This window comes from Deltaproteobacteria bacterium (genome assembly GCA_028818775.1).
Classification (GTDB): domain Bacteria; phylum Desulfobacterota; class Binatia; order UBA9968; family JAJDTQ01; genus JAJDTQ01.
This window is the reverse complement of sequence record JAPPNE010000036.1, coordinates 5,785-53,140: the sequence shown is the minus strand read 5'-3', so window position 1 is coordinate 53,140 and position 47,356 is coordinate 5,785. Positions and strand designations below refer to the sequence as shown.

Annotated in this window: 37 protein-coding genes; 16 read left to right on the top strand and 21 right to left on the bottom strand. The window is 66.3% G+C overall.

The genetic code is table 11. The features are described from left to right. The coding region (locus OXU42_03160; GenBank protein ID MDE0028388.1) for an SDR family NAD(P)-dependent oxidoreductase at positions 1-339 on the bottom strand (339 nt) is incomplete at its 3' end. A gap of 138 nt (positions 340-477) precedes the next feature. Here OXU42_03160 and OXU42_03155 point away from each other — a divergent pair. Next, positions 478-1,509, top strand: coding sequence for an LLM class flavin-dependent oxidoreductase (locus tag OXU42_03155; protein ID MDE0028387.1), 1,032 nt, complete (start codon positions 478-480; stop codon positions 1,507-1,509). Between the two features lie 85 nt (positions 1,510-1,594). Here the strand turns inward: OXU42_03155 and OXU42_03150 are convergent, their stop codons facing one another. The 5 genes from OXU42_03150 to OXU42_03130 all read right to left on the bottom strand — a co-directional run bounded on the left by OXU42_03150 (position 1,595) and on the right by OXU42_03130 (position 9,538). Continuing rightward, a complete protein-coding gene (locus OXU42_03150; GenBank protein ID MDE0028386.1) occupies positions 1,595-2,521 on the bottom strand; it encodes an aminotransferase class IV in 927 nt (308 codons plus the stop codon). Positions 2,522-2,612: 91 nt separating this feature from the next. Then, positions 2,613-3,242: an HAD family hydrolase gene (locus OXU42_03145; GenBank protein ID MDE0028385.1), complete on the bottom strand. Its 630-nt coding sequence runs from the start codon at positions 3,240-3,242 to the stop codon at positions 2,613-2,615. A gap of 145 nt (positions 3,243-3,387) precedes the next feature. Beyond that, on the bottom strand, positions 3,388-4,443 hold the full coding sequence (locus OXU42_03140; GenBank protein ID MDE0028384.1) for a MoxR family ATPase: 1,056 nt from the start codon (positions 4,441-4,443) through the stop codon (positions 3,388-3,390). Positions 4,444-4,529: 86 nt separating this feature from the next. Then, on the bottom strand, positions 4,530-6,116 hold the full coding sequence (locus OXU42_03135) for a tetratricopeptide repeat protein (GenBank protein MDE0028383.1): 1,587 nt from the start codon (positions 6,114-6,116) through the stop codon (positions 4,530-4,532). Positions 6,117-6,196: 80 nt separating this feature from the next. Continuing rightward, positions 6,197-9,538 (bottom strand): DUF4175 family protein, encoded by a 3,342-nt coding sequence (locus OXU42_03130; protein ID MDE0028382.1) that lies wholly within the window; start codon positions 9,536-9,538, stop codon positions 6,197-6,199. A 245-nt stretch (positions 9,539-9,783) separates the two neighbouring features. On the opposite strand from OXU42_03130, the gene OXU42_03125 reads away from it, so the two are divergent. Continuing rightward, entirely contained in the window at positions 9,784-11,367 is a 1,584-nt protein-coding gene (locus OXU42_03125) for an ethanolamine ammonia-lyase reactivating factor EutA (GenBank protein MDE0028381.1), read from the top strand. Between the two features lie 17 nt (positions 11,368-11,384). Here the strand turns inward: OXU42_03125 and OXU42_03120 are convergent, their stop codons facing one another. The 7 genes from OXU42_03120 to OXU42_03090 all read right to left on the bottom strand — a co-directional run bounded on the left by OXU42_03120 (position 11,385) and on the right by OXU42_03090 (position 18,578). Beyond that, positions 11,385-12,380 (bottom strand): TauD/TfdA family dioxygenase, encoded by a 996-nt coding sequence (locus tag OXU42_03120; protein MDE0028380.1) that lies wholly within the window; start codon positions 12,378-12,380, stop codon positions 11,385-11,387. 6 nt (positions 12,381-12,386) lie between these two features. After that, positions 12,387-13,736 carry an HlyD family type I secretion periplasmic adaptor subunit gene (locus OXU42_03115; protein MDE0028379.1) on the bottom strand — a complete coding sequence of 450 codons (1,350 nt, stop codon included), beginning with the start codon at positions 13,734-13,736 and terminating at the stop codon, positions 12,387-12,389. A 562-nt stretch (positions 13,737-14,298) separates the two neighbouring features. Further along, on the bottom strand, positions 14,299-14,952 hold the full coding sequence (locus OXU42_03110; GenBank protein MDE0028378.1) for a GPP34 family phosphoprotein: 654 nt from the start codon (positions 14,950-14,952) through the stop codon (positions 14,299-14,301). A 14-nt stretch (positions 14,953-14,966) separates the two neighbouring features. Continuing rightward, positions 14,967-15,299 (bottom strand): STAS domain-containing protein, encoded by a 333-nt coding sequence (locus OXU42_03105; GenBank protein ID MDE0028377.1) that lies wholly within the window; start codon positions 15,297-15,299, stop codon positions 14,967-14,969. Between the two features lie 175 nt (positions 15,300-15,474). Then, positions 15,475-16,128, bottom strand: coding sequence for a GPP34 family phosphoprotein (locus OXU42_03100; GenBank protein MDE0028376.1), 654 nt, complete (start codon positions 16,126-16,128; stop codon positions 15,475-15,477). Positions 16,129-16,164: 36 nt separating this feature from the next. Next, positions 16,165-17,736 carry a UbiD family decarboxylase gene (locus tag OXU42_03095; GenBank protein ID MDE0028375.1) on the bottom strand — a complete coding sequence of 524 codons (1,572 nt, stop codon included), beginning with the start codon at positions 17,734-17,736 and terminating at the stop codon, positions 16,165-16,167. Positions 17,737-17,813: 77 nt separating this feature from the next. Further along, positions 17,814-18,578: a class II aldolase/adducin family protein gene (locus OXU42_03090; protein MDE0028374.1), complete on the bottom strand. Its 765-nt coding sequence runs from the start codon at positions 18,576-18,578 to the stop codon at positions 17,814-17,816. A 353-nt stretch (positions 18,579-18,931) separates the two neighbouring features. Here OXU42_03090 and OXU42_03085 point away from each other — a divergent pair, with 353 nt between their 5' ends. The 10 genes from OXU42_03085 to OXU42_03040 all read left to right on the top strand — a co-directional run bounded on the left by OXU42_03085 (position 18,932) and on the right by OXU42_03040 (position 28,866). Then, positions 18,932-19,363: a hypothetical protein gene (locus OXU42_03085; protein ID MDE0028373.1), complete on the top strand. Its 432-nt coding sequence runs from the start codon at positions 18,932-18,934 to the stop codon at positions 19,361-19,363. Further along, complete coding sequence (locus tag OXU42_03080) at positions 19,344-20,672, top strand: hypothetical protein (GenBank protein MDE0028372.1); 1,329 nt, start codon at positions 19,344-19,346, stop codon at positions 20,670-20,672. Before OXU42_03085 ends, OXU42_03080 begins: the two co-directional genes overlap by 20 nt. A 112-nt stretch (positions 20,673-20,784) precedes the next feature. Beyond that, the gene (ileS, locus tag OXU42_03075; GenBank protein ID MDE0028371.1) at positions 20,785-23,697 is read left to right on the top strand and encodes an isoleucine--tRNA ligase; all 2,913 of its coding nucleotides are present in this window, start codon (positions 20,785-20,787) and stop codon (positions 23,695-23,697) included. After that, positions 23,694-24,170, top strand: a complete 477-nt coding sequence (lspA, locus tag OXU42_03070; protein MDE0028370.1) for a signal peptidase II — start codon at positions 23,694-23,696, stop codon at positions 24,168-24,170. Before ileS ends, lspA begins: the two co-directional genes overlap by 4 nt. Before the next feature lie 31 nt (positions 24,171-24,201). After that, positions 24,202-24,966: an alpha/beta fold hydrolase gene (locus tag OXU42_03065; GenBank protein ID MDE0028369.1), complete on the top strand. Its 765-nt coding sequence runs from the start codon at positions 24,202-24,204 to the stop codon at positions 24,964-24,966. Beyond that, on the top strand, positions 24,963-25,361 hold the full coding sequence (locus tag OXU42_03060; protein ID MDE0028368.1) for a hypothetical protein: 399 nt from the start codon (positions 24,963-24,965) through the stop codon (positions 25,359-25,361). The genes OXU42_03065 and OXU42_03060 overlap by 4 nt, the downstream gene beginning before the upstream one ends. Before the next feature lie 24 nt (positions 25,362-25,385). Further along, on the top strand, positions 25,386-26,642 hold the full coding sequence (locus tag OXU42_03055) for a CoA transferase (GenBank protein ID MDE0028367.1): 1,257 nt from the start codon (positions 25,386-25,388) through the stop codon (positions 26,640-26,642). A 31-nt stretch (positions 26,643-26,673) separates the two neighbouring features. Further along, positions 26,674-27,888 (top strand): CoA transferase, encoded by a 1,215-nt coding sequence (locus OXU42_03050; GenBank protein ID MDE0028366.1) that lies wholly within the window; start codon positions 26,674-26,676, stop codon positions 27,886-27,888. 101 nt (positions 27,889-27,989) lie between these two features. Then, the gene (locus OXU42_03045) at positions 27,990-28,433 is read left to right on the top strand and encodes a M67 family metallopeptidase (GenBank protein ID MDE0028365.1); all 444 of its coding nucleotides are present in this window, start codon (positions 27,990-27,992) and stop codon (positions 28,431-28,433) included. Between the two features lie 148 nt (positions 28,434-28,581). Continuing rightward, a complete protein-coding gene (locus OXU42_03040) occupies positions 28,582-28,866 on the top strand; it encodes a DUF3553 domain-containing protein (protein ID MDE0028364.1) in 285 nt (94 codons plus the stop codon). A 49-nt stretch (positions 28,867-28,915) separates the two neighbouring features. Here OXU42_03040 and OXU42_03035 read toward each other — a convergent pair whose 3' ends face one another. From OXU42_03035 to OXU42_03015, 5 genes are all read right to left on the bottom strand, one after another. Continuing rightward, positions 28,916-30,115, bottom strand: a complete 1,200-nt coding sequence (locus OXU42_03035) for a hypothetical protein (GenBank protein ID MDE0028363.1) — start codon at positions 30,113-30,115, stop codon at positions 28,916-28,918. A gap of 310 nt (positions 30,116-30,425) precedes the next feature. After that, positions 30,426-33,173: a helix-turn-helix transcriptional regulator gene (locus OXU42_03030; protein ID MDE0028362.1), complete on the bottom strand. Its 2,748-nt coding sequence runs from the start codon at positions 33,171-33,173 to the stop codon at positions 30,426-30,428. A gap of 261 nt (positions 33,174-33,434) precedes the next feature. Further along, the gene (locus OXU42_03025; GenBank protein ID MDE0028361.1) at positions 33,435-34,163 is read right to left on the bottom strand and encodes a dienelactone hydrolase family protein; all 729 of its coding nucleotides are present in this window, start codon (positions 34,161-34,163) and stop codon (positions 33,435-33,437) included. Between the two features lie 72 nt (positions 34,164-34,235). Then, positions 34,236-36,407, bottom strand: coding sequence for a TRAP transporter permease (locus OXU42_03020; GenBank protein MDE0028360.1), 2,172 nt, complete (start codon positions 36,405-36,407; stop codon positions 34,236-34,238). A gap of 116 nt (positions 36,408-36,523) precedes the next feature. Next, positions 36,524-37,489, bottom strand: coding sequence for a TAXI family TRAP transporter solute-binding subunit (locus tag OXU42_03015; protein MDE0028359.1), 966 nt, complete (start codon positions 37,487-37,489; stop codon positions 36,524-36,526). A 268-nt stretch (positions 37,490-37,757) separates the two neighbouring features. On the opposite strand from OXU42_03015, the gene OXU42_03010 reads away from it, so the two are divergent. The 4 genes from OXU42_03010 (at position 37,758) to metH (ending at position 44,540) form a co-directional block, all read left to right on the top strand. Next, positions 37,758-39,161 (top strand): glutamine synthetase family protein, encoded by a 1,404-nt coding sequence (locus OXU42_03010; protein MDE0028358.1) that lies wholly within the window; start codon positions 37,758-37,760, stop codon positions 39,159-39,161. 1 nt (position 39,162) lies between these two features. Continuing rightward, a complete protein-coding gene (locus OXU42_03005) occupies positions 39,163-39,873 on the top strand; it encodes a gamma-glutamyl-gamma-aminobutyrate hydrolase family protein (GenBank protein MDE0028357.1) in 711 nt (236 codons plus the stop codon). Between the two features lie 103 nt (positions 39,874-39,976). Next, a complete protein-coding gene (locus OXU42_03000; GenBank protein ID MDE0028356.1) occupies positions 39,977-40,765 on the top strand; it encodes a glucose 1-dehydrogenase in 789 nt (262 codons plus the stop codon). Positions 40,766-40,859: 94 nt separating this feature from the next. Beyond that, entirely contained in the window at positions 40,860-44,540 is a 3,681-nt protein-coding gene (gene metH / locus OXU42_02995; GenBank protein ID MDE0028355.1) for a methionine synthase, read from the top strand. A gap of 25 nt (positions 44,541-44,565) precedes the next feature. Here metH and OXU42_02990 read toward each other — a convergent pair whose 3' ends face one another. The 3 genes from OXU42_02990 to OXU42_02980 all read right to left on the bottom strand — a co-directional run bounded on the left by OXU42_02990 (position 44,566) and on the right by OXU42_02980 (position 47,294). Next, a complete protein-coding gene (locus OXU42_02990; protein MDE0028354.1) occupies positions 44,566-45,150 on the bottom strand; it encodes a tetratricopeptide repeat protein in 585 nt (194 codons plus the stop codon). Positions 45,151-45,234: 84 nt separating this feature from the next. Beyond that, positions 45,235-46,053: an alpha/beta hydrolase gene (locus OXU42_02985; GenBank protein MDE0028353.1), complete on the bottom strand. Its 819-nt coding sequence runs from the start codon at positions 46,051-46,053 to the stop codon at positions 45,235-45,237. Beyond that, a complete protein-coding gene (locus tag OXU42_02980; protein MDE0028352.1) occupies positions 46,050-47,294 on the bottom strand; it encodes an LLM class flavin-dependent oxidoreductase in 1,245 nt (414 codons plus the stop codon). Before OXU42_02980 ends, OXU42_02985 begins: the two co-directional genes overlap by 4 nt. Positions 47,295-47,356: the final 62 nt, after the last annotated feature.

The following is a 47,356-nucleotide window of genomic DNA, read 5'->3' as shown; positions in this document are numbered from 1 at the left end:
GAGCGCCACCGCCGTCACCCGGTGCGCGTGCAGGTCGGCCGCCATCGCGTAGGCGAGCCGAATGACCGCGTTCTTGGCCAGATCGTAGAAGAGGTTGCCGCGATACCCGAGGGTATCGCCGTCGGTGACCTCGACGACGAGCCCCGCGTTACGCTCGACCATCAGTGGGACGCCGTGCCGGTTCGTGACGATGTGGCTGTGGACGGCGCGCTCCAGCAGTTCGAGCCCCTGAGCGGTGGAGAGTTCCCAGAAGGGCGCTCCCCACTCGGTCAGCGCGTCGCCGCCCCAGATGCTCCTCGTTCCGAGGGAACACTGGCCAAAGGAAGTAATGAACGTCACGTGTGGACCATACACCGCGTGGTATGTCTTGGGAACGCCTCTCCATCGGCCAAAACCGCGATGACGGGCTGCTCGCCGGCCCGCTTTACAAGGACGGATGTGAAGTGGTATCGACGCTCTGCCGTGCCTGGAGGGTAAGTGGTGGCAGACAACCGATTGGAACTTGGCCTTGGCCTGCGCGCGCGCCATCCGTCCGTGCTTGCGGAACATTCGCGGCAGGCGGAGGAGGCGGGCTTCAGCCACGTGTGGCTGTATGATTCGCCACGGTGCGCCGAGCCTTACGTTTCCCTGCCCTATTGCGCCATGGCCACGTCGCGGGCCGTCGTCGGCTTGGCGGTGACCAATACCCAGACCCGCGACCCCACGGTGGTGGCCAACGGCTTCGCGACCCTGGCCATCCTCACCGGCGGCCGGGTCAAGTTCGGCGTCGGGCTCGGCGACAGCGCCGTGAAGTTCATCGGCCGGAAGCCGCACCGTTTCGACGCTTTCCGGGAGAGCATCGACGTGGTGCAGGGGCTCCTTCGGGGCGAAAGCGTGCCGTACAACGGCCGGTGCCTGGCGCTTCCGGCGGTACCCGACGTCAAGCCCCCGCTGCTGCTGGCGGCCGAGAGGCCGCGGACGTTCGAGCTTGCCGGGGCGGCCGCAGACGGCGCCATCATCAGCCCGGGCGGGTCGCCCCGCTTCCTGCGCTACGCCATCGGGAGAATTCGGGAAGGGGCGGCTAGGGCCGGGCGGGAACCGGATGCGCTCCACATCTGCGCCTGGACTCACTGCGTCGTCGGCGATACCACGGAAGAGGCGATGGACGCGTTGGCGCCCGAGGTAGGGCGGACCCTTTTCAAAGCCGCGTTGCGGGTTCCGCCGGAGGTGCTGGGCGCCTCAGGACCGTTGTTGTCGGAGGAGTTGCGCGCCCATGTGCTTGACGGGGTGACGCGGCAGGACCACGAGTATGATCTCGCGCGCACCCTTCGTTCGGCACTGGGCGACGACTTGTTCCGGGAGATGACTCTGGCGGGCACGCCCGACGACTGTGCGGGCAAGATCGCCGAGCTGGCGGAGGTGGACGGCCTCAGCCAGCTCATCGTCAACGTCTACGGCCGAAACCGGGAGTTCGCGCTGAAGACGTTGGGCGGCGAGATGTCCCGCGGTCCTTCGACTCCGCTTCGCTAGCGCTCCGCTACGCCTGTCCTGAGCTTGTCGAAGGGCTTAGGACGAACGGGGTCGAAACGACACGCGCCGGCGGATCCCAATCCCGCTACAGCGGCACGGCCTCGCCCTCCGGCACCTTGTCCTTGTCGAGGTGCTTCAGTGCCTGGACGACGAAATCCTGCCCGAACACCTCGGTCCAGCCCTTTTGCAGCCTGCCCACCATTGGGCCGGGCTTGCCCTCGCCGATGTCGTTGCCGTTGATGCGGGTGAGCGGCAGCACGCAGCGTGAGGTGGTGGTCATGAACGCTTCGTCGGCGTTCATGATGTCGTACAACTGGAAGTCGGTCTCTTCCACCGGGATGTCGAGGTGTTGGGCGATCTCCAGCACCGCGCCCCGTGTGACACCCGATAGAATGGTCTGGACCGGCGCGGTGACCAGCGTCCCGTTGCGCACGATCCAGAAATTGGCCGCGGTGAGCTCGGTGACGTTGCCGTCCAGGGTCAACAGCAGGGCATAGGCCTCGGGGTCCACCAACTGGGCCTGCTGCTCCGCCAGCCACAGGTGCATGCGGCTGGTGCTCTTGATCTTGGGGTCCCACACCTGGGTGGGGATGGCGCGGATGTGCGTGGTGATGACGTGGCCGCCGTAGATATAGTGGTGGGCGAACTTGTTGAAGGCGATGGGTTCGCACAGGATGACCACCGTGGCCCGGCCTGCCTTGTCCGGCCCGCGGGTGACGTAGTGGCCCACGAAGTAGTCCTCGTCCGCTCCCAGCAGCCCCTTGTTCTGCTTCACCAACTCCACGGTGGTCTCGTGCATCTCGTCCGCCGTGAGGCCGGCATCCAGCTTCACCGCCTTGAGCGAACGGTAGAGCCGGGCGATGTGCCGGTCCAGTTGAAATATCTCGCCGCCGAAGGTCCGCGTCCGCTCGAACACGCCCAAGCCGGACAGGAAACCCCGGTCGTAGATGGAAACGCTCGCCCGACTCTCGGGCAAGAACTCGCCGTTGACGTATGCCGTGCGCTCTGCCATGGGAAACCCCCTTCCAGGTTCAAGGTTTGCGTTCAAGGTTCAAGATGTCCCTTATGGTAGGACGTTCGGGGCGCGTCTGTAAACCGCGGGCCTACGGGCCGTCTCGCAACAGTTCAAGCAACGCGTCCGGGGCATCCACGATGAAATCGGGAGACTCCAACGCCAAGGTCTCGCCCGCCTGATAGCCCCAGGTGACGCCTACGGTACGGACCCCGGCGGCGCGCCCGTGGCGGATGTCTCCGCGAGTGTCGCCGATCATGAAGGCTTCACGCGGCGGAACCCCGAAACGTTCGAGAGCATGGCGTATCTTGTCGCTCTTGGTGCCCGGCAGGCCGGCGTCGAGCACGAGGGAGACGCACGCCTCCACCCCGTTGCGGGCGAGGCCGTGCCGGACGAGTTGATCGTAGTTGGAGGTGACGACCACGAGGGTATGCTTCTCGGAAAGCGCCCTCAGTAGACGGGGGATGCCGGGAAACAGGGCGGGCTCGTAACCGCCGGCCGCCAGCACCTCGTGGATGCGACGTGTGTAGTCTGCGATGTGATCGTCGGGGACGCCCAGCAGGGCGGCGACGCCCGCGGCGTTCAGGTCCTCGATGGTCTCGAAGTCGTGCCGGGTCGGCGGGCGGCCCAGACCGGTGTCCGCGGCGGTCTGCCGGAAGGCGCCCAGAAGCGCGTCGAAGGAGTCGACGAGGACGCCGTCGTAGTCGAAATGGAGCAGCATGCGAACCGTGGAGCCTGCGCGCCGACCAACGCCCGGACCCGTCATTCCCGCTTCCGCGGTAATGACGATTCAGGGAGTTGGTGCCTCTCTCGGATGGTGTTTTGACACAGCCTGTTTCGCGGGAATGACGGGTCACACGAACGGCCTACGCCGCGACGCTGCCCTCCGCGGCGGGGCGCACCTCCTCCATCAGACGCGCGATGATATCCAGCGACGAGAGCCCCTCGGCCTGGGCCTTGAAGTTGGGGATGATGCGGTGGCGCATGACCGACGGCGCCATGGCCTGTACGTCTTCCACCGACACCGCGAAACGCCCGTCCAGTATGGTGCGGGCCTTGCTGCCCAGCACCAGGAACTGCGACGCCCGCGGCCCCGCGCCCCATTCGACGTAGTTCTTGACCACGTCGGGGGCCTGGGGATTGCCCGGCCGGGTGGCCTGGGCCAGGGACACGGCGTAGTTCACCACGAAGGGCGACACCGGCACCCGCCGCACGAGTTCCTGGTAACCCAGGATCGCGGGTCCGTCCATGACCTTGGCGGGATCGGGCCGGTTGGTGGACGTGGTCTGCATCACGATCTGCACCTCGTCCTCCAGGGGCGGGTACGAGACCTCGATGTTCAACATGAAGCGGTCGAGTTGCGCTTCCGGGAGGGGGTAGGTGCCTTCCTGCTCGATGGGGTTCTGGGTGGCCAGGACGAAGAACGGCAGGTCCAGCGGATAGGTGGTGCCGCCGGCGGTGACGCGGTACTCCTGCATGGACTGGAGCAAGGCCGCCTGGGTCTTGGGCGGCGTGCGGTTGATCTCGTCCGCGAGCAGCACGTTGGTGAAGATCGGACCTTTCAGGAACTGGAGTTGCCGCCGCCCCGTGGCGGCGTCCTCCTGCAGGATGTCGGTGCCGGTGATGTCCGACGGCATCAGGTCGGGGGTGAACTGGATCCGGTTGAACCGGAGATCCAGCACGTCGGCCAGGGTGCCGATGAGCAGGGTCTTGGCGAGGCCGGGCACCCCCACCAGCAGACAGTGGCCCCTGGAGAAGAGGGCGATGAGCACCTCGTCGATGACCTTGTCCTGGCCGACGATGACCTTGCGAATCTCCGCGAGCATGGTGCGGCGCTTGCGCCCGAATTCCTCGATGGCCTCCAACTCCTGATCCAGCAGTTGCGCTTCGTCCGCGCCCACGTTGTTGTCCGTGTCGTCCATGGTGGTGAGATTCCTTCCGGTTGCCGGGAACCGTTGTCGCTCGGCCGCGTAACGCGGGCGCGACGGTTGCGAATACGCTCTCCGAGTTATCCGCGTAGCCTCCTCATGACCTCGCGGGTCTTGCGCACGCTCGCGTCGTCGCCGATGGCCTCGTAGACCTGGCTGAGCACGCGATAGACCCCGGGATGGAAAGGGTTGATCTGCAGGGCTTCCCGCAGGGCGTCGCGCGCGCGGACGTGTTCTCCCGTGGCGTGGTGGAGCTGGCCCTTGAGATAGTACGTGTGCACCGCGTCGGGATCGAGATAGCCGGCCCTGTCCAGGTGCGGCAAGGCTTCGTCGTAGCGGCGCGATTGAATCAGGGTCTCGCCCAGCCGGTTGAGGATGATCGTGGAGTTGGGCCCGGCTCGGAGCGCCCGGCGGTACTCGGCGCTGGCGGCCCGCAGCCGCCCGCGCTGGCGCAGCCGGTCGCCCAGGTGCGTGCGGTTGCGGGCGATCTCGGACTGGATCTCGTCCAGCTCCACGGGCGGGGGCTCGCCGCCTTCTTCCGCCAGCGTGTACGTACGGATGCGGCTGCCCTGGACCACCGTCAACCCTTGGCCCTCCACGAAGTTCTGCCAATCCGCCTCGAAGCCGTCCAGCGGGACGCCCATCACCGCTTCGATGGCTTCCGCGGTGGAGAGTTGGTTCACCAGGGAAAGCACCTCGCGAATGCCGGCGGGTCCCTTGATCCGTGTGATGTAGTCCACCGCGGAGGCCACCTCCGCGTACGCGAGCTGGACCTGCTGCGGCGTGTCCAGGCGGATCAGGGACGGCTCCATGTCCTTGAAGCTCACGAACTCCCGTTGCTCGACGGCCGTGGCCAGCAGGGTCTCGTTGGCCGGCGTGAGGTAGTCGGGGCGCTCGCCCTGGGTCGGATTGCGCCACACCGTTTCGTAGTAGCGGGCGATGCCTTCGTGCAGCCAGATGGGCGCCTTGTTGCGGGTCAGGTGGACGATGGCCAGGTGGATGTACTCGTGCACCAGCGAATCCAGCCAGCGGTAGCCGCGGGCCATCACCCGCGGTGAGATGACCATCACCTTGTTGAACTTGCACAGGCCGATGGCGCCGGTTTCCTGGATGTCCCGCAGGGTGAACGTGGTGATGGCCATGAAGGAGCGCGAGTCGGGCGCGATCTCGATGCGCGCCTTGGCGCGCGGCCAGTAGCCCAGGGCGCGCCCGACCTCCTGGTGCGCCAGTTCCAGCGCCGCCAGCGCCGGTTCCGCGAGGATGCCGTCGCTCTCCTCGTGGAGGTGCAGCACGAAGTGGTCGCTCTCGTAGCGCTTGAACTGCGAGGTGACGTCGTGGGTCTGTTGCAGCAGCAGGCGGAGGGCCTGGCGCTGCTCGTTGTCGGCGTCGACGGCCAGCGCCTTCTCGACGGTCTTGAGGGCCTTGTCGTAGTCGCCTTCGTAGTAGGTCAGGAGCGCCGCCAGATCCAGCGCGTCCGGCGAGTCGGGTTCCGCCTCGAGGAGGCGGTCGACCACCGCGCGGGCTTCCTCCACCGCCCAAGCACCGATCAACTCCCGCGCCTGTTCGACGTCGGACGCGGGCTCGTCGGCGCCGTACGCCGGGACCGCGGCGCCCAGAGTGAGCAGGCCCGCGAGCCACAGAACCCGGCACATCGTCTTGAATTGCACCCGTTTCATCATGGTTCCCAGCCCCGTCGGGGCCGGCCGCATTGCGCCCGCGTCATCGGTGGTCCCCACGGCACGCTCCGCTATTGTGACAACTCCCTGAAGTAGCGCTCGATCTGTTCTTTGAATTGCTCGGGCACGCCTTCCTTGAGCGACTCCAGGACTTCCTCGCGGAAACGGTCGGGCCGGTAGTCGTCCTTGCCGGGCAGCTTGAACTTCTCCGTATCCAGTCCGGTGAGGTTTTCGTCGATGTCGTGTTCGGGGAACTGGGGCGCGCCCGTGGGAGGCAGGAACTCGCCGGTGGGCAGGAACCGGCCCCGGCGGAACACTTGCATCAGCGGCACGCGCCCGAAGCGGCCGCGCTGCGCCAGCCGCTGCATGGCCTGCTGCATCTGCTGACTCGATTGGGACAGGAGGTTGATGGCCTGCTGCTCGGGCGGCACGGCCTGCCCGGGACGCAGCGAGCCCAGCTCGTGTCGGGCCTCGCCCATGGATTCCCGCGCTTCGGCGATGCTGTTGACGATCTTCGGGTCGAGCGACGGGAAGAGCTGGAACAGATACCGGAGCCGGTCGACGAGGTCTTGGGTACGGCGTTCCAGCACGTCCTCGCGCGTCGCGAGGGAGCGCGTGGCTTCCTTCTGTTCCGGAGTGAGTTCGGGCTCTGGAAGGGCGGCGATGGCCTCGTAGGCGCGAGCCAGCTCCGTCAGCATGGCCAGGGCGGCGTTCTGTGCCGCGTCCAGCTCGCCCATCCCCGCCAGTTCCTCGGTCGCCGGCCCGAGCCGCTTGGACAGGGTGTCGAAGTCCCGGTCCTTGAGCATGTCGCGCAGGCCCGACAGGAGCCCTCGGATGGCCTCGTTGCGCTCCCGCTCGGCCGGGGTGCGTTGCCGGTCGCTTTCGAGGTCGGGGGGAGCCAGCAGTTGCTCCAGCACCGCCAGGTCGGTCTGCGCTCCGGCCGCCAGTTCCTGGGTGGCCCGCTCGCGGATCTCCTCGATCTTTCCGGCGATCTCCTTGTGGGTGCGCTCCGTCCCCAGGAGGATGTCCTGCTGTTCCTGGAGGATCTCCATGAGCTCGTTGCTGGACTGGCCCATGGCCCCCTGCATGCGTGACATCATGTTGCCCTGGGCCTGCTGTTGTCCGCTGCGCAGCATGGCGGCCAGTTGCGCCATCTGGTTGAACATCTCCCGCGCCATCTGCAGCGCGCCCTCGATGTCGCCTTCCCGCAGCTTCTGGCGGATCTGCTCCATCATGGAACGCATGTCCGAGAAGGGCATGTTGCGCATGGACGACGGGTTGACGAACTCGCTGGGCATCTGCCGGGCGAACTGCGCGAGGGAGGCCTGAAGCTCCTGGAGCTGCTGTGCCAGCTTGGACAGCTCCTCGAGCACTTCGTCCAGTTCCTTGTTGCCGCTGCGGAGCTTCTCCAACGAATCGAGAAAGCGTTCCTGGTTCTTGACCATGTCGCGGGCGGAGTCGGCCATGTCCTGCCCGGTCAGCCTGCGGCTCACGTCCTCGCTCAGCATGGAGAGCCGCTCCAGCTCGGTGGCCATGGCGTCGTGGGCCTGTTCGCGCTCCTCCGGCGACGCGGCCTGGCGCATCCGCTCCACCAGGTCCTCCCGTGCATGCCGGAGGTTGCGTTTCAGGGTCTCCAGGTCCGACCACGTGGCGAAGTCGCTGATGCGGTCCTCGCGCGTGCGCTGCATGGTCTCGTCCACGCGCTGCATCATGCGGTCGAGACCCTCGGCCAGCCGTTCTATCGGCCGGTCCGCCGCTTGTTCGTCGCCAGCCGCCTGCTCGTCAACGGCCGGCTGGTCCGGCGGTGCCTCCAGGTGGTCGCCCAGGAGATCCACCATCTTGTCCGAGATGTCGCGGATCATCTCGGCGACCTGGCGATGCTCGGCCTTGAGGTTCTTGAGGCGCAGGCTCAACGGCCGCGACTTGCCCAGCTTGGGGCCCGAGATGGTGTCGTTGTCCAGCACCTCGAGGTGGTAGACCACCACGTCGCCTTCCTCCAGGCGCATGCCGTCGAGGTCCCAGATGAAGGTCTCCTGGAGTTGCCGGGTCAGCTCGGCGCGCCACACCGGGATGCGCTCCTCGCGCTCGCCGATGGTGGCCACCAGCGTGACCTCCTGGAGGCCGTAGTCGTCGTTCGCGCGGTATTCCAGCGCGATCCGCTCGTCGCCGTTCACTTCCAGGTCTTCGGAGGGCTTGAGCATCTCCACCACCGGAAAGCCGTCAGGCACGGCGTGCATCGCGTAGGGAACCGGCAGGTTCTCGAAACCGAAGGCATCTTCGATGCGGATACGGTACCGTTGCGAGCGGAACAGCACGAGGCTCCCCTGGGCCAGATCGCCGGTTACCTTGAGCGGCACTTCCCGGCCGTCGTCCAGGGCCACGACGGCTCCTGCCATGGCCTTGTTGGCGCCGGCGGAGAAGCTCAGCGTAGAGCCCTTGATGCCGCGTACGTTGCCGCCGGTGAAGGTCTCGTTGGGCAGGCCGGTGTAGTGGGGAGGATAGAGGGTGACCTTGAGGCCGGTGACGACCGGCCGGTCCACCGCCGTGATCCGGTACCACGGCGAGGCGAAGGGGCCGGTAACCACTCGATAGTCCAGGTCCTCGGTGACCTCCGGCAGCACCGCCGCGTAGCGGTTGTCGCCGCCGGCATTATCGCCGGTGTTCATGGCGACGGTCTCGACCGTTCCATCTTCGCTGCCGCCGGTGGCGGTCGGCCGCCGGAAAGCGAGTTCCACGGCCTCGGGCTGCGCGCCCGAGGTGACGGCTTCCACCGATACCGCGGTGCCGCGGATCACGCGCACGTCACGGGTGACGACGTGGATGAAGATCTCGGCGGGCGGCAAATGCTCCAGCGGGTGCGCCACCAGCGCCAGGGAGCGCGCGGGGAACCCCGGGTGCCACAGGGCCAGCGCGATGACCGGGGCCGCGGCCAGGGCCAGCACGCGCGCCTTGGTCCGGAGCGGCCCGGTATCCACGAGATCGGCGGGTTGCAGGTCGCCGATCTGTGCGCGGGTCTGGCGGATGAGCGCGAGGATCATCGGCGCCGAGACGCCGGCGCCTTTTCCCGGGTCCGCGAGTTGCGGGTAGAGCTGCAACGAGTTGATCAGGTTGTTGCGCAACTCCGGGCGTTGGCGTTCGATGGCACGCGCCGCCCACGTCAGGCCGCGGCGCCGCAGGAAGGAGTAAACGATGAACCCGGCCAGCGCCAGCAGGATGAGGATGGACCCGACGCTGAAGGCCAGCGGCGCGTAGAGCAGCCGCTCCTTCACCAGGTCGACGCCGACGCCCAGGGCCGCCAGCACCGCCAGGGCGGTGGCGGCCAGGCAAAGCGCCTCCAGGCCCTCGACGGTTCTCAACCGGGCCACGAACCTCCTCAGGAAGTCGTCGATGGGACGGTATTCTTCTTCGTGCAACGGAGGTTCCCCTTCCCGGCGCGGAACGCTGTCGACCATTGCTGGCCTGGATTCAGGGCGCCTTCGGCACCAGCCGAAAGTATGCGGTTCATTCTAGAGCTTTTTCCCGCTTTGACAAGCGCTCCCGACCGCCGATGCCGCCACGCCTCGGCGCGCGGGCCTCGCCGCCCTGCAACTGGCAAGCCGCCGGGGCTTGTGTTACTACGTGATGCTTCGCCCGCATTCCCCGAAAGGAACCCTCTTGAATGGATCGCGATTCCGCCGAGCTTCCTCTCCTGTGCCACGAAGGACATGAAGACCACGACCACGACGATGTGCCGCTTCCCGATGAAGACCACCCCATGTGGCGCTCCGAGCGCATCTCCCTGACTTCGGTCGGCATCGACATCGGCTCGTCCACCTCCCATCTCATCTTCTCCAGGCTGCTGCTGCGCCGCCAGGGCATTTCCCTGTCGAGCCGCTTCGTGGTGGTGAGCCGCGAGATCGTCTACGAGTCGCCGATTCTGCTGACCCCGTACGTCGACAAGCTCACCATCGATACGGCGAAGCTCAACGACTTCATCCACGACGCCTACGCCCGCGCGGGCCTCACCCGGCAGGACATCGACACCGGCGCCCTCATCGTCACCGGCGAGGCGGCCAAGAAGAAGAACGCCGAGGCCATCGCGGCGCTGTTCTCCGAGGAAGCGGGCAAGTTCGTGTGCGCCACCGCCGGGCACAACCTCGAGGCGATCCTGGCGGCCTACGGCTCCGGCGCGGTGGAGCTGTCGAACCAGGATGGGGACGTCGCGTGCATGAACGTGGACGTCGGCGGCGGCACCAGCAAGATCGCCGTCACCCGTGGGGGACAGGTGGTGGACACCGCGGCGCTCGAGGTGGGCGCGCGCCTGGTGGCGCTGGACGGTGAACAGCACATCAACCGGCTGGAGGACGCGGGCGCGCGCGTCGGCACGGCCAGCGGTTTGTCGCTGGCCGTGGGCGAGACGCTGGCGGAGGCCGACAAGGAGCGCATGGCCGACACCCTGAGCGGCTGTCTTCTCGAAGTCCTGGGCCGCGGGCCGCTGTCGCCGCTGACGCGGGAGATGATGCTCACGCCGGCACTGTCCTACGAGGGGCCGATCCACACCCTGCAGTTTTCCGGCGGCGTGTCCGAGTACATCTATGGCTACGAGACCGCGGACAAGGGGGACTTGGGCAACCACGTGGGACGGAAGATCCGCGCGGGCGCGGTGGACCTGTCGACCCGCGAGTCGTGGCGCTTCAAGGAACCCGACGTGCGCATCCGCGCCACGGTCATCGGCGCGTCGCAGTACACGGTGCAGGTGAGCGGCAACACGATCTTCCTTTCCGACGACTCGGTGCTGCCGCTGCGGAACCTGCAGGTGATCACGCCGCACTTCCGCCAGACCGAGCCGCTCACCACCGAGGACGTGCGCAGCTCCATCGAGAGCGCGCTCCAGCGCTTCGACATGACCGACGGCGACCGCGGCGCGGCGCTGGCGCTCCACTGGGACCTGGGGCCTTCCTATCCTCTCATCAAGACCCTGGCCACCGGCGTGGTGGAAGGCATGCGCGAGCACCTGCGCCGGGGACATCATCTCGTGCTGGTGTTCGACGCCGACATCGCGAAGCTCGTGGGCAACATCATCGACAAGGAGATTCTCCCCGGCGCCGGGGTTATCTCCATTGACGGCATCGACCTCAAGGACTTCGATTTCGTCGACATCGGCGAGGAGTTGCCGGACGCCAAGGCGGTGCCGGTGGTGATCAAATCCCTCATCTTCCGCCACGAGGAGTGGGGCCGGGGACGCCTGCTGGCCGACGAATGACCCAAGGCCGGCGACGGTCACGCCGCCGGGGCGCGTTCCTTCCTCTTGCGCCGAAGACGGATCGGGTGCTCCGGGTCGAGGGGCCTGAAGTCGGCCATGGAGAGCCAGACCCGCAGAAGGTGGCGCTCGGAGCCGTCGCCGGTGAAGCGCGTGCGCGAGTGCAGCACCACGTGGTTGTTGAAGTACTCGACGTCCCCGGGCCGAAGCTCCAGCGAGATCGCCACTTGATCCGCTACCTCGTTAAAGACCTCCAGTGCCCGGTTCTGCGCCGCGGTCAGCTCGGGGACACCCGCGATTTTCTGGGCCCGCTTGATGTGCACCGGGTAGGCGCAGGCGTTGAAGACGCCGTCGCGGACGCTCACGAACGGCAGGCGCGTCCAGCGGTGTCCGTAGTCCGGATGGGGCTCCTGCAGCGCCACGTGGAAGGGGCGGGTGAGGACGCGCAACTGATCCGGATGGTCGGCCGCCAGGATGTTGTAAACGGCGGCGGCGCTGGCGAACCTCCGCGTGCCGCCGCAACGGGCGGCGCTCAGGCACAGGAACCCGATCACGTCTTCGAGGTCGGCATGGAAGGGGAGGGTACCGGCGGCGCGGAAGCCCAGGCCGTGGGGATTGTTCTCCGCCTCCTCGCGCACGTGCGCGAGGGTGACTCCCCTGGACTGCTCCATGGGCTCGCCCAGGCACCGGCTCAGCGCCATGAACGTTGCGGCGGCCGCTTGCTCGGTCAGGTACTGGACCGGCAGCCCGCGCAGGATGCGGAAGCCCAGGCCCGATCGCAGTTCCCGCTCGGTCCGCGCCATCTGCCAGGCGAGGAAGGAACCGTCCGGCACCGCCGCGTGCCCGCCTCGGAGGACGGCGCGGGACACCGCCGACAACTCCATCAGTTCGTTCGGGGTCAGGTCATGCAGCCACGCGGGCGACCGTCCGAGGTCGGCGGGCATCCAGGCCGCGGGATCGGACGCCGGCGGGAACTCTTCCGTGCGGGACTCGGTGGACAAGGGTACCGTGTCCATGCGCATTTACCTCTCCCGGAATGCGTCCTGCCGGTATCCCCGAAGGGGCTGCAGGACGTATTCGATGAGGCGCTGCTTGCCCAGGATGACCGCGGCCTCGGATGACATGCCGGGCAACAGGCCGATCTTCCGGCCTTCCACCTCCATGTAGGTCTGGTCGAGGTCGATGAGGGCCTTGAAAGCCGGGCCGCCCTGCGCGGTCCCGGGCTGGGCGGCGGCTGCGCCCGACACCCCCACCGCCACGCCCGCGAACAGCGAACCTCCGCCCTGGGCTCCCGCGTCCACGGCGTCCTTGCCGATGTGGCGCACCGTACCCTCGATGGCGCCGTAGCGGCGAAAGTCGAAGGTGGCTACCTTGAGCGTGACCCGCTGGCCGGGCTTGACGAAGCCGATGTCGGCGTTGGCGATGAAGGCTTCCACCTGGATGCCGGCATTCCGGGGAACGATGACCATGAGCCGCGCGCCCGGCTCCACCATGCCGTCCTCCGTATGCACCGCGAGGTCCTGGACGACGCCGTCCACCGGCGCGCGCAGGGTGTGGCGCGCGCGCAGCTCCCGTGCCTGGCGGATGTCTTCGCGCAGCACGAGCATCCTTTCACGCAGCGTTGCCAGGGCGGCCCGGCGCTCGCGGTAGAACTCCGACACCGTCCGCTCCTTCTGCGCCCGGAGTGCCGCCAACGCGGCCCCGGCTTCGGCCAGCTCCCGCTCGCGCAACGCCACGTTGCCTTCCAGTTCCACCAGACGCTCCTGCTCGTCGATGACGGCGAGCCGCGAGCCGTGGTTGTTGCGGTACAAGGTCTCGCGCATGGCGGTTCGCTCGCGTAGGATGGGCAACAGCCTGCGATGCTTGGCCAGGGCGGCCTCCAGGGTCCGAACCTGCGCCCGCCGCTCCGCCATCCGGTTGTCGAGCTCCTGAAGGTGCGCTCGGTGGGAGGCGACCTGGTCCGCCAGCAGGTCTCTGTTGATGGAGACGATCTCCGGCGGCGCGCCGGCGGGCGGACGGAAGGCCCGGTTGTCGCGCCATGCCACGAGCGCCTCCAGCCGCGCCGCCTCCACCGAGCGGGTCTGAAGCTCGGCCGTGCGCTTGGAAATCTCGGCGTCCACGAGGGTCGTGTCGAACTCGATGAGGACGTCGTCGTGTCGAACCGGGCTTCCTTCCTCCACGGCAATGCGCCGGATCTTCCCGGCCTCGAAGGACCGGATCACCTTCACCTGCCCGGTGGGAACGATCCGTCCCGGCGCCACCGCCGCCAGTTCCACCTCGGCCACCGAGGCCCACGTGAGCGTGCCCACGAGAAAGACACACAACGCCACGAGCAGGAGTATGTCGGTACGATGCTGATGCGCCTTGTTCATGGACGGGTTCCCGAGGATTCGTGCTTCCGCCACGGGACGGGGATCGCGGCCGGTCACGGAAGGGACGGGCAAGAAACGAAAGGTCCGCTTGCCCGCCCTTCCTCATCCACAACCGACCTCCCGTGTCGGTCTAATCGGTGTTCCCGGGATCGCAACTCGAACACGCACAGCCGCACCCACAGGCACAGCCGCACCCGCACGCACATCCGCACGCACATGCACTACCACAACCGCAGCCACAGCCGTGGATCTCCACATCCAATTCGTCCTCCCGTGGGTCGAGCAGCCATGGGAAGGCGATGGGTTTCCGTTCATCAATGGGGCTATCGACAAGTTGCATCGGTCGTGTCCTCCTTCGGTTTGTTGGGCCTTCGTGGCCCTCACAAACACAGATCGACGGTGGAGGATCGAACTTTAGCGCTCAGGGGGTGAATTTTACGGAGTCGGCACCGCCCCGCACGCGCCCTCCCCGAGTTCGTGGACGAGGCGCGCAAGGTGCCTGGACTCGAGTCCAAGCAGTCGGTGACGGGTGGGGTCGGTTGAGTGGCCGGAGGGCAGGGGGCTAGTGCGCCACCTGGGCCATGGCCATGGTGATGGACTCCTCGATGTCGGCGATGACGGCGCCGACCTCGCGGCCGATGAGGTCCATCTTGCGGAGTTGCTCGATGCGCGGGCGCACCCGCTCCATCTCTCTCTCGGAGAACAGGTCGCCCAGGATGTCGCAGGCGTCGACGAGGCAGACCAGCGCGATGTCCCGAGGATCGGGCATGTCGTCGGAAAGCAGCACGTCTTCCATGCGCAGCTTGACGCCGCGTTCCACGCGACCGTCGATGGTGGGATAGCGGCGCGACTGGAACACCCACAGGAAGCGCTCGTCCTTGACCTCGATGATGCCGCGTTCGACGAGGTTGTCCATGACCTTCTGGCGGATGGCCGCGGCCTGCTCTCGCGCCAGCAATTCCACCCAGCCCTTGGTGTCCAGGTTTTCGCCGGAGTTGGCGATGCGCTCCAGCGCGCCGTCGAGCAGGGGATTGTCCGTGGGCGTGGCGTCGATGACCACGAGCTGCTCGGGGTCGGTGTCGACGCGGCTGGCGAAGGCCAGATCCATCAACACCGCGCCGATCAGGATATGTTCCACGGCGCCGCCGCGGATGGGCAGGAACAGCCCGTCGTCATCCAGCATCAAGAGGGTGATCTCTTCGGTGAAGGTGAGCATGGTGTCGCCTCGGCCTATCCTGCCGCGAGGGCGGCATCGCGGGTGTCGTGGTATTCGAGCATGTTGAGAAAACCGCTGACCTCCATGACCGATTTGCACGAAGGCTGGAGCGCGCACACCGACAGTTTTCCGCCTTGCTGCTGGCACTTCTTCGCGCTCACGAGGACCACCCGCAGTCCGGCGCTGCTGATGTAGTCCATGTTGGCGCAGTCCAACAGCAGGCGGTGGTCGCCACGCTCTATGATCTCCGAGATCCGCTTCTCGAGTTCCGGGCTGGTGAAACCGTCAACGCGCCCGCTCGGGGCCACGACCACCATCGATCCGCTGGTTTCCTCTTGAATGTCCATCCGACACCTTTTCCCTGTTGCGTTAGACCTTGTCCGAAAGACGGTAGCAACGGTTACCGTCATGCCGTGGCGCTCAACTGAACTCGAACCCCCTACGAAGGCCGCCAAAGAATATCACAGTTCCGATACGCGGGCAACAAGCCGACGCGCTCGCGGAGACGCGGATGCGCCGACACTAGCGCGTCAACGGGGCCATGGCCATGGTGATGGACTTTTCGATGTCGGTGACGACGCTGCCCACCGCACGGCCGATGAGATCCATCATCCGGAGTTGCTTGATACGGGAGCGAGCCCGTTCCATCTCGGGTTCCGAGAATAAGGCGTCCAGGATGCCGCAGGCATCCAGCAGGCCGATCATGGCAACGTCCCGGGGGTCCGGAGTATCGTCGGACAGCAGTACATCCTTCAACCGCAGCTTGGCCTCGCGTTCGATGCGTTCGTCGATGGTTGGATAGCGCCGGATAGAACGAAAGATCCGGAAACTCCCGTCTTTGGCCTCGACAATGCCGCGTTCGATGAGTGTGCTCACGGCCTGTTGGCGGATGTCGGCAGCCTGCTCCCGGGCCAGCACCTCCATCCACACCTTGGTACTCATGGTCTCCCCGGCATTGGCGATGCGTTCCAGGGTCCTGTCCAGCAGCGAGTTGCCGGTGGGTGTCGGGTCGGTCACCATCAGCTTCTCGGGGTCGGTGTCGATGCGTTTGGCGAAGGCCAGGTCCATCAGCACGGCGCCAACCAGGATGTACTCCACGGCGCTGCCGCGGACCGGCCGGTATACACCGTCGTCGTCCAGCATCAACAGCATGATCTCTTCGGTCAATGTGAGCATGCGCCTTCGGACCCCATTGTGCCGCGAGGGTGGCCGCTACTTCTTCCCGGGCTCGAATCCGCCCTGCTCGTGGTAGACGACCCTCTTGTCTTCCTCGAAGGCGCGCACCGTGGGAATGATCCCGCGCAGCCCCAGTTCCTTCCAGCGCTCGGCCACCTGGTCGTACATCTCGCGCCTCAGCGTGGTGCGCTTGGAGAAGACCGGCAGGTAGCGGTGCTCCTTGCAGGCGTTGATCAGCGCCTTGGACCCGTACGGCCGCTCTTCCGGCGGGTTCTGGGTGGGGTCCAGCCAGGTGCTCCAGGTGTTGCGCAGCACGTCGATGTCCTCGATGGGATTGCTGCGGCTGCTCATGGCCCAGATCACCTGGTCCATGTCCGTGGGGTCGATGTCCTCGTCCACCGCGATGATCCACTTGGTGTAGTAGGCGCCGCCGGGAACCTGCGCCGCCAGCGCCAGGCACTGGGCCGCGTGGCCGGCGTAGCGCTGCTCCAGGCTGATGACCGTCATGCCGAAGCCGCCGGCGCCCGCGGGGTGGGCGTAGACGCCCTGAACCCCCGGGATGCCGAGCTTGTCGAGGTCGTCCCAGATGCGCGCCGACCGGATGACGGCGAAGAAACCGCTCTGCTCGCACGACGGGTAGTCCGCCATGATGGCATTGGTGAGCACCGGGTGGGTGCGATGGTGCACGCGGGTGACCTCCACCAGCGGACAGCCCGCCTCCGGCCGGCCGTAGTAGCCCGGAAACTCGCCGAACGGCCCCTCGGTCTTCACGGAATTGGGGCGGATGACCCCCTCGATCACCAGTTCGGCGTTGGCCGGCAGCAGCAGGTCGCTGGTCTCGGCGCGCACGACCGGGATGGCCTCTCCCTTGATGCCGCCGGCGAACTCGTACTCGGATACGTTCTTGGGGAAGGTCTGGGAGCCCACCAGCATGAACAGCGGGTCGATACCCCAGGCGGCGGCCACGGGCACGTCCTCGCCCTTTTCCCAATAGCGGGTGATGTGCAACCGCGCATCCTTGCCCGGCGACAGGTAGAGCCCCACCTCGTTCTTGCCCTGGAGCATCATCCGGTAGGTGCCGATGTTCAGGTAGCCGGAGTCCGGGTCGCGCGTGAACACCGCGTCCGCCGTGCCCGCGTAGCGTCCGCCGTCCAGCGGCCAGTGGCGCGGAATCGGGAGCTGCTCCAGGTCGATGTCGTCGCCGGCAAGGGTGTTCTCGTAAACCGGCGCCTGGGCCGCCGGGATCTCGCGCGGCGGGATGCGGTCCTTCATCTTATCCTTCAGCCGCCGGATCAGCTCCAGCGTGGGCGTCTCCGGCGGCTCCTCGATGGTGAGGGCGATGCGCTTGGAGCTCGGCCCCAGGATGTTCCACAGCATGCGCGCGCCGATGGGGCTGTCCTCGAACCCCTGGGGATTCTCGAACAGGATGGCGGGCGAGGGCTTCTGCTTGGCCACCAGGTAGGTGATGGCGCTCATCTCCTCGTCCCGGTCCACCGGCTTGTCGATCTGGATCAGCTCGTTGATCCCCTCGGCGCGGTCGAGCCACTCACGGATGTCTTGAATCGGGCGCCCGGTCCCCGCGGACCCGGCGCTGTTCGCTTCGGCCATGCTTCACCTTCCTTGTCGTGCGTTTGACTGGGTTGGTCGACTGGGTCGCTTGTCCGCTTGTTGTCGTCAGTGCGTTGCTATTCCTTCATGTCGTCCGGCAGCAGGCCGGTGAAATAGGCGAACGCGTGATGGGCGCGCCCGCGGTTGGTGGCGCCCATGATGGCGATGTTTCGGCCCGGCATGGAGGGCGCCTCGCCGATGCTGCTGGCCACCCACTGCATGTAGGCGGTGCGCTCCAGGTAGACGGCGTGGCTGGTGGCCTCCTCCACGCAGTCGCCCACCGTGGTCATGCCGTGACCCTGCATGAGCACGGCCATGCGGTCGCCCAGCGTGGCCACCAGCTCGGCTCCGTCCTGGAGACTGTAGATGAGCCGGGGGCTGTGGAAGATGGGCGTCTCCGGCGCGAACGCCGAGGCCTGGTTGTAGATGGGACGGATGGGCACGCCGGCGATGGCGAAGGCCGTGGCCAGGGGCTGGTGCGTGTGCACCACCGAGTTGACGTCCGGGCGCGCCTGCAGGATGGCCGCGTGGATCATGGTTTCCCGGGGCGGGATCTTGAGATTGATCACGGCTTTCTGGTTGCCGGCCTTGGCCCAGTTGGCCTCGCTGTTCTCCATGTAGGCGTCGATGTCCACTTCCATGATGTCCTTGGCACGGATCGACCCCAAGGGCGCCAGCACCGGCTTGATCAGCAGCCGGTTGGTGCCGGGGATGCGCGCGCTCACGTGGCCGTGGTAGTCGGCGAGTCCTTGGTGGAACAGGATGCGCGTGGCCAGCGCCACGAGCTTCTTGAGCTGTCCGATCTGGCGCGTATTAGCCTTGCCCGGTTGTTTCCTGGCCATGGAGGTGCCTCCTCGAAGACGCCGAACCGGCCCCGCCACGGGATTCGTCGATCACACGGATGAACGGTAAGGCGGAACGCTGCTTCAGCGGGAATGAGAACGAGCGAAAGGCCCGTTGGAAATCCGGGGTTTCATAGCACACGGAAACTTGCGAATCCAGCCGGCAGCGTGGGAAGACAGGCCGTACGCGCGGGCGTGTTGAACCATATACCGGAGTAACGGTGGCCGGAATGGGCGAAGGGCCTGGGCGGGGCGTCTGTCGCCCCGTTCAGCTATCTCGCCAACTCCATATATGGTATAGCTTTTGCGCGGTCAATGATTGTGACCGACGTCCGAGTGCCCGGAACATCGCCTTGCCTCGAAAAAGATTCAACCCCAAGCGCGCTATTGCCGTGAGTCCCGACCCATCTGCACTTCAGGACTTGGCGAACCGGGTCCGGTACGGCGGCAACCCCGAGCACAAGCGGAATCCGGGCGATTTCGGGTTGACGCCTCCGGCTCAGCCAAGCGCCGACAAGACCTTGTGCGACGAAGTTGGAGTCACAAGGCGGCGTGTGGCGTTGCGCCTGCTGCGCGAAGGAATTAGAAAGGGGCTCATCAGCGGTCAAGTCCGGGGGCGGTTTCCTCAGAACGTCTGGGCCGTGACCAAAGACGGTTCTCCGGTTGAAGCGCAATTGGAGAACCCCGAGACAGGCAGCTACCACGGATACCCGATGCCGGACACCGACCCGTTTGCAAAACGGGTTGTCGAGAACTGGAATCAGCGTGGGCAAGTTCAAGATTGATTTCAGGTGGATACCGCGCGAGTTCGGCGACGCCGTGGACCGGCATTCGCTTGCCGAGATCACGATCGAGGCTGGGGGAATTACGGCGACCGGCGTGGAAGACCTGCACGCCAAGACCGTCCGATCGGGCATTCGCGTGTCGGCTTTCGATTTGGCCGCTTGGCTTGTAGGCAATTGGTGGCGCCTGCGATGGGAAGCGCGCAGCGGGAGCCAAACGAACGGCGGAGGGTTTGCCTGGGACATGAGCCACAAGATCGGTGCAGCCGGGAACGGCTACCTGTGGCCCGACATGGAGTTTAGCGGCAGCGGTCGCAGCGTGCACGTGCAAGCGCGGCGCACGAGCGCTGGCTCGCGCCACTCGCTGCGCTTTCTCAACGAGATTGATGTCCACATTCCGGCGGGGGAGTTCGAGTCGGAGGTCCGGGAATTCGTCGATGCCGTGGTTTCGAGAATGGGTTGTCTGGACGATACGAGCGGAAGATCCAGGGAGTTGGAGGCAGCTTGGCAGGAACTCCGCGAGGAGATCCTGGACCCCTCCCGGAGCTTCGCGCGCGCCATGGAAGCGAGAATGGGGTTCGATCCCGAAGAAGCGGATGTCGCGATGCTGAACCGCTTGCGGGATGCGGCGAAGCTCGTGGGTAAAGGCGCGATCGAGGAGTTGGCCTCCTCCTCGAAGAGAAACGTGCTCGAAGACTTCGAACGCATCCACGAACGGTTCGCCGGGCTGTCCACTACCCTGTCGCTCGACATCCCCTCGACGGTCAGGAACGTAGTCGCCCGGGCGGTGGCTGGCGCCCGGCAGCCATGGGAAAAGGCGGAGCGGGTGGCCCGAACGGCGCGCCGGGAGTGGTCTCTTGGCGATGATGCCATCGATAGTCCCCGCCTGGCGGAACTGTGTGGCGTTCCGGCGCAGTGGATCGAGCAGCCTTCCGACGTCGATCAGATCCCGATTCCCGCCGGTCTGCGTGATCGTGGCGATCCGGGGGCGGTGAAGGCGATACTTAAGAAAAGGCATCCCCACGCCAGGCGGTTCGCTCTCGCCCGGATCATCGGGGACCACTTGGTGACGGCGGGCGGTGAAGAGTTGCTGCCGGTGACGGACGTGGCGACCGACCGCCAGAGATTTCAACGGGCTTTCGCGCAGGAGTTCCTGTGTCCATTTGAAGCGCTTCGAAACTTCCTCGAGGATGAAGATCCTGACGACGATCGGATGGAAGATGCAGCAGATCACTTCGAGGTGTCGGAGATCGCCATCCGGTCGATCCTCGTCAACAGAGGTATGTTGGAAAGAGATAGGCTCCTTGCGTAGCCTTCCCGGAGGTTGTCTTCGGGGCAGCATGACACCCGACCGCGACCCACCCTTCCATCACGATTGCCCGGATATCCGCGAGTCGCTTCCCCACAAGTGAGGGACGAAGTTCATGGACTATAAAGAGACGCTCAACCTCCCCAAGACCGCGTTTCCCATGCGCGGCAACCTGCCCCAGAAGGAGCCCGCGCGGGTGGAGCAGTGGGAGCGTGAAGCCATCCACGAGAAGATGGTGGAGGCCAATCGCGGCCGCCCCACGTTCATCCTCCATGACGGTCCCCCGTACGCCAACGAGCGCATTCACATCGGACACGCTCTCAACAAGGTCCTGAAGGACATCATCGTCAAGTACAAGAGCATGCGCGGCTTTTGCGCGCCCTACATCCCCGGCTGGGACTGTCACGGGCTTCCCATCGAGCTGCAGGTGGAGAAGAGCCTGGGGCGCGCGAAAAAGAACGCCCTCAGCAAGGTGGAGGTCCGCAGGCTGTGCCGGGAGCATGCGGAGAAGTTCATCGGCGTGCAGCGCGAGGAGTTCAAGCGCCTGGGAGTGCTGGGCCGCTGGGCCGAGCCCTACCGCACCATCGACTACTCCTACGAGGCCACCGAGGTGCGCGAGCTGGGCAAGTTCATGGCCAGCGGCGCCATGTACCGGAGCAAGAAGCCGGTTTACTGGTGCGCGTCCTGTGCCACCGCCCTGGCCGAGGCCGAGGTCGAATACAACGACCAGGTGACGCCCTCGGTGTACGTGAAGTTTCCGGTCAAGGACGCCAAGGGCAAGCTGCCGGATGACGACTGTGCCTTCGTTATCTGGACCACCACGCCGTGGACGCTGCCGGCCAACCAGGCCATCGCCCTGCACCCGCGGATGCGTTACCGGCGCGTGCGCACGCCCGCGGGCGTGCTGGTGGTGGCGGAGGAGTTGTTGTCCTTGCTGATGGAGGTTTTCGGCTACGGCGCCGGCGAGTTCGAGACACTGGACGGTTCCTGGTCCGGAGCGGAGCTGGAAGGCATCGTCTGCGCCCACGCGTGGATCGAGCGGGACGTCGCGGTGATCCTCGGCGACTTCGTCACCGCGGATCAGGGCACGGGCTGCGTCCACGTGGCGCCGGGCCACGGGCACGAGGACTTCGAGGCCGGCCAGCGTTACGGCCTCGACGCCTACGCGCCGGTGGACGGGGACGGACGCTTCACCGCGGACGCGGAGGAGTTCGCCGGCCAGATGGTCTTCGACGCAAACCCCGCCATCGTCGCCAGGCTGGGCGAGGCCGGGAAGCTGCTCAAGGCCCAGGACTTCAGCCACAGCTACCCCCACTGCTGGCGCTGCAAGCAGCCGGTGCTGTTCCGCGCCACCGAGCAATGGTTCATCTCCATGGCGCACACGGGTCTGCGGCAGGGCTCGCTGGACGCCATCGAGCAGGTGCAGTGGATCCCGCCCTGGGGACAGGACCGCATCACCGGCATGATGGCCAACCGTCCCGACTGGTGCATTTCCCGCCAGCGTTCCTGGGGTGTGCCCATCCCTGTGCTCTACTGCACGGACTGCGGCGAGATGAACCTGAGCGAGGCGCTGTGCGAGCACGTGGCGCAACTGTTCGAGGAAGAAGGGTCCGACGCCTGGTTCGCGCGTCCGCCGGAAGAGCTGGTGCCGGCGGGCTTCTCATGCTGGTCCTGCGGTTCGACCCGGTTTTCCAAGGAGGAGGACATCCTGGACGTGTGGTTCGACTCGGGCGTGAGCCACGCCGCGGTGGTGGAGCGCCACCCGGAGCTGGGCGGCCGCGCCGACCTCTACCTCGAAGGCAGCGACCAGCACCGGGGCTGGTTCCACACCTCGCTCCTGACCTCGGTGGGCACCCGCGGCCAAGCGCCCTACGAGGGTGTCCTCACCCACGGCTTCGTGCTCGACGGCAAGGGCCACAAGATGTCCAAGTCCATGGGCAACGTGACCGCGCCCCAGGAGATCATCAAGAAGTTCGGCGCCGACATCATCCGGCTGTGGGTGGCGGCCGAGGACTACCGCGACGACGTGCGCATCTCCAACGAGATCCTGAACCGGCTGGTGGAGTCGTACCGGCGGCTGCGCAACACCGCTCGGTTCCTCATCGGCAACCTCCACGACTTCGACCCCGCGCGCGACGCCGTGAGCGCGGACGCCCTGGAGCCCTTGGACCGATGGATTCTCGACCGCAACCAGCGGCTGCTGGGAAGGTGCCTGGAGGCCTTCGACAAGTACGAGTTCCACTTCGTTTACCACGCGCTCAACAACTACTGCAGCGTGGACCTGAGCGCGCTCTACCTCGACATCGTCAAGGACCGGCTCTACTGCGAGGGGCGCGACTCCGCCGCCCGCCGCTCGGCCCAGACCGCGCTCCACGGCATCCTGCAGACCCTGGTGCACCTGACGGCGCCGGTGCTGTCGTTCACCGCCGAGGAGATCTGGGAGCACGCGCCGCGCACGGCGGCGAGCCCCGACAGTGTGCTGCTGTCGCCCATCCCGCAGCCCGACGAGGGGTTGCTGGACGCGGCGCTGGCGGCCGAGTGGGAGCTGCGGCTGGACCTGCGCGGCGAGGTGCTGAAGGCGCTGGAGGTGGCGCGCCAGTGCGGCGCCATCGGCCATTCCCTGGACGCGCGGGTGGCGCTCTACCCGGACGCTTACGATAAGGCGCCGGGCATCCAGGAACTGTTGCGCGCAAGCCCGCCCACGCCCTGGGAGGACGTCTTCATCGTGTCGCAGGTGTCCGTGCCGGCGGGCGGCGCGCCCGCGGACCTGGCCTGCCCGGACCCCAAGGCCGAGCCCGGCGCGGAGGCCGGCAACGGAGACGGCGGCGCGGCGGCGGGGCAGGGCACGGGCTACTTGAGCACGCTCCTGGGCGGGGCCATCGCCGTGTACCCGGCGGACGGGGCCAAGTGCGAGCGCTGCTGGAAATACCATGAGGGCGTGGGCGGAGACGCGGCCCATCCGGGTGTCTGTCCGCGCTGCGCGGAGGTGTTGCAATCTTTACCGCGGGCCGAAAACGCGCACGCGTGATCCTGCTGCTGGCCGCCATCCTGCTGCTCGATCAGGGCACCAAGCTGATCGTGGACCGCACGATTCCGCTGCATCGCTCCATACCCGTCGTCGAGGGTTGGTTCGACCTGACCCATGCCCGCAACACGGGCGCCGCGTTCGGGTTGCTGGCTGGCGAGCGCCGGGCCGTGGGCTCCTTCATCCTCATCGCGTTCTCGCTGGCGGCCGTGGGTTTCATCATCCACCTGCTGCGCCGGCTGGCGGATACGGACACCGGGCTCATCCTGTCGCTGACGTTCATTCTGGCGGGCGCGTTGGGAAACCTCATCGACCGCGTTTTCCACGGCGAGGTGATCGATTTCCTCGACGTGTACTGGAACGCCTACCACTGGCCCGCGTTCAACGTGGCCGACAGCTTCATCACCGTGGGCGCGGTGCTGTGCCTGTGGTTCCTCATGCGGACCAAGGGCCGGGATCCGTTCGCGCCGCGATAGTCGCGTCTCCCGGTGTACGTTCGTCTGCGCCATGGAAGAGCAAGTCAGGTTCAGTAACCGCACGGGCGAGCGATTGGCGGGGGTGCTTCACCTGCCGCGAGAGGAGGTCGTGGCTGCCGGGGTGCTTCTGTGCCACGGCATGGAGTCGAGCAAGGAAAGCCTCAAGCTGGTGCATTTGGGCAAAACCCTGAGCCGGGCGGGCTTCGCCCTGCTGCGCTTCGACTTCACCGGCGCGGGCGAATCCACCGGAGACTTCGATTCCATCACCTGCACTCGACAGGTGGACGATCTTGCCGCCGCCCATGGTTTGCTGAAGGACCGTGGAGTGGAGCGGGTCGCCATCGTCGGATCCAGCATGGGCGGCACCACCGCGCTGATGTACGCCGGGGCAGCGGAGGGGGTGGCGGCGCTCGTAACCCTCGCCGCGCCGTTCGATCCACGGGAGTTGGTTGAACAGGGTTTTCCAACGGAGGCGCGCACACGCTGGCGCGCCCAAGGGTTCATCGAGTTCTACGGCCGCCGGCTCAACGTGAGTTTCCTGGAAGAGGCGCTGACCATCGACGTGGCCGCGGCGGTGGCGCGGATCACGTGTCCTGTGCTCGTGATCCACGGTGACGCCGACGCCACCGTCCCGGTGGCGCATGCGCATGCGCTCCACGCGGCGCTGTCCGCGCAGAAGGAGCTTTGCATCCTCCCCGACGCCGACCACCGTTTCACTGGGCCGGAAGGGCGCACCGAAGCCCTGTGCCGGACCGAGGAGTGGATCATCCGCCACTTGAGGAGCCCCGCGGCATGAATCGACGCGGCGTTCTGTGCGCGGCGCTGCTGCTGGCGCTTGCGGGTTGCCAGGGCGAAGGCGATATCACGCCGCAGGGTGCCGCCGAAGCGTTCATCGACCGGCACTACGTGGAGATCGATCTCCTCAAGGCCAGGGAGCTTACGGCCGGCCTGGCGCGGAGCAAGCTCGATGAGGAGCTTCGGCTCACGTCTGGGCAGGCCATCGACGTGGGCACGCGCAAACCCCGCATCTACTACAAGCTGTTGCAAAGGCGCGAGTCCCGCGGACGCACCGCATTCGTCTACGAACTCACCATCCGCCCCGACGGAGGCGGCGAGTTTACCCGCAAGCTCATGATCCGCGTGCGCAAGGAGCAAGCGGGTTGGCGCGTGTCGAACTACATGGAATACTGACCCAAATCGCACCGTGGTTGAACGATGACTCTACGTGAAAACGGACCTCTGTCTCCCTATCGTATCCTGGACCTGACCGACGAGCTCGGCTTCCTGTGCGGCAAGACGCTGGGGGATCTCGGCGCGGACGTGATCAAGTTGGAGCGTCCGGGCGGCGACGCGGCCCGGCGCATCGGGCCGTACCTCGACGGCGAGCGCGACCCCGAGAAAAGCCTCTACTGGTTCGCCTCCAACAACAGCAAGCGCGGGATCACGTTGAATCTCGAGGCGGCCGAGGGGCGGGAGCTTTTCAAGCGTCTCGTCGAGAAGGCGGACTTTGTCCTGGAGACGTTCCGGCCGGGCTACCTGGAAGACATCGGCCTCGCCCACGACGTGCTGCGCGGCGTCAACCCCAAGCTGGTCCAGGTTTCCATTACCCCCTTCGGCCAGACCGGCCCCTACAGCCGCTACCGCGCCACCGATATCGAGATCATGGCCATGAGCGGCTGCATGTCGCTCACCGGCGATCCGGGCAAGGCGCCCCTCCGGGTGACCTTTCCCCAGTCCTACCAGTGGACCGGCTCCTACGCCGCCATGGCGGCGCTGGTGGCCCACACCCAGCGGCGGCGCACCGGCCGGGGCGAGCACGTGGACGTGTCCGCCCAGGCGTGCATGCTCTGGGGCTTCTCTCACGCCCACACTTTCTGGGACCTCAACCGCTCGGTGGAGAAGCGCGCCGGCTCCTTCATGACGGGCCGCACCATCACCGGCGCCAAGATGCGGGTATTCTGGCCGTGCAAGGACGGTTACCTGAACTTCATCATTTACGGCGGCGAGGCCGGGCGCAAGACGAACCAAGCTCTGGTGGAGTGGATGGCGGAGAAGGGCGCGGCGCCCGCGTTCCTGCTGGAAAGGGACTGGCGCACGTTTAACATCGAGCGCGTGACCCAGGAAGAGATCGACGTCATGGAGGAGCCCATCGCCGAGTTCTTCATCGGGGTCACCAAGCGGGAGTTCTTCGAGGCCGTGACCGGCCGCGGCATGCTGGGTTACCCCGTGTCCACCGCACAGGAACTCCTGGAGGATCCGCAGCTCGCGGCGCGGGAGTTCTGGCAGGAGGTGGAGCATCCCGAGTTGAACCGCTCCATCACCTACCCCGGAGGGTTCGCCCGTTTCTCGGAATCTTCGTGCCGGATCCACCGCCGGGCGCCGCTCATCGGCGAGCACAATGGGGAAGTCTACGGCGAACTGGGGCTGGACGCCGGGGAAATGGCGCGGCTGGAGAACGAGGGCGTGATCTAGGACACTGGAACTTCATGGGAACGAAAGCATCATGAAAGCACTGGAAGGTCTCAAGGTGGTGGAGGCCGCGGCGTACGCGGCCGGGCCGGTCGTGGGGAAGCATCTGGTGGACCAGGGCGCCACGGTGGTCCACATCGAATCGCGCACGCGTCCGGACGGCTTCCGTACCCACTATCCGCCCTACAAGGACAACATCCACGGACTCAATCGCTCGGGCCTGTTCGCGTTGTGCAACAGCGAGAAGCTTGGCGTCACGCTCAACCTGAAGAAGGGGCCGAAGGCCTTGGCGCTCGCCAAGCGCATCGTGAGTTGGGCGGACGTTCTGGTGGAGAACTTCAGTCCCGGCACCATCGGCCGGTTGGGGTTGGGATATGACACCCTGAAGGAGGTGAACCCGCGGCTCATCATGCTGAGCAGCTCGAATCTTGGCCAGACCGGTCCGCACGCGCACCATCCCGGCTTCGGTTCCCAGCTATCCTCCCTGGCGGGCTTCACCAACCTCACCGGATACCGGGACGGCTCCCCCCAGATTCTCTACGGTCCCTACATCGATTACATCGCCGTGGGTTACGGCGTGGTGGCAGTGTTGGCCGCGCTGGAGTACCGGGAGGCCACGGGCCGCGGACAGCACATCGACCTGGCGCAGTACGAGACCGGGCTCCAGTATCTCGCGCCGCTCCTGCTGGACTACACCGTCAACGGGCATATCGCCGTGCGCGACGGCAACCGCCATCCCGAGGCCTCGCCGCATGGTGCCTTCCCATGCGCGGGAGAGGACCAATGGTGCGTGCTGAGCGTGGCGTCCGACGAACAGTGGCGCGCGCTTTGCCACGTCATGGACCGGCCCGACTGGGGCGGACGCGACGAGTACTCCACGGCCGAGCGCCGGCGCGCCCGCGCCGACGAGCTGGAAACACGCATCGGCGAGTGGACACAAGGGTTCGAGGCGCGGGAGCTGGTGGAGAAGCTCCAGGCCGCCGGCGTTCCCGCGGGCGTCGTCAACGGCATGGAACGGATCTACGACGACCCCCAACTCGTGCACCGCGGCCAGTGGACCCGGATGGAGCAGGCCGAGATCGGCGCCATGTCCTACCAGCGCGCCCCCTTCACCCTGTCCGAAAGCGACAGCGGCCCCGACCGCCCGGACCCCCTCCTGGGCGAGCACAACGCCTACTTCTACCGCGAGCTGCTGGGCCTCTCGGAGGCCGAGTTCGACACCTTCACGAGCGAGGGGATCATCGACTAGTGGCATGCCACTAGTCCGCATCCCCATTCCGCCATTCCCGCGAAAGCGGGAATCCAGGAGTGGTGGGGAGGGGTCCGGTGCTAGTGCTGAGCGAAACAGTCTTGGCAACCATCGCTGAACACGCCTTGGAGACCTACCCGGAGGAATGCTGCGGGGTCATCCTCGGCGGCGACGGCGGCGAAGAAGTGCATCGACTCGAGAACATCCAGAACCGGTTGCACGCCACCGACCCCGAGACGTTTCCCAGGGACGCGCGCACGGCTTACACCCTGGACCCCAAGGAGTTGGAGGCGGTCCTGGAGCAGGCGGAGCGCCGCGGTTTGGCGTTCAAGGCCCTGTATCATTCCCATCCCGACCACGACGCCTACTTCTCGGCCGAGGACAAGGCCTGCGCGACGCCCTTCGGAGAGCCCACCTATCCGGATACGGCGCAGATTGTCATCTCCGTCATGGGCGGCAAGGTGGGCCGCGTAGCGGTCTACGCTTGGGACGCCGGGGCCGGTGACTTCGTCGAGACCACGTTGCACGGAGTGCCGGGCCGTTGACGCCCGAACATCACAGCCTTGACGTCCGCGGTCTTCCCACACCGGCGTCGTTCTTGGCGTGAGCAACAGGTCGGCTCCGGCCGCCGCAGGCTGGTTTGTAATGCCCGGACGATGCTGCTACCGTGCAAGCGTGGCAAGGAGCGCGACCGTGCGGAATGACGTGAGGCTATTCCTGAGAGCGGGAGAGCAAGTCAAGCACAACCGCAACCTCCAGTGGGGCGTCGGCGTCGTGGAGGAGGTGATGACCTCCAGCGTCCCCGGCGGCACCTGCCTCGCCCGCATCCGCTTCCAGGACGGCCGCCTCCGCGTCTTCCACAACGACCTCGACAACGAAAGCTGCTGCTACTATTTCGGCATCCGCCACTACGACGATCCCGGCCGCAACAACATCCGCCGCCAACTCCTGGCGTACTTCGATTCCGACGACTGCTGATTTGCTGGATGGGTCTTGTTCGTTTCCTTCGTCGGGGTCCGTGTGGTGCTTAGGGGGCCTGACGGAAATGCGACAGATCATGACCGAGTTCGTCGGCGATGCCCATGAGCGTGGCCAAGGACTTGCGCGCTCCCGCTTCGTCCCCGGCCTGCCGCTGGGCGACAGCAATCGTGGCGAGCGCATCGATCTGCTGAATGTGGGAACCGATGTCCTCCGCCGTTGCGACAGCCCCCGGCAGGTCTCCGCGCTCGAGCCGTTCCACGACAATCTTGAACAAGACGATATCGACCAGGAGCGTGTGCTTGATTCGTTCACGGGTACGCAGAGCTCCGGCGAAATCGCCCGCGCCGACCTGGGCCGATGCGATGCCTAGTAGTATGAAGTCGGCGTCGTCACTGCCTTCAGCCATGCGGAGCGCCCCTTCGACATCGCCCGCTTCCGCCCGGATTCGCGCGATTAGGCGGAACGCCTGCTCGCGTACGATGGGGTAGGTGAGGGACTGGACGGTGCGAAGGGCATCCGCGATGTCGCCAGCCCGGGCTTGAGCGGCGGCTACGTCAGCCAACGCCCCCTCGCGGTTCACCGGCTCGGTGATTTCGCGGATAATCCGCTCCGCGCCCACGATGTCACCCGCGTCGGCGAGGGTTTTGCTGACGGCATGGAGCGCCCACTCGCCCGTTTCCCGGCCGGGGAGGCGACGCGCGCTCTCCAAGGCAATGGCGATCAGCGACGTGGCTTGTGTTCGGTCGCCTTTCTTGAACGCCACGTCGGCGAGGTCGGCGAAGGTCTCGGCACGACGCCGGGCATCGGCCAGGGTTGCCGCGATAGCGACGGCCTCCGCCATTTTTCCGGTGCGAGCGCAAGTCGCGGCAATCCGCTTGAGCGTGTCGGCCCGAATCGACGATGTCGTGATCCGTCCCGCGATCGAGGTGGCTTCGACGGGTTTTCCCGCCTTGCCCGCCGCAACCGCGACGTTGGCAAAGGCGCGTTCCCGCTCGTGCTTATCTTGGATTTCCGCGACCAGGGCGAGAGCGCCATCGACGTCTCCGCCAACTGCGCGAGCGCTTGAAATGCCCGCCAGCACTCTGGCCCGCCATTTGGGGTCAAGTATTCTCCGGCGCAACAGCATCGCCGCGGGCTCATCTCCTGCCCGGGCGTGGGTGACGGCAATCTTACGGAGGAGGTTGCTTTCGACAAAGTCGTAGACCTTCCCGTCAGGCCCCGTCAGATGGCTGCCCAGGACTGGCATTGGAAACGCCGTCTTCGCAGATATTGCCAAGTGCGCCGATATCGGCTCTTCCACGAGGTGCGAAACGAACGGTACCCTACCGGAAACCGCGGGTGACTCCCCGTGTACGGGTGCCTGCCTATCGGATCCGGCAGGGAGGGGCAATCCGGTCGCAAGCAACGCGCCGGATGCGACAACAAGGGCGAACAGCTTCGATCTGATCACAGGGCACCTCCGTTCGATCGTATACCGGGCCGATCATCGGTGCGTTTCTGCCGGCATCTGAATACCCGGTAAGTCCCCGCTTTCGTCTTGTGTGGTGCCGGCTCTTTCAGTTTCTGTCGCGAATGCGCTCGAGGTCTTCAATCGTCGGCCTGTAGGCGCCCAGTTCGTCCGCATAACGGATGGCCCTTGCCAGCGATTCCCGTGCTCCTTCCCGATCCCCGGCATCGGCTTGGAAAACCGCGATGGCGGTGTACGCCTCAATGCGCCACAAGAGAATCGTGATGGTTGCCGCGATCTCGAGGGCGCCTGGCAGGTCCCCCCTTTCCGCCTGGGCTGCTGCTATCTGGCAGCAGGCCCCCTCACGCATGAACTCCTCGTTGATGGTCGCGGCGGAAAGCAACGCCCCCGCGATGTCGCCTTGGCAGGCCTGAACGGCCGCAATGTCGCTGACAAGATGGTCGCGGTCCAACTCCCCGTCCAGCCGTCTGGCCAAGTCGATCGCTTCATCGGCGTCCCCGGCGTCCGCCCGGGCCAGCGCGATCGCACGCAGAGCCTCTTCCCGGACAGAGTCGTCCGCGAAATTCTTGAGGGACTGAAGCGCGCCGTTGGTGTCGCCACCGCGGGCCCGGGCCGCGGCAAGTTTGCTCAAGGCCCTCTCGCGATGGACGGGATTGGTAAGGTTGCTGATCACCTCCATCGCGCCATCCAAGTCGCCGTACTCCGCCAACGCCATCCCTATGGCGCTGAATGCCTTCGCCCGGTACCTGGAGTTTGTCACTCGACCCGCGCTTTGTAGCGCGGCGGCGACAGATTCCCTGGCGGACTTCTCGTCGGTCGGGAACTGCGCGGCGGCGACGGCTGCGAAGGCATTGGCACGGCCAAAGGGATCCTCGATCCCCTCCGCGATGTGGATAGCGGCTGCGATTTGTCCGTCCGTCGCGCGCGCCGAGACGATCAGGATCATGGCCTCAGCCTTGGCGAACGAGCTCGTGATTCTTCCAGCCACACGGTTGGCAAGGGCCACGTCGCCGGCTTTGGCCGCGGCCGCGGCTGCGGCGGCGAAAGCCTCGTTCCGCTCAGACTCCTCGGCAATGTTCGAGGCGGTCGCAAGGGCATCCGTGATGTGTCCTCCGTGGGCTTGTGCTTCGGAGATGTCACGAAGAACGCTCGCATACCATTCGGCGTCGAGGATCCTTTGACTCAGTCGCTTTGCCTCGTCGACATCCCCCGTGCGTGCGTAGGTCGCCGCCACCTCTCGGAGAGCGCGTGCGCCGGTGCGGCTATAGGTGCCCCCGTCCGCTGTCTCCAGACTATGTTCCCGGCGGTTTAGCTCGTCCAACTGACCTTGTTCGATCGTCGGGATCCTTTTGAGCCCGGTTTCCAAATCGGGCTCGAACACGGGCGCCCCGGCACCCAGTTCGTCCGCGCCGAGCAGGGCTTGACCCAGGGAATCGCGAGCGCCGGCTTGGTCTCCGGCAATGGACTGGGCAACCCCGATCCCGCTGAAAGCGTGGCTGCGCCAAAGGGGCAGCCGGAGGAGTTCCGCGATTCGTCCGGCGCCAGGCAGGTCCCCATTGTCGACCAGTACCCGCACGATCTCATAGTAGGCGCGTTCCCGCATGAACTGCCCGTCAATTTGCATCGCGGTATGCAGGGCGCTGCCAACGTCGCCCTGCTGGCTTTGCACGGACGCGACTTCGCCGAGCGTATGGTCGCGCATCAAGGCATCGTCGATCCGTTGTACGGTGATTTCGATGGCCTTCTGTGCGTCGCGGGCCACAGCGTACGCGTGGGCGATCCCGCCAAGGGCCATCGTCCGGGCCAACTTGCTGGTAAACGCTTCCACAACACCGAATGCGGCAGCCGTGTCACCGGCTCGGGCGTGAGCAGCAGCGACGTCGGCCATGACCATCTCGCGTTCGTCGGGGTTGGCGATGTTGCCGGCAACTTCCACCGCTTCATCGATTTTTTGGGCTGCCGCCAAGGCCGCTCCGAGTCCCCGCAATATCGCCACGCGACGCGCTTTGTCCTCGACTTGACGCGCAATGTCCTGTGCCTTCGTGATGGATGCCTTGGCCCCGGCATCATCCGTCGGAAATTGTGCCCGGGCGATGGCGGTAAAGGCGCCGGCGCGGGTAGCGTCATCTTCGATGGCTTCGGCGATCCGGATAGCGGTGGGGATTCCCCCACCGGCGGCGTGGGTGGAGGCAACTTCGTACATGGCTTGGTCGCGAATTGCCGCCGCTGTGATCTTGCGTGCGATCCGGGTAGCGGCACCGGCCTCGCCGGCCTTGGCCGCCGCGACGGCACACTTGACGAAGGCTTCGTTTCGTTCAGCGTCGTCCGTGATGGTGCTCGCGATGATGGTCCCTCCGGAGATGTCGCCGGCGGACACCCTGGCCGCGGATATGCTGCCAAGCACCTCTGCGCGCCATTCGGGGTCGGGGAGTCGTGTGCTCAGCCGCATCGCTTCCTCGGTGTCTCCCGCACGCGCGTAGGCGGCGGCCACATGGCGGAGTATGCTGGCACCCACCTCGCTGTAGTCAGATACGTCCTCTCTCGGCTCGGTGGCCGCCGCCGGCTCCCGGTACGTAGACATGGCTTCGCCCACGTCGGGTTCCGTGCGCGATCGTTGGCCGCTCTTGGGCGGTGCCGGTCGAATGCCCAGTTCGGTTACCGTGGTTCCCAGCGTCTCCGCGATGTCGTGCGCATTTTCGTTCGTAGTCGGCTCACCGGCCTCGATCCGCTGATACTGGCGAAGGCTGATACGGAGCGCGCCGGCCACGTCATGCTGGTGAAAGCGACTGCGGGCCCGGGCCAGCTTCAATAGATACGTATCCAATACAACGCGCATGTGCGGCCTCCTTCCCGTTTCGTTCGGAGTACTGGGTGACTCGCGATTTTACGCGGAGCAGTCGAAACCGAACAATGGTTCCAAATGACATGGAGGCGCCAATAGCCGACATGCATACGACATCGGGTGACAAAAGGGCGGATTATGGGACCCCAGGGGTGCCGGCGGATCCGTCCACGAGGCAAACGAGTCCGATTCCGCGCGAAAATTCGCTCGGACCGGACCCGTTTACGACTGTAGTTGCCGGAGGCCGGCCGTCCGTCAGCCCGACAGGTTGGCCTTGAAGAAATCCGTCGTCCGCTGCCACGCGCCGGCGGCGGCGTCGGGGTGCCAGCGGTCGGCGTTGGTGTTGTTGTTGAAGGCGTGCTTGGCGCCGTCGCCAAAGATCTTGAGGTCGATGCTCTTGCCGTGCTTGGCCAGTTCCGCCTGGAGAGGCTCGATGCCGGGCATGATGTTGGGATCGTCCTCGGCGTAGTTGCCCATCAGGGGACAGGTGATGTTGGCCACCTGGTCCAGCGGATCGGGGTTGCGTCCGTAGTACACCACGGCGCCGCTGAGCTGGTTGCACTTGGTGGCGAAGTTGAGGGACTGGCCGCCGCCCCAGCAGTAGCCGACGACGCCGACATTGCCGTTGGCGAAGCCCTGGCTCTTGAGGTACTCGAGGGTGCTGGTCAGGTCCTCCACGCAGCCGGCCGGTTCCAGGCTCCGGATGGCGGCGATGGCGTCCTGCGAGGTGGTGTACTGCCCGGTGCCGCCGGTGCGCTGGAGCAGGTCCGGAGCCAGCGCCGCGAAGCCCTCCTTGGCGAAGTGCCGCGCCACGTCCTTGACGTGGTCCACCAGGCCGACGTTCTCGTGAATCACGATGACCGAGCCCAGGTTGGCGCCGCCCTTGGGCCGCGACAGGTAGCCCGTGCAGCTTCCGTATTCGACCATTCCCGATTCGAGCTCGGGATCATTCTCGTCGACGAGATAAGGTATTGTGTCCGCCATATGTGGGATTCCTCCTCGGTGTGAGTGCCCGTTTACTCTAGTTAACAAGCTCTGACTCGGCAACTCCGTCCGCTAGGCTGCCGCCACCCGTGACCCCCGCCTTCTCCTTTGCAGCAGATACAGCCCGGCGAACACCACCCAGGCGCCGAACTGGACGGTCATGCGCAGCGTGTCGGTGTCGCCCGACACCAGGTCCGGCCGGAAGGCGGCGACGCAGATCACGATCAGCAGCGCGCGTTCGGGCCAGCCGCAACGGTCCGCGAAGAAGCCCTGCATGGCGGCCGCAAAGGCCATCATGGCCACGAGGCCGTTTACGATCACCCACAAGACGCTGAACAGGTCGTCGAGCCAGATGATGGTGCCGTCCGCGGTGACGCCGGAGATCAGCAACAGCTCCAGGTTGAAGATGAACACGAACGGCAGGATCGCCGTGCGCAGGTCGTAGGTGAACCCCTGGATACCTGTCCTTATCGGATCGGATCCTGCGATGGCGGACGCCGCAAAGGCCGCCAGGCCCACCGGCGGCGTGTCGTCGGCCAGGATGCCGAAGTAGAAGACGAACAGGTGGGCCGCCAGCACCGGTATCACCAGGCCCGCCTGCCCGCCGAGGGTGACTATCACCGGTGCCGTCAGGGTGGCCATGACGATGTAGTTGGCGGTGGTGGGGAGGCCCATGCCCAGGATCAGGCTTGTGAGGGCGGTCAGCAGCAGCATCAGCACCACGTTGCCCAGGGAGATGATCTCGATGGCCTCTATGAACCGGCTGCTGAGTCCCGTCAGCGTCACGGTGCCGACGATGATGCCGGCGGCCGCGGTGGCTACCGCGATGGGCGCCATGTTGCGGGCGCCGGACACGCAGCCCTGCAGGATCTCGCGGACGCTCTGGGCCAGTCCCTGCAATATCGCCTGCCCGAGTGATCCGGGTGCCGGGTTGTCCGGAGAGGGTCGAAGGACCGCCGCGCAGCTCTGGACCAGCCGTTGGATGACCATGATGGCCAGCGTCAACAGAATCGCGTTGAACGCGGCGGAAATCGCGGAGAACCGCAGTATGACCAGCGTGTAGATCAGCGCCAGGATCGGAACGAGGAAGTGGACGCCCTTGAGGAACGTGGTCCAGAATGGCGGCAGCTCTTCCACGGGTATCGCGGTCAGGTTCAGCTTGAGCGCTTCGAGGTGCACCACGTAGAGCAGGGCGATGTATGAGAGCACCGCCGGTATGGCCGCGGCCGTGACGATGTCGATGTACGGGAGCCCCAGAAACTCCGCCATGATGAAGGCGGCGGCGCCCATGACCGGTGGCAGGAGCTGGCCGTTGGTGCTCGCGCCGACCTCCACCGCCCCGGCCTTGTAGGCCGGAAGCCCTACACGTTTCATCAACGGAATGGTGAAGGTTCCCGTGGTGGCCACGTTGGCGATGGATGAACCGGACACCATGCCGGTCAGGCCCGATGCCAGCACGGCGGCCTTGGCCGGTCCGCCGCGGAAACGTCCCACCATGGCGTACGCCACCTGCACGAAGTACTCCGCCGCTCCCGCCCGGTCCAATAGCGCCCCGAACAGCACGAACAGGAAAACGAAGTCCGTGGATACGCCCAGCGGTACGCCCCAGATGCCGCTGTCCGACAGGTACATGTGGTCGACGATGAACTCGAAGGGGATGCCGGGGTGGGCGAGAAACCTCGGCAGGTACGGTCCGATGAAGCAGTAGAGCAGGAAGACCGTGCCCAGCGCCGGCAGCGCCAGTCCCAGGGAGCGGCGCGCCGACTCGAGCAGCAGGAGCACGAACGCCGCGCCGATCCATACGTCCCGCGTCAACGGGAGGCCGGAACGTTCGATGATCCCTACGTAGTCCCACGCGAGGTAGGCGGTGCCACAGCCCGCCAGGGCCGCGATGATGAAGTCGTACCAGGGAATCTTTACGGGATCGCGCTTGTGCCGGCCCGGAAACAACTGCTGCATCAGGGCGTTGAAGCGCTCCAGTGTCGCGGTCCGCCGTATGGCCGGAAAGGCCAGATAGACCAGCAGCACGGCGAAGGTCAGGTGGATGCTGCGGGCGATGATGGAGTTGATGGGATCGTAGGCGATGTAAAGCTGGAACAGGGACCAGCAGAGCGCAAGCACCCAGAGGAACCCCCCGACCGGCCCGCCGGGAGAACGGGTCTTTCCTTCGCCCTCGCCCAACTCGGCCAACGCTTCGAGGTCGACGGTCTCGCCGGCAGTGTCGTCGCGATCGGATGAATTCACGGGGTCGCCCGGATAGCCTGAGCCGTTGGTGTTTCCGTCAAGTGAACCGGCCCGGGGCCGGGCGCCTCCGCCCGCGCCCCGAGCCGTGCGTCATTTCGGGGAAGGAAGCCGGTTGCTTACTGCCAGCCCTTCTCCTTGTAGTACTTCATCGCTCCCGCATGCAACGGAGCCGAGAGGCCGCCCAACATGTCCTTCGGCTGCAGGTGCTTGAAGTTGGCGTACGAGTTGCGGAGCGTGTCGAGGTTCTCGAAGATAGTCTTGACTACCGTGTACACGGAGTCGGCCGACTCCTTCTCGCCGGTGACGAAGGTCGCCTTCACGGCGTAGGTCGGAACGTCGTTGTCCACGCCCTTGTAGGTCCCGCCGGGGATCTTGGTCATGACGTAGAAGGGGTTGTCCGCCACCAGCTTCTTGATCGGCGCGGTGTCCACCGGAACGATGTCGATGGCGGTGCTGTTGGCGATCTCGAGGCCGCCGCCCCACGGCACCCCGATGGTATAGAAGAACGCGTCGATCTTCTTGTCCACCAGCGCGCGGTTGGCCTCGTTCTGCTGCAGGCCTTCGGCCTTGATGTCCTTGTCCTTGTCGATGCCCGAGAGGCGCAGCACATCCTCAGCGTTGCCCCGCTGTCCCGATCCGGGGTTGCCGATGTTGACGCGTTTGCCCTTGAGGTCCGCGATGGTCTTGATGCCCGTGTCCTTGCGGGTGACTAGCATGACCGCCTCGGGATGGACGGTGAAGACCGTGCGCAGTCCCTTGTCGGCTTTGCCCTTCCAGTTCTTCTTGCCGTTGGCGGCGGCCCAAACCCAGTCCGACTGGGCCACGCCGTAGTTCAGCAGCCCCCGCTGGATGGATCGGATGTTGAAGACCGAGCCGAGCGCCGGCCGGCCGATGCAGTTGTATCCCTTGCTCCCCAGCTTGTCGTTGACGATCTTGCAGATGTTCAAAGCCACCTGGTAATAGACGCCGGTCGTGGAGCCGCCGCCGATGACCAGGAAGTTCTGTGCGGATGCGTCCTTGACCGTCGCGGCGACGGTGCCGCACAGCGCCAAGCCGAGCGTGAATACCAGTAAACGCTTCATGGTAGCCTCCTTTGGACGTTAGGGTTACGGTCGTAAGACCTCCGAGAGCCAACAGTCGTTGTCCATGCCACATCGGGTAGGGCATTGCAACCTGAAAGAAACCGTAACGGAACCCGTTCGTGAATCACCGATACCCTAAAGTTATGGAATTTAGGTGACTGTCACCGCATCCAGGACCGTCCCCATGCGCGCCGGCGCCCCCCAAGTGGATATTTGCGGCGTCCTAAGATAGGAAACTAGTTTGCCCGTGAGGGGACGGTGCCGGATCATGGCGAAAGAAGAGCAAGAAATCGAAGACGGCGCGGCTCAGGTGACCGGCATGCTCACGGTAGACCAGCTCCAGGAAGCCGTGGAGGCGGGGCGGCTGGACACGGTCGTGGTGGCCTTCACGGACCTCTACGGCCGGTTCATGGGCAAGCGTCTGGACGCGGAGTTCTTTCTCGACACGGCGGCCTCCGGAGGCACCCACGCGTGCGACTACCTGCTGACCGTGGACATGGAGATGGAGCCGGTGCAGGGGTACCGGCTGGCCAACTGGAAGCGCGGTTACGGCGACATTCACCTGGTGCCGGATCTGACGACCCTGCGGCGCCTGAGTTGGCAGGACCGGACCGCGCTGGTGCTGTGCGACGTCAAGGACAACGTCTCCCACGAGCTTGTGGCGGAAGCGCCCCGGTCGGTGCTGCGCGGCCAACTGCAGCGCGCCCGCTCCCTGGGGTACGAGGTCATGGCGGGGTCGGAGCTGGAGTACTACCTGTTCGACGACTCGTACCGGCGCGCCGGTGAGAAGCACTACCAGGACCTGGCTCCGGCCGGCGGCTACATCGAGGACTACCACGTGCTCCAGGGCTTTCGGGAGGAAGGCTTCCACGGCGCTGCGCGGCGCCACCTGCGGGACTCGGGCGTGCCGGTGGAAAGCTCGAAGGGCGAGTGGGGGCCGGGCCAGCACGAGCTCAACGTGCGCTACGCGGACGTGCTCACCATGGCGGACCGCCACTGTGTCTACAAGGAATGCCTCAAGGAGGTGGCGGAGCAAATGGGGCTCAGCGTCACCTTCATGGCCAAGTTCGCCACGGAGTTGGCGGGTTCGAGCTGCCACGTGCATCTGAGTCTGTGGCGCGACGGTCGGAATGCGTTCGCCGGGGCCGGACCGGGCGGTTTTTCCGACGTGTTCCGCTGGTTTCTGGGCGGCTGGCTGGCGCACCTGGCCGAGACCATGGTGTTCTACGCGCCGACGGTCAATTCCTACAAACGCTACCGGGCGGAGTCCTGGGCGCCCACCGGCATCGGCTGGAGCCACGACAACCGCACCGCCGGTTTCCGGGTGTTGGGTCAAGGGAAGGGTGCCCGGATCGAGTGCCGCGTGCCCGGCGCCGACTGCAACCCCTATCTCGCCTATGCGGCGGCGCTGGCCGCGGGCACGGACGGCATCCGGCACCGGACCGAGCCGCCGGCGGCTTTCGACGGCAACCTGTACGCCGCCGGCGACGTGCCCCAGGTGCCGGGGTCCCTGGGCGAGGCCACGGACCTGTTCGCGGAGAGCGAGTTCGCGCGCGAGAGCTTCGGCGCGGACGTGGTGGAGCACTACGTCCATTTCTTTCGCACCGAGGAACGGAAGTACCGCGACGCCGTCACCGACTGGGAAAGGAAGCGCTATTTCGAGCGGATCTGAAATGCCGGCCACCGACACGCCGTTCATCGGCATCACCACCTACGGGCGCGGCCCGCACAACCGGTTCATCCTGCCGGCGGAATACGTGGACGCGGTGCGCCGCGCGGGCGGCATCCCATTGCTGCTGCCGCCCGGGGAAGAGCGCCTGGACGCGGTCCTGCCGCTCCTCAAGGCGGTGGTGTTCAGCGGCGGCGGCGATCTCGACCCGGACCTCTACGGCGGTAGCCACCACGAGACCATCTACATGGTGGAGCCGGAACGGGATCGCTCCGAGATCGACCTCGCCCGGCGCGTGTTCGATCTGGAGGTCCCCACCCTGGCCATTTGCCGCGGGAGCCAGATCCTGAACGTCGCCAAGGGCGGGACCCTGATCGAGCACCTGCCCGACGAGGTGGGAGAGACGGTGAACCACCGGGTGCCGCCGCGGGAGCCCACGCCCCACGCGATACGGGTGGAACCGGCGTCCCGGCTGGCCGGGCTTCTGGGCGCCACGGACTTTTCGTGCATGTCGTGGCACCACCAAGCCATTCGCCATGTCGCGCCGGGATTCGAGGTGGTGGCGCACGCCCCGGACGGTACCATCGAGGGGCTGGAGATGCCCTCGCACCCCTGGCTCGTGGCGGTGCAGTGGCATCCCGAGTTGACGGCGGCGGAGGACCCCATCCAGCAACGCCTGTTCGACGCCCTGGTGGAGGCCGCGGGAACACGCTGAGCCGAGGCCGCCTCCTCCTCACCCCGCCTGGATTCCCGCCCCCCGATCGGGGTCGAGGGCAAGCTTTCGCGGGAAATGACGTGTTCGGGGTCTGAGTTGTACTATGCGTTTGAAAGACAAGGTCGCCCTCATTACCGGTGGCGCCAGCGGCATCGGCCGGGAAACCGCGCAGTTGTTCGCACGGGAGGGTGCGCGTGTGGTCATCGCGGACGTCGACGACCGTGGCGGCAAGCGTCTGGCCGGGCGCATCAGGCGGGCCGGCGGTGAGGCGGCGTACTGCCGCGCGGACGTTTCCCGGGACGGTGACTGCGCCACCATGGTGGCCGCGGCGGAAACCGAATTCGGCGCGCTCCACGTCCTCTTCAACAACGCCGGCATCATGCTGGCCGAGGACGCGGACGCGGTGGCGACGTCGGAGGAGGTGTGGGACCGGACCCTGGCGGTGAATCTCAAGGGGGTGTTCCTGGGCTGCAAGCACGGGATTCCGGCGTTGCGCCGGGCGGGCGGCGGGTCGGTTATCAACACAGCCTCGTTCGTGGCCTTGATGGGCGCGGCCACGCCACAGCTCGCCTACACCGCCAGCAAGGGAGGCGTGGTGGCCATGACCCGGGAGCTGGCGGTGATCCACGCGCGCGAGAACATCCGCGTGAACGCGTTGTGCCCGGGTCCGCTGCGCACGGAGTTGCTCATGAAGGTTCTCGACAGCGCGCGCAAGCAACAGCGGCGCCTGGTGCACATTCCCATGGGGCGGTTCGGCGAGGCCCGGGAGATCGCCCGTGCCGCGCTGTATCTGGCGAGCGACGAATCGTCTTTCGTCACGGGCACGGAGTTCGTCGTCGACGGCGGCATCACCGCGGCCTACGTCACGCCGGAGGCGGGGCGGTCGCGCTAGTGTACCGCGTCACGAACAGGCCGATGAGTATGCGAAGGCAGATTCAAAAGCCTGTTCGTGACGCAGCACACCGGAGAAAGGAGTCAGCGAGGGCATGTCGGCACAGCCGCTGCGAAATCTACTGGCAGACCGGATTCTGCTTTTCGACGGAGCCATGGGCACGCGTATCCAGGCACTCGGCCTCGGCGAGGCGGAGTTCCGCGGGGCGCGCTTCGGCGAGCATCCGAAACCGCTCAAGGGCTGCAACGATATCCTGTGCGTGACCCAGCCCCACGCCATCGAGAAGATCCACGAGGAATACCTGGAGGCCGGCGCCGACATCGTCGAGACCAATACCTTCAACGCCAACGCCGTCTCCCTGCTCGACTACGGCATCGAAGACTTGGCCTACGAGATCAACGCGGCCGGCGCCGCGGCGGCGCGCACGGCCGTGGACCGGTTCAACGCACGCGACGACGGCTCCCGGCTGGTTGCCGGCTCCCTGGGGCCCACCAACCGGACCGCTTCCATGTCGCCGGACGTAAACGACCCGGGCTTCCGCGCCGTCACCTTCGACGCACTGGCGGCGGCCTACTACGATCAGGCTCGGGGCCTCGTGGATGGGGGAGCGGACCTGCTCTTGCCGGAGACTACCTTCGACACGCTGAACCTGAAGGCCTGCCTGTTCGCCATCGCGCGGCTCCAGGAAGAGCGGGGCCTGAAGCTGCCGGTGCTGGCGTCGGTGACCATCACCGACCAGAGCGGGCGCACCCTCTCCGGCCAGACCCTGGAGGCGTTCCTGACCTCCATCAGTCACGCGGAACTCGCCGCGGTGGGCATCAACTGCGCCTTCGGGCCGCACCAGATGACCCCTTTCGTGGAGGAGCTGTCGCGGCTCTCGCACCTGCCGGTGTTCGCCTATCCCAACGCGGGCCTGCCCAACGAGTTCGGCGGCTACGACATGGGGCCGGACGAGATGGCCGGGGCGCTGACGGAGTGGGCGCGGGAGGGCTGGCTCAACCTCGTGGGCGGGTGTTGCGGCACCACGCCGGAGCACATCGCCGCGCTCCGGGAAGGGGTCGAGGGACTGGGCTCGAGGACGGCCCCCGGGCCCGACCGCTTCACACACCTCAGCGGACTGGAACGGCTGGTGATCCGGCCGGACACCAACTTCATCATGGTGGGCGAGCGCACCAACGTCGCCGGCTCGCGGAAGTTCGCCCGGCTGATCCGGGAAGAGCAGTACGAAGAGGCGGCGGCCATCGCGCGGGAGCAGGTGGAGGGCGGCGCCAACATCATCGACGTCAACATGGACGAGGGCATGCTCGACTCGCCCGAGGCCATGACCGCGTTCCTGAACCACGTGGCCGCGGAGCCGGAGATCGTGCGCGTGCCGGTGATGCTCGACAGCTCGAACTTCTCGGTCATCGAGGCCGGGCTCAAGTGCGTCCAGGGCAAGGGGGTGGTGAACTCCATCTCGCTCAAGGAAGGGGAGGACGCCTTCCGGCGGCAGGCGCGCCTGGTGAAACGCTACGGCGCCGCGGTCATCGTCATGGCCTTCGACGAGGAGAAGCAGGCGACCACGGTGGAAGAGCGGGTGCGGGTGTGCCGGCGCGCGCACCGCATCCTCACCGAGGAGGTGGGCTTCGACGAGGCCGACATCATCTTCGACACCAACATCCTCACCGTGGCCACGGGCATCGAGGAGCACGCCGAGTACGCCATGAACTTCATCGAGGCGGCGCGGCGGCTCAAGGCGCTGTTTCCGCGCTGTCACATCTCCGGCGGGGTGAGCAACATCTCGTTCTCCTTTCGCGGCAACGACCGGGTGCGCGAGGCCATGCACGCGGCGTTCCTCTACCACGCCATCCAGGCGGGCATGGACATGGGCATCGTCAATGCCGGTCAGCTCGCGGTGTACGAGGAGATCCCGGCGGATCTGCGGGAACTGGTGGAAGACGTGCTCTTCAACCGGCGGCCGGACGCCACGGAGCGGCTCGTGGCCTTCGCCGAACAGGTCAAGGACACGGGCCCGGCGGCGGTGGAGGAGCAGGCGTGGCGCGAAGAACCGGTGGAGAGCCGGCTTTCCCACGCCCTGGTGAGGGGCATCGCGGACTACATCGACGAGGACGTGGACGAGGCCCTGGGACAATACGAGCGTCCGCTCCACATCATCGAGGGGCCGCTCATGGACGGTATGAACGTGGTCGGCGACCTGTTCGGATCGGGCAAGATGTTCCTGCCCCAGGTGGTGAAGAGCGCCCGCGTCATGAAGCGCGCGGTGGCGCGCCTGACCCCCCTCATGGAGGCGGAGAGCGCCGCGCAGGGGGGCGGCATGAAGCGCGCCAAGCTCGTGTTCGCCACCGTCAAGGGCGACGTCCACGACATCGGCAAGAACATCGTCGGCGTGGTGCTGCGCTGCAACAACTACGACGTCATCGACCTCGGCGTCATGGTGCCGGCGGACCGGATCATCGACACCGCGGTGGCGGAGGACGCCGACGCCATCGGCTTGAGCGGCCTCATCACCCCGTCCCTGGACGAGATGGTGCACGTGGCCGGCGAGATGGAGCGGCGCGGCCTCAAGCTGCCGCTGCTCATCGGCGGCGCCACCACGAGCAAGCGCCACACCGCGGTGAAGATCGCCCCCGCCTACGGCCGCGAGACCGTCCACGTGCTGGACGCGTCCCGCGCCGTGCCCGTGGTGCAGGACCTCATGGACCCCGACGCCCGCGCCGCCCTGGACACCGCCAACCGCGCCGACCAGGAACGCATGCGGGAAGAGTACGAGAGCCGGGCGGGCACGCGGCTTCTGAGCTACGCCGATGCCCGGGAGCGGCGCTGCCGGATCGATTGGGAAGCCTGCGAGCCGGATGTCCCCGAGTTCACCGGCAGCCGGGTGCTGCGGGAGTTCCCGTTGGCGGAACTGGTGCCCTACATCGACTGGTCGCCGTTCTTCCACACGTGGGAGATCCGCGGCCGCTACCCCGAGCTGCTGGACGACCCCGTGCGCGGACCGGCCGCGCGAGAGCTGTTCGCCAACGCCCGCGAGTTGCTGGACCGAATCGTCGAGGAGGGTCTCCTGACGGCCCACGGAGTCTACGGCTTCTATCCCGCCAACGCCGACGGCGACGACGTCGTGCTGTTTACGGACGCGACCCGGTCCGTGGAGTTGACCCGGCTCCACACCCTGCGCCAGCAGAAGGAGGCGCGCAAGGGCACGCCCCAGTACGCCTTGGCGGACTTCGTGGCGCCGCGGGACTCCGGCCGTGACGACTACATCGGCGCCTTTGCGGTCACCGCCGGACACCGGTCGGACGAGTTGGCAGAACGATTCGAAGCGGCGCACGACGAGTACAACGCCATCATGACCAAGGCCCTGGCCGACCGCCTGGCCGAGGCCTTCGCCGAGTGCCTGCACGCCCGGGTGCGGCGTGAGTGGGGCTACGGCAGGGACGAGCAGTTGAGCAACCAGGACCTGATCCAGGAGCGCTACCGCGGCATCCGTCCGGCGCCGGGCTACCCCGCCACCCCGGACCACACCGAAAAGCCCATCCTGTTCGAGCTGCTCGGCGCGCGCCGGGCCACCGGCATCGAGCTGACGGAGAACTTCGCCATGTGGCCGGCGGCGTCGGTCTGCGGTCTCTACCTCGCCAACCCGGCCGCGCGCTACTTCGCGGTCAGCGCCGTGGGCAGGGACCAGGTGGGCCTGTACGCCGCGCGCAAGGGAATGACCGTAGCGGAGGTAGAACGGTGGCTCGGACCGGTGCTGGGTTACGATCCGGGTGAACGGTGAGGCGAGACACGGGCGAGACCACCGGCTACAGCGGCTTCCCTATTTCCGCGTCGATATACTCAAGGGCCTTCCGTGCGGGCAAATAGTCGGGATCGTGCCGCAGGGCCTGTTCGAAAGAGCGCCTCGCCGCGTGGAACTCCTCCTGCATCAGGTACACACGACCGAGATTGAAATGCGCGAACTGGTAGCAACAGTATCGCTTGGCCGAGATCGCCTTCTCGAGCCACGGGATCGCCTCGTCCGCGCGGCCGAGATCGATCAGGTACGCCCCGATGTCGTTGTAGGGATTTCCATAGTCCGGATCGAGCTCGATGGCTTTCTTGCATTCGGCAAGGGCTTCTTCGAGATGCCCGAGCATGCTGAGCGACCAGCCCAGGAAGGTGTGCCCCTCGGCCGTGGGCAGGATCTCGGTGGACTCGCGGAAACTGTCGACCGCGGCCTGGTAGTCGCCGCTGAGATGCAACAGGTAGCCCCGCTGCCAAAGGGCGTAAGCGCGCATCCGGTCGGGATTTTCCGAAGGCTCGCCTGACTGTCCGTGGGCCACGGGCGTCAGCGACAACGCCGCCGCCAGGAACACCACGGCTGGCCTCAAGCATCGCGATGATCTCATTGAGTTCTCCTCGTCCGAGCCTTTGGCGGGGTTCGACCCGAGGTATCCCTTCGAGCTCATCGAAACAGCCCGTCCGAAGGGTCCCTACCCGCTGAGAAAACCTGTCACCAGGCCCGCCGTGGCCTCCGGCTGTTCCGCCTGGGGGCTGTGGCCGGCGCCCTTCACCAGCTTCACGCCGTTGGAGTTGGGAATGCCGGCCGCGTAGGCCTCGCCGTGGGCCAGCGGCACCATGTGGTCGGACTCGCCCCACACCACCAGCGTCGGCGCGGAAATGCGGTGGAGCCGGCTCCGTAGCGACCGATTGTAGAAGTAGGGCGGGTTGAAGCCGAACCGGTTGGTGAAGCGCAGCATCTGGTAGCGCCGCAGTTCGTCCTCGATGTTCTCGGCCCGGCCGTTGGGGAACAGCGCGTGTCCCGCCGGTGTCTCGTCACTCTCGAACAGCATGGCGCGCAACTCGGAGTAGTCGGTGCCGCGCACCGGGTGGGACATCATGAAGATGTCGCCGATGGGAGCACCGGGCACGAACAGGCCCGACGCGTCGATGAGCACCAACCGGCGGACCTTCTCGGGGTGCCGCGCCGCAAGCTCGGCGGCCGCCCATCCTCCGACACAGGCTCCGACCAGGTCGAAGCGCTCCAGGCCGAGGGCGTCGATGACCTCGAGGTAGTGGAACACCAGGTCCTCGGCCGACTCCAGGTACTCGATCTCGTCGGATGCGGCGCACCCCGGGTGAGCCGGGGCGAACAGCCGGCAGCATTCAATGAGCTTCTCGTGGAACGACAACCAGCCTTCCGTGACGCCGTGGACGTCGGCGAAACCGTGCAGGTAGAGGGTGGGATCGCCGGAACCGTCCTCCAGCACCGACACCTTCCGGCCGTTGATATCGAGGGTTCGCCCGCTCATGCGACCGCTCCGGCCGCAAGAGTCTCTTCCATCCCGGGGTAGGCCTTGGCGAACACCCGCGCGGAGTCGTCCCGCAAGGCCGGCGCCACCTCGGTGGCGAACAGGCGCTGGCTCTTCAGCGCCAGCTCTCCGGGCATGTTGCCGAGGTGGAACTGGATCAGCAGGTTGCCCACCTGCGACTTCTCGATGAGGCTCAGGATCTTCCGGTGCACGGTCTCGGGACTCCCCACGACAATGGACTGGGCCTTGTCGAGCTCGTCCCAGTCGTTGACGTCCCCCAGCATGGAGCGTTCCGGATCGGAGTGCTTCAGGAACTCCTTCCAGGCGGGCGCGGGGATGTAGGGCACGCCGGCGCCGAAGGTGAGCTGACGGCCTTCCTTGCGCAGGTGGCCCTTGAGGCAGTTGCGCAGGAAATACCACACGCCCTCCTCGCACTCCTCCTTGGCCTGGGCATCGGTCTCGCTGACATAGGCGGACATCAGGATGCCCATGCGGAACGGGTGGTAGGTGTCGCCGTGCTCTTCGAGTATCTGGGAGAACTGCTCGCGAGCCTTGTACGTCTCGCCGCCGTGGCTCCGGGACGACAGGAAGTAGCAGTAGCCGCGCTTGGCCACCTCGGTAAGCGTGGACGCGCTGCGCGAGCCGGGCACCCAGATGGGCGGATGGGGCTTCTGGGTGGGCTTGGGCCACGGGTTCACGTAGCGCAGCGGGTAGTAGTGGCCCTCGTGGTTGAACGGGCCGTCATCGGTCCACGCGCGCACCACCAGGTCCACGGCTTCCCAGAATCGTTCGCGCGAGGTCACCGAGGGGATGTCGTAGTTGTAGTTCTCCGGGCCGCCGCCCGGTGCGAAGCCCGCGATGATGCGCCCGTTGCTCATGTTGTCGAGCATTGCGTACTCTTCGGCCACCCGGAGCGGGTTGATGTGCAGTGGCAGCAGGTTCCCCAGAACGCAGATCTTGGCCTTGCTGGAACGCTGCGTCAGCGCCGCCGCGATGAGGTTGGGCGAGGGCATCAGGCCGTAGATGTTCTGATGATGCTCGTTCAGCACCAGCCCGTCGAAGCCCAGGTCGTCGGCGTAGGCGAGCTGGTCGATGTAGTCCTGGAAGAGGCCGCGGGACTTCTCCGAGTCCCACAGGCTGTTGGGAACCGTCACCCAGCCGGTATCGTACTTCTCGTCGAAGTCCTCGGGCAGATGCGGGTAGGCCATGAAATGCCAGCAGAACAGTTGTACCGGGTGCATGTTTCCTCCGACTAGTGTGGTGTCTGGTTAATTCGCAGCATAATATGCGGAGGATTTTTCGT

What these genes read in the sequence shown, in the direction of transcription:
- OXU42_03150 (MDE0028386.1), bottom strand. Translation starts at nt 2,521, where the DNA reads ATGGCAGAGCGCACGGCATACGTCAACGGCGAGTTCTTGCCCGAGAGT.
- OXU42_03145 (MDE0028385.1), bottom strand. Translation starts at nt 3,242, where the DNA reads ATGCTGCTCCATTTCGACTACGACGGCGTCCTCGTCGACTCCTTCGAC.
- OXU42_03140 (MDE0028384.1), bottom strand. Translation starts at nt 4,443, where the DNA reads ATGGACGACACGGACAACAACGTGGGCGCGGACGAAGCGCAACTGCTG.
- OXU42_03125 (MDE0028381.1), top strand. Translation starts at nt 9,784, where the DNA reads ATGGATCGCGATTCCGCCGAGCTTCCTCTCCTGTGCCACGAAGGACAT.
- OXU42_03120 (MDE0028380.1), bottom strand. Translation starts at nt 12,380, where the DNA reads ATGGACACGGTACCCTTGTCCACCGAGTCCCGCACGGAAGAGTTCCCG.
- OXU42_03115 (MDE0028379.1), bottom strand. Translation starts at nt 13,736, where the DNA reads ATGAACAAGGCGCATCAGCATCGTACCGACATACTCCTGCTCGTGGCG.
- OXU42_03110 (MDE0028378.1), bottom strand. Translation starts at nt 14,952, where the DNA reads ATGCTCACCTTCACCGAAGAGATCACCCTCTTGATGCTGGATGACGAC.
- OXU42_03105 (MDE0028377.1), bottom strand. Translation starts at nt 15,299, where the DNA reads ATGGACATTCAAGAGGAAACCAGCGGATCGATGGTGGTCGTGGCCCCG.
- OXU42_03100 (MDE0028376.1), bottom strand. Translation starts at nt 16,128, where the DNA reads ATGCTCACATTGACCGAAGAGATCATGCTGTTGATGCTGGACGACGAC.
- OXU42_03095 (MDE0028375.1), bottom strand. Translation starts at nt 17,736, where the DNA reads ATGGCCGAAGCGAACAGCGCCGGGTCCGCGGGGACCGGGCGCCCGATT.
- OXU42_03090 (MDE0028374.1), bottom strand. Translation starts at nt 18,578, where the DNA reads ATGGCCAGGAAACAACCGGGCAAGGCTAATACGCGCCAGATCGGACAG.
- ileS (MDE0028371.1), top strand. Translation starts at nt 20,785, where the DNA reads ATGGACTATAAAGAGACGCTCAACCTCCCCAAGACCGCGTTTCCCATG.
- OXU42_03065 (MDE0028369.1), top strand. Translation starts at nt 24,202, where the DNA reads ATGGAAGAGCAAGTCAGGTTCAGTAACCGCACGGGCGAGCGATTGGCG.
- OXU42_03060 (MDE0028368.1), top strand. Translation starts at nt 24,963, where the DNA reads ATGAATCGACGCGGCGTTCTGTGCGCGGCGCTGCTGCTGGCGCTTGCG.
- OXU42_03055 (MDE0028367.1), top strand. Translation starts at nt 25,386, where the DNA reads ATGACTCTACGTGAAAACGGACCTCTGTCTCCCTATCGTATCCTGGAC.
- OXU42_03050 (MDE0028366.1), top strand. Translation starts at nt 26,674, where the DNA reads ATGAAAGCACTGGAAGGTCTCAAGGTGGTGGAGGCCGCGGCGTACGCG.
- OXU42_03035 (MDE0028363.1), bottom strand. Translation starts at nt 30,115, where the DNA reads ATGCCAGTCCTGGGCAGCCATCTGACGGGGCCTGACGGGAAGGTCTAC.
- OXU42_03030 (MDE0028362.1), bottom strand. Translation starts at nt 33,173, where the DNA reads ATGCGCGTTGTATTGGATACGTATCTATTGAAGCTGGCCCGGGCCCGC.
- OXU42_03025 (MDE0028361.1), bottom strand. Translation starts at nt 34,163, where the DNA reads ATGGCGGACACAATACCTTATCTCGTCGACGAGAATGATCCCGAGCTC.
- OXU42_03015 (MDE0028359.1), bottom strand. Translation starts at nt 37,489, where the DNA reads ATGAAGCGTTTACTGGTATTCACGCTCGGCTTGGCGCTGTGCGGCACC.
- OXU42_03010 (MDE0028358.1), top strand. Translation starts at nt 37,758, where the DNA reads ATGGCGAAAGAAGAGCAAGAAATCGAAGACGGCGCGGCTCAGGTGACC.
- OXU42_03005 (MDE0028357.1), top strand. Translation starts at nt 39,163, where the DNA reads ATGCCGGCCACCGACACGCCGTTCATCGGCATCACCACCTACGGGCGC.
- OXU42_03000 (MDE0028356.1), top strand. Translation starts at nt 39,977, where the DNA reads ATGCGTTTGAAAGACAAGGTCGCCCTCATTACCGGTGGCGCCAGCGGC.
- metH (MDE0028355.1), top strand. Translation starts at nt 40,860, where the DNA reads ATGTCGGCACAGCCGCTGCGAAATCTACTGGCAGACCGGATTCTGCTT.
- OXU42_02990 (MDE0028354.1), bottom strand. Translation starts at nt 45,150, where the DNA reads ATGAGATCATCGCGATGCTTGAGGCCAGCCGTGGTGTTCCTGGCGGCG.
- OXU42_02985 (MDE0028353.1), bottom strand. Translation starts at nt 46,053, where the DNA reads ATGAGCGGGCGAACCCTCGATATCAACGGCCGGAAGGTGTCGGTGCTG.
- OXU42_02980 (MDE0028352.1), bottom strand. Translation starts at nt 47,294, where the DNA reads ATGCACCCGGTACAACTGTTCTGCTGGCATTTCATGGCCTACCCGCAT.